32 protein-coding genes, 1 pseudogene and 2 riboswitches are annotated in these 46,850 nt (G+C 53.7%); of the genes and pseudogenes, 1 reads left to right on the plus strand and 32 read right to left on the minus strand.

Translation table 11 applies throughout. From position 1 onward, the window contains the following. Positions 1–396: 396 nt before the first annotated feature. From JWJ90_RS17790 to ccsA, 26 genes are all read right to left on the minus strand, one after another. The gene (locus JWJ90_RS17790; protein ID WP_205228566.1) at positions 397–1,395 is read right to left on the minus strand and encodes a hypothetical protein; all 999 of its coding nucleotides are present in this window, start codon (positions 1,393–1,395) and stop codon (positions 397–399) included. A 35-nt stretch (positions 1,396–1,430) separates the two neighbouring features. Beyond that, positions 1,431–2,051: an urease accessory protein UreH domain-containing protein gene (locus JWJ90_RS17795; RefSeq protein ID WP_205228567.1), complete on the minus strand. Its 621-nt coding sequence runs from the start codon at positions 2,049–2,051 to the stop codon at positions 1,431–1,433. Positions 2,052–2,054: 3 nt separating this feature from the next. After that, positions 2,055–2,840 (minus strand): acyl-CoA dehydratase activase, encoded by a 786-nt coding sequence (locus JWJ90_RS17800; protein WP_205228568.1) that lies wholly within the window; start codon positions 2,838–2,840, stop codon positions 2,055–2,057. Continuing rightward, the gene (locus JWJ90_RS17805) at positions 2,837–4,135 is read right to left on the minus strand and encodes a 2-hydroxyacyl-CoA dehydratase family protein (RefSeq protein WP_205228569.1); all 1,299 of its coding nucleotides are present in this window, start codon (positions 4,133–4,135) and stop codon (positions 2,837–2,839) included. Before JWJ90_RS17805 ends, JWJ90_RS17800 begins: the two co-directional genes overlap by 4 nt. Further along, positions 4,128–5,078, minus strand: a complete 951-nt coding sequence (locus tag JWJ90_RS17810) for a 4Fe-4S binding protein (protein WP_205228570.1) — start codon at positions 5,076–5,078, stop codon at positions 4,128–4,130. Before JWJ90_RS17810 ends, JWJ90_RS17805 begins: the two co-directional genes overlap by 8 nt. A 4-nt stretch (positions 5,079–5,082) precedes the next feature. Further along, positions 5,083–6,114 carry a hypothetical protein gene (locus JWJ90_RS17815; RefSeq protein ID WP_205228571.1) on the minus strand — a complete coding sequence of 344 codons (1,032 nt, stop codon included), beginning with the start codon at positions 6,112–6,114 and terminating at the stop codon, positions 5,083–5,085. 20 nt (positions 6,115–6,134) lie between these two features. After that, positions 6,135–6,917: a DUF4198 domain-containing protein gene (locus JWJ90_RS17820; protein WP_205228572.1), complete on the minus strand. Its 783-nt coding sequence runs from the start codon at positions 6,915–6,917 to the stop codon at positions 6,135–6,137. Between the two features lie 47 nt (positions 6,918–6,964). Beyond that, on the minus strand, positions 6,965–10,753 hold the full coding sequence (locus JWJ90_RS17825) for a cobaltochelatase subunit CobN (protein ID WP_205228573.1): 3,789 nt from the start codon (positions 10,751–10,753) through the stop codon (positions 6,965–6,967). After that, a complete protein-coding gene (locus JWJ90_RS17830) occupies positions 10,750–12,351 on the minus strand; it encodes a nitrilase-related carbon-nitrogen hydrolase (RefSeq protein ID WP_205228574.1) in 1,602 nt (533 codons plus the stop codon). Before JWJ90_RS17830 ends, JWJ90_RS17825 begins: the two co-directional genes overlap by 4 nt. Before the next feature lie 300 nt (positions 12,352–12,651). After that, positions 12,652–13,701, minus strand: coding sequence for a radical SAM protein (locus tag JWJ90_RS17835; protein WP_205228575.1), 1,050 nt, complete (start codon positions 13,699–13,701; stop codon positions 12,652–12,654). After that, entirely contained in the window at positions 13,701–14,222 is a 522-nt protein-coding gene (gene cobO / locus JWJ90_RS17840; protein WP_205228576.1) for a cob(I)yrinic acid a,c-diamide adenosyltransferase, read from the minus strand. Before cobO ends, JWJ90_RS17835 begins: the two co-directional genes overlap by 1 nt. Before the next feature lie 24 nt (positions 14,223–14,246). Beyond that, entirely contained in the window at positions 14,247–16,310 is a 2,064-nt protein-coding gene (locus tag JWJ90_RS17845; RefSeq protein WP_205228577.1) for a TonB-dependent receptor plug domain-containing protein, read from the minus strand. Between the two features lie 128 nt (positions 16,311–16,438). Then, positions 16,439–16,639, minus strand: a riboswitch (cobalamin riboswitch). A gap of 147 nt (positions 16,640–16,786) precedes the next feature. Then, positions 16,787–18,946 (minus strand): TonB-dependent receptor domain-containing protein, encoded by a 2,160-nt coding sequence (locus JWJ90_RS17850; RefSeq protein WP_205228578.1) that lies wholly within the window; start codon positions 18,944–18,946, stop codon positions 16,787–16,789. A 174-nt stretch (positions 18,947–19,120) separates the two neighbouring features. Beyond that, a complete protein-coding gene (locus JWJ90_RS17855; protein ID WP_205228579.1) occupies positions 19,121–20,335 on the minus strand; it encodes an adenosylcobinamide amidohydrolase in 1,215 nt (404 codons plus the stop codon). Positions 20,336–20,520: 185 nt separating this feature from the next. After that, entirely contained in the window at positions 20,521–21,255 is a 735-nt protein-coding gene (locus tag JWJ90_RS17860) for an ABC transporter permease (protein WP_205228580.1), read from the minus strand. Continuing rightward, positions 21,252–22,091 carry an ABC transporter ATP-binding protein gene (locus tag JWJ90_RS17865; RefSeq protein WP_205228581.1) on the minus strand — a complete coding sequence of 280 codons (840 nt, stop codon included), beginning with the start codon at positions 22,089–22,091 and terminating at the stop codon, positions 21,252–21,254. The genes JWJ90_RS17860 and JWJ90_RS17865 overlap by 4 nt, the downstream gene beginning before the upstream one ends. 2 nt (positions 22,092–22,093) lie before the next feature. Then, positions 22,094–22,372: a hypothetical protein gene (locus JWJ90_RS17870; RefSeq protein ID WP_205228582.1), complete on the minus strand. Its 279-nt coding sequence runs from the start codon at positions 22,370–22,372 to the stop codon at positions 22,094–22,096. Positions 22,373–22,395: 23 nt separating this feature from the next. Next, on the minus strand, positions 22,396–23,436 hold the full coding sequence (locus tag JWJ90_RS17875) for a magnesium chelatase ATPase subunit I (RefSeq protein ID WP_205228583.1): 1,041 nt from the start codon (positions 23,434–23,436) through the stop codon (positions 22,396–22,398). Next, complete coding sequence (locus tag JWJ90_RS17880; protein ID WP_205228584.1) at positions 23,433–25,478, minus strand: putative cobaltochelatase; 2,046 nt, start codon at positions 25,476–25,478, stop codon at positions 23,433–23,435. Before JWJ90_RS17880 ends, JWJ90_RS17875 begins: the two co-directional genes overlap by 4 nt. Before the next feature lie 144 nt (positions 25,479–25,622). Further along, complete coding sequence (locus JWJ90_RS17885) at positions 25,623–27,401, minus strand: TonB-dependent receptor (protein ID WP_205228585.1); 1,779 nt, start codon at positions 27,399–27,401, stop codon at positions 25,623–25,625. Positions 27,402–27,403: 2 nt separating this feature from the next. Beyond that, positions 27,404–31,183 carry a cobaltochelatase subunit CobN gene (gene cobN, locus JWJ90_RS17890; protein WP_205228586.1) on the minus strand — a complete coding sequence of 1,260 codons (3,780 nt, stop codon included), beginning with the start codon at positions 31,181–31,183 and terminating at the stop codon, positions 27,404–27,406. Between the two features lies 1 nt (position 31,184). Further along, the gene (locus tag JWJ90_RS17895; RefSeq protein WP_205228587.1) at positions 31,185–32,447 is read right to left on the minus strand and encodes an ABC transporter ATP-binding protein; all 1,263 of its coding nucleotides are present in this window, start codon (positions 32,445–32,447) and stop codon (positions 31,185–31,187) included. Then, entirely contained in the window at positions 32,444–33,490 is a 1,047-nt protein-coding gene (locus tag JWJ90_RS17900; RefSeq protein WP_205228588.1) for a FecCD family ABC transporter permease, read from the minus strand. The genes JWJ90_RS17895 and JWJ90_RS17900 overlap by 4 nt, the downstream gene beginning before the upstream one ends. After that, positions 33,487–34,635, minus strand: coding sequence for an ABC transporter substrate-binding protein (locus tag JWJ90_RS17905; RefSeq protein ID WP_205228589.1), 1,149 nt, complete (start codon positions 34,633–34,635; stop codon positions 33,487–33,489). The genes JWJ90_RS17900 and JWJ90_RS17905 overlap by 4 nt, the downstream gene beginning before the upstream one ends. Continuing rightward, complete coding sequence (locus JWJ90_RS17910) at positions 34,632–35,438, minus strand: cytochrome c biogenesis protein ResB (protein ID WP_205228590.1); 807 nt, start codon at positions 35,436–35,438, stop codon at positions 34,632–34,634. Before JWJ90_RS17910 ends, JWJ90_RS17905 begins: the two co-directional genes overlap by 4 nt. Next, positions 35,435–36,220 carry a cytochrome c biogenesis protein CcsA gene (gene ccsA / locus JWJ90_RS17915; RefSeq protein ID WP_205228591.1) on the minus strand — a complete coding sequence of 262 codons (786 nt, stop codon included), beginning with the start codon at positions 36,218–36,220 and terminating at the stop codon, positions 35,435–35,437. Before ccsA ends, JWJ90_RS17910 begins: the two co-directional genes overlap by 4 nt. Before the next feature lie 307 nt (positions 36,221–36,527). Beyond that, positions 36,528–36,711, minus strand: a riboswitch (cobalamin riboswitch). Between the two features lie 445 nt (positions 36,712–37,156). Between ccsA and cobN (JWJ90_RS17920) the strand changes: the two genes are divergently transcribed. After that, complete coding sequence (gene cobN / locus JWJ90_RS17920) at positions 37,157–40,924, plus strand: cobaltochelatase subunit CobN (RefSeq protein ID WP_205228592.1); 3,768 nt, start codon at positions 37,157–37,159, stop codon at positions 40,922–40,924. A gap of 259 nt (positions 40,925–41,183) precedes the next feature. Here the strand turns inward: cobN (JWJ90_RS17920) and JWJ90_RS17925 are convergent, their stop codons facing one another. The 6 genes and pseudogenes from JWJ90_RS17925 to JWJ90_RS17950 all read right to left on the minus strand — a co-directional run. After that, the gene (locus JWJ90_RS17925) at positions 41,184–41,633 is read right to left on the minus strand and encodes a tetratricopeptide repeat protein (protein ID WP_205228593.1); all 450 of its coding nucleotides are present in this window, start codon (positions 41,631–41,633) and stop codon (positions 41,184–41,186) included. After that, positions 41,621–42,496, minus strand: coding sequence for a Tll0287-like domain-containing protein (locus tag JWJ90_RS17930; RefSeq protein WP_205228594.1), 876 nt, complete (start codon positions 42,494–42,496; stop codon positions 41,621–41,623). Before JWJ90_RS17930 ends, JWJ90_RS17925 begins: the two co-directional genes overlap by 13 nt. A 111-nt stretch (positions 42,497–42,607) precedes the next feature. Next, entirely contained in the window at positions 42,608–43,264 is a 657-nt protein-coding gene (locus tag JWJ90_RS17935) for a DUF8082 domain-containing protein (RefSeq protein WP_205228595.1), read from the minus strand. Between the two features lie 24 nt (positions 43,265–43,288). After that, positions 43,289–43,999: a DUF4388 domain-containing protein gene (locus JWJ90_RS17940; protein WP_205228596.1), complete on the minus strand. Its 711-nt coding sequence runs from the start codon at positions 43,997–43,999 to the stop codon at positions 43,289–43,291. A gap of 264 nt (positions 44,000–44,263) precedes the next feature. Next, on the minus strand, positions 44,264–45,007 hold the full coding sequence (locus JWJ90_RS17945; RefSeq protein ID WP_205228597.1) for an N-acyl homoserine lactonase family protein: 744 nt from the start codon (positions 45,005–45,007) through the stop codon (positions 44,264–44,266). 356 nt (positions 45,008–45,363) lie between these two features. Continuing rightward, a pseudogene (locus JWJ90_RS17950) lies at positions 45,364–46,668 on the minus strand (TonB-dependent receptor); the annotation flags it as partial. Positions 46,669–46,850 lie beyond the last annotated feature (182 nt).

Below are 46,850 nucleotides of genomic sequence, written 5' to 3' on the forward strand. Positions count from 1 at the left end.
TGCAATCCACGACCACACCACGTGGTGATCATTTTTCTTACTTTGACTGGTAGAGACTTTCTCGTTACTGGTAATGCTTCATGAGAATTTAAGCGGATTTTCGGGGCGGCGGGAATGCGAATCTACAGCATTTATGGCAACAAATTTTACGCAGCGCAGTTGCGGCTCTTTTGTTCAGCGCGTTGCCGGAACCTTTTTTATTTTTTAGCCTACTGGCTCAAGAAGATGAGAATAAATCTCATTTTAACTTTCTTCTGGGTAGACCATTCCTCTGGAATTGGGCTACTAAAGGAGGTCCGGGCCCGAGCATTGATGGGAGGATTAGCCTGGATTTACCAGAATGGATAATTACACGTAAAAAATGCTTGGCTCGTATACGGACATGGAGGTTTCATCTCACAGACAGCAGGCCAATATAAGAACCAGCACGCGTGCGCTCAAGGCACAAAAGAGTGAAAGCACAACGATCAACATGCCCATACGCAGACCAAAAAGCCCAACATAGCTGGGAACCATGGAGCGCAGATAAATAATTGGGGCCATGACTAAACCGCCTATCATGAGGGCAACAACGGCCTGCTCGCCCGTGATCTGCTGATGACTCAGCAGTGCTGCCATGGATGAAATTCCGGCCAGAGGACTGACTGCATAAACTCCCAAAGGACCAAGAACAATACTTGGCAGCCCCATACGGTTTGCCAGAGGTCCAATCAATGATTCAGTCCACTGAAAAAGACCTAACTCAAGTCCCAGAAAAACAAGAAACATCATCCCTAGGCTGTAGGCCATTATTCGCAGAAAAACTCGACTTTGCTTTCCCACAGCCTCTTTTACAATCTGCAAAAAGGTTGCTGGATTTTTTTCACCTCCCCTCTTCTCCGCTTTTGCTTCAGCCGACTTAGATCTGTTGTCACCTCTATGGTTCTCAATTCTTCCCTGTAACAGCATCCTTCCGGCAGCCACCACTAAAAAGAGTTTTATGCCACCAGCAAGGCAAAACGTGGCAAGATAAACGCTCCCCACTAAGGGGCCAAGCAAGGGGAAAATAACGGGAAAATGATAGGTAAGCAGTTCTTTCAGGTAGGCGGGTGTGGAGTTGAGTAGAGAGGAAAGAACCAATTCTTTATCGTTGATCCGCTTGTCTTGGCGATAGCTGACCAGCATGGTGTTGGCGGCAAGCACTGACCCCATTGCTGCGATAAGCGTTGTGGTACTGAACTGTGGCAGCCTGGACAAACGAGTGATTGGAGCACCAAGGGGTTCAAGTTTCGCCAAAAATCCATAACGCATCAGTAGCTCTGTCAGGATCAGGGCAAGAAAGGAAAAGGGGAGGAACTGTGTGGCCTGATGACCAACCTGGTAGGCGACCTTGCCTATCAAAGAAAAAATATCCATGAAGAAAGTCCCCCGCCATTGGACGCAGTGCGGCCTTACAAAATAAACGTTACAAACTGAAGAAGAAAAAATACTGCAGCCATCAAGGCCACTCCTTTGGCCAGGTGAATGAAAGACTGACGGTGTAGCAGGTAACCGCCAAATCCAAGGGGGAGCAGATATATTGAAGTTCCACCGAAAAATGCCAGAAAAAAAATTGCCGATGCGAGAGGCCCCACGCCCTGTCCCCAAACCCAGGTGAGGGCCAGAAGAAAGGGTGGGCAGAGAGAAAATCCGGTTAATAACCCCATCAGAAAGGGGGAACCTTGCCATCGTGCACCTCTTTTATATGGGCAGCAATGAAAACGCTCCCAAACCCCAAGCCCATGGGCGAACAAAAAAAGAGCCAGCAGCAAATCCATCCAGGGTGAAAGCACTCCACTGATCGCAGCAAGCGGGCGACCGCTTATCCCTGCAAGCAGGCCAACCAGCAAGTACGCCAAAAGACGCCCTCCCAAGAGCCTGCCCAGCAGAGGCCAGGCAAATTGCTTTTTGGCATGCAGGGGAACACTGGAAATCAGGGCAGGTAAAACAGCAGGTGCACAACTCAGGAAGCAGGCAGGTCCGTTGACCAGACCGAGTACAAGACCGGTGCCGCCTATTTCGCCCCCGGTCATTGCTCAGTCTTTCCCCAGAGCAATACGGGCAGCCCCGATAGCCCCATTGAGTTGCGGATGGAGCGGTAGATGAATATCCGTCATCAGTTCGTCCTCCAGTGCCTGGACAATGCCGGGATTAAGACCACCGCCACCAGTGAGCAGGATTTCCGATTCAAACCGGGCCTTGCGAGCCATGCCACCAATACGTTTGGCCAGGGATTCGTGGATTCCAGCCACAATATCCCGGCGTGGTGTTTTTCGTGCAACCAGTGAGATCACCTCGGATTCCGCAAAAACCACGCAGGTCGAGTTGATTGCTGCCGGTGCGGTGGATTCAAGTGAAAGCGGCCCGAGTTCGCTGACCTCAAGTTCCAGGACTCGCGCCAGTGATTCCAAAAACCGCCCGGTTCCAGCGGCGCATTTATCATTCATCACAAAATTTTCGGTTTCGCCGTCGTCACCGAGCACAATCACCTTGCTGTCCTGGCCGCCTATGTCGATCACTGTACGAATCTGCGTTCCGTCCGGAGCGGTCATGCGTGCCCCTGCGGCGTGCGCCCTGATTTCGGTGATGGTATCCTCGGCCACATCAATGATCCTGCGACTGTAACCGGTCGCCATGATCGCTCCAATCCTGGAGGTGGGATGCCCAATCCTTTCCATGATCGAATCCAGCATCGTCCGTGCATGACCGGCAGCATCTATACCTGTGGGACGGTGCTGGTGTCCGGCTAAATCCCCCTCCTCATTCAAAACCGCCACCTTGACGTAGGTGGAACCGGCATCAATGCCCGCGAAGTAGTTCATTGGTTTTTCTCCTTTCGTAAATGTAGAACCTCGATAAATGCCTCAATTCTGGTGCGAAGTTGCTCCACGTCTTCCGGGCTGTAATCGGTCTCAATACGGACCAGGGGGACATCGCATTCCTTAAGCGCACGCTCCACCCGAGTTACCTCAAAGTCATAGACCACACAGCCTTTGAGAACGTGGTAGATCACGCCATCCACCTTGTGGGTTTTAATCATGCGTTTCAAGGTAACCAACCGGTCTTCGTTGGGAGCAAAACTTGGGCAGATACAGGGCATGAGGTAGCGGGCCGCCAGGGCGATCATCTGTGAACGCAAGTCCCGCTCGGGATGCCCGACCGGATCATACAACATCCGCTCACCTACACAGGATTCATCAATCACCACCACCCCGCCCATTTCCTCTATAAGGTTGGGCAGTTTGAAATTGGGGAAGATGACCGGGCTTCCGGCAATAAGCAGGCGAGGTGTTTTTTCAGCACAGACTGAGCCTGCCGTTCTGGTTTCCAGCTCATCATTAAGCACTCGCAACGCCTCGGTCCATGCGCCCACCTCCATAAAGGAATAGGCTCCGGCAACGATCATTGCCTGCCGCCCCCAAAGAAGAGCGCTTTCCCGGGCTCGCAGTAGCTGTAATCTCCGCACCTGTTCCTGGGCCGCGGTCTGCTGGCAGATGGCCTGCTCCAGGCCTTTTGGCGTTATCTTCGTACGTTTACCGGTCACTGACTTCATGTACACTTCCAGGCGATCTTTGAGCGCCATCACTTGCTGGAGCCAGGCCTGTTGAGAAATTTCCGACTCTTTAAGATGCGGTACCTCCAGCATCCACACCTCCTGAAAGCGTGACACTTCCTCGGCAAACTTACGTTTTGCATCGCAGGTGGTCGGGATGATGACCACATCACAGAGGTCATAGACAGCAAGGCCCTGCTGGGCCGTTAGACCAAGGGACGACTTGGCCAAGGGGCAGCCATCCCGCGGCACAAATTCTTCACCGGCCGCACAGGGGCTGGTACATCCACCACAAAGACGTATGGGGATGGCTCCGGCCGCGTAAATCAGCTCTTCAGGAACCAGGATGCAGTAGATACCAATAACCGGTTTGCTCTGACCATCTTTAAAGAGAAGCGGTTCGGGGTCATTGGCAACAAAGACATGCTCCAACGCATCGATGAAGGGCGCGAGCGCCTGAGGGGCATTGGACAACTCCTGCATTGCTGCCAGCTGGCGTCCCGCTTCCCTGCTGATTTGCCTGAGCTGACGACTGGACGCCTTGGACTGTAGGGGTTTATTCATGCTTGGTCTCCGCATTCATTATGGCAGGGTGGCGAAAAAAACCTTTCGAGGTTGATCGATAGACAGTCCTTCCCAGAAAATCTGCGCGCAGGGCATCATCTTCCGGGCAATGCTCAATACATTTGAGGCAGAGGATGCAGTCGGAAAAGGTCACGTCCACCCGCCCCCGGGAAAGAAAGACCTCGTCGATTTCCAAGGGACAGACATTGGCACAGACCTGGCAGTGGGTGCAGGTGGCATCATCTTTCTTGAGTTTGAACAGGCTCCATTTGCGATACCAGGACATCAACAAACCAAGCGGACAGTAGGGGCACCAAAAACGGCGTTTGACAAAGGCGCCGATAATCACCGTCACGGAAAAAAGTAACCCCAAAGACGACATCACCATGCGGGTGGTCGACTCAAAATCCACCAGAATCCGATCACGGGAAAAGGTGATCAGGGGCAGGATATATTTTCCCGGACAGAGCTGACAAAAGGGAATGTTCAGATCAAGGGCCACGGGAGCAAACAATACCGGAAATGCGACCCACAGTGGAATAAGCAGGGCAATCCCAAGAAATATCCACTTCACCCACGAGAGTCGTCCGCGCCATTTGGCACTGAAACGAGCATAGCCAAGGCCAACAGCCTGCCGCAGCCGGTCAAGCAGGTCCTGAAAAAATCCTAGGGGACAGAGCCAACCGCACCAGGCTCGGCCAAGCAGGAGGACAAGCAGACTGAACCAGAAAAATCGATTCAAAAAGAGCAACATATCCGGCCAGGTGAAGGTGCCCAGGCTCAGCTGCAGGGGGAGAAAAAAACAGGTTCCGGCCCTGGTCGGCACAAAGCAGCAGGAGAAGGTCGGCAAAATAGAGCCCAGATGCAGGCCCGCACAGGCCCCAAAGAGCAGGAGAACAAATGACAGGCTCAGGATCAGCCAACGAAGTTTTCCGATACGCACAACCTTAATCCTCCTTCACCCGGCACTGATCAAAACGGATCAGTACATCCTGACGCTGGCGATGATGACGATAGATATTCCCTCCCACCAGCAGACAGATACCCAACAAACCGGCGATTACCCAGAACCCGTAGCCCCACAGATGGCTGGTCCATTCCGGCCGGTTCCGAAAAATAATCACAGGCAGGGTTGCAACATGGAGGATATGGTTGGGCGCATCCTGGACCTGGACCACATAGAGCAGTTTATCATAGTGCCGCTGCCGGGAACGGTCATCAAAGGGGGTCACGGCAAAACGACCCGCAGCATCGCTACGATAGATTCGATGCCACTTGCTGCTCTCGGCAAAGACTTCAACCGTGGCATCGGGCAGGGGCTTGCCCATGTACCGGACTTCCATGTCATAACTCTCATGGGGCCGCTGATGCCCTCCCCCCATGCGCCGCCGTGCAGGCGAAAGGGCGGATCCGATCTCCAGGGGGATTGCGTCATCATTGAAAAAAAAGGCAGGAAACGAGCCGGGTCGTCCCCCACTCTTGCGATGACCAACTAAGGTTTTAGGATACAGGTGGACCTCCTGATCGGCGCCATCATCTGTTCTTGTATGGGTCACAAAATGGCCACCGACGAGATACCGCCCATTGAGCATTTGATTTTCCGGCAAAACCACTTCTTCCATCTTTGGAGCCACCTGAGTCGTTCTGGTGTGGCCGTCCGGGTCTTTGACCAGGAGAGTGCCGGCTGGCAATGGTGAGCCGTCTCTGGTGAATTTTGCAAACAACCTGCCTTTGCTGCCACGCACCAGGCCAAGATGCTTTGGTTGTTCATGGATATCTTTTCTTTGATCGCGCTCCGTTCTGATCTGACGCCAGTTCAGATCATCCTGGTCAAAGCGGAAGACGTACAGCTCTTCATTTTCCAAAACCCAGGACCAGATCGGAACCGATTGCTCCGTCGATTGTTCCGCCAGGAGCTGGGTGGAGCAAACAAGCAACAGGACCTGGACGAGCAGGACGAAACGAGTCAACAACCCCATACCTCTCTCCTCTGCCCTGCTCAGCGAATTTCAAAATTTAAGGTGGCGGTGTAGGAATACTCGTCCGCCTCCTCGGAATTTTTGTAGGGTGCCCGGTGGTTGACCTTGATCACCCAGATCCCCGGCGCCAGAATACGGATGGCCCCCTCGCCTTCCCTGTTGGTGCGGCAGGTATAGGGCCAGGCATTGTGGGGGCTAAACCCTGCATAGGTGGCCTTGATTTCCTCGGCCAGCGGTTGGCCCTGATAGAGGAGCCTGAAACGAAAAGAGTCGCCAACCCGCAGATCGGCAGGATTACTCAACGGCACCAGCTCCAGAGACGTTCCCACCGGTTGAGACAGACTGGTACTGTCCCCTCCTGTCCCCACATTAATAATGGCCTTGCCATACATGCCCAGATACCGGGAAGAGAGCACATTGGTCAGTCCTGTTTTGGGCTGGGAAAGATATCCCTTGTCAGTCTTGGTTGAAAACCGCTCTTTTATGGCAACCGTAGCCAGATAGGTGCCAGCGCTGTAGCGCTGGTGAGCTTGATATTTGAACCCATCAACCAGCGTGAGCTCGCTTGATTTTCCGGCAGGATCGATTAGCTGGAGAGTCTCCAACAGCTCAGGCCGTGTGAGGATGTCGCCAACCGGGCTGTAGAAATGATGCCCCCACCCCACGGAAAACATCGGTATACTCTTTACCCTGGGGCGGTGGTCATCGACATTGAGCCAGAGATAATGGGCCTGGGCAAAGGAAACTGCACAAACCAGGAGGAATACTGTTATGGTGCAACTCAATTTCACAAATTTGTTCATGGGAACATTCCTTTCATTCTTTTGATAAAAAAACTGGGTACGCGACATCAGCTGCCGGTGCGCGCAAGCTTCCATTTAGGCTGCCATTTTTCCACGTCATCGGCTGTGATGACCTCGACCTTGGAGCCCTGGAACTCCTCGCTGACCTCACCGATGTTTTCCTCCATATCCCCCTCGATCAGCAGGGCTGCCTCCTGCACCGCTATAAAGATATCTTCAGCAGGAGTCCATAGTCCACGACTCTGGGCCTCCATAAGGCGTCTGGTCATCTCCTCCAGGCCGTAGGGGTTTTCCCGGCGTAACCATTCCAGTCGCTCTTGATCCTGGATATAGGTCGACACCACGCGATCAAAGACCCAACCAGCCACGGATTCTGTGGTGGCACTCCATTTAAAGAGGGTGTTGACCCGGCTTGCGACCTCGCCTGCGCCCTGATAACCTTCCTGCTGCCGATCCTCTATCCAGTTTTCATTGAGCAGTTTGCTGGTCACCGAGGCCTCAAGGTCTTCGGCAAAGTCCCGCACCGAATGATCGTCATCCGTATTTTTGTCGGCAAAGTAGATACGTGCCCTCTGGCCGCTCACAGCCTTGGCAGCCACCGACATGCCGCCCAGGCAACCGGTATAGCAGCTGCAGTCAACGAGGTCGTATTCCGGCGAATACTGCCGCATGTAGGTGACATCGAGTTTTTTAAGCTGCGAGGCAAAGACCTGCTGGGCCTCCATCCCGCTGATGCGCCCGGTCTGTCCGACCTTGTCCGAGCCGTAGGCAAAACCGGACCAGTTGATATAGGTCTCGGCCAGATCGGCCTCATCGTTCCAGGCCGAGGCATCTAAGGCCAGCCCCACACCGGTTCCACAGGCGCCGGGGGCAGAGGAAAATACGCGAAAACTGGCCATACGATGAAGCGACTCTACAGGCAGACGCTCACCCAGTTCCTGACGCAGCTCTTCGATCTGTTCCAGGGTGTGCTTGCGGATGGCGTTGAGTTCCAGGGGTTCGTCTAGTTCTCCGGCCATGACCGCGGCCTCATCAAGCAGATCGGCAAAATGGGGCACCATATCGCGGAGGATGGAGCTGGTCTGAATAAGCACATCAACCCGCGGTCGCTGGACCACGCTGCCATCTTCCAGGGTCAGAGTGAGATCGTCCAGTCCAATCGGCTCGATACCGCAAACCCGTCCCGATTCAGACCAGACCGGTTGTATCCCCATCAATGCCAGGGCCTGGGAAAAAACCTCTCCATCTGATTTAAAGGCGTCAATACTCCATAAACTGATGCCCACACTCTCGGGGAAGCGGTCCTCGTCCTTCAGGTATTTTCTCAGCAGGTTATCAGCGAGCACCTGGCCCACTTCCCAGGCGGACCTGGTTGGCATCGCACTGATATCGCTGGTAAAAAAATTTCTCCCCGTGGGAAGAGCCTCGGTTTTCCCCAAGGCGAGGGACCCACTGAGCCCGGGTTCAATGTATGCTCCATCAAGGGCCTGCAACAACTGGGGGATCTCCTGGGTACAATCACTGATACGACTGCTAATATCCCTGCACCAGCTGGCAAGCCCTGACAATCGCTCATCCTGCCCTGAGACGGCCTCTGCTTCCCCTACCTGTTTCAGGAGCCGTTTAACGATTGCCTGGGCGCTGTCAAAACTCGTTAACGATGATTCCGCTTCAAGAGCGGCAAGAGCAGCCACCCCAGGGATCCCTTCAGGCGGTTTCCCAAGAATCGTGGTCAGCATGGTGGCCAAACCGTCAGTATCGGGCGGGGTTGATAAGAGGTGGGGGCCGGAGGGAGCGAGGATACGCTTTGAACGCGCTATCCGACGCGAAAGGAGTTCCACAGCCTGATCAAATGTTTCTCCATCCTGGAGTTCCTCTGCGCTCTCCTCCAGTCCGCCCATGGCCTCCATGAGGGGGATCATCCCTTTCTGCAGCACCTTGCGTCGGTTGTTCTCCGCATTCTGCCGAGCCTTCTGGTACTGATCAAGCAGAGCCTCTAACTCCACAGTTTGCTGATCTGCCCTTGCCGGTCGCTGTACAGGACTCAAATGATCGACCATCACCGCCCGTGCCCGTCGTTTGGCCACAAGTCCCTCGCCGGGGACATCTAAAATATAGAGGTAGATATTGGGCAGATCGCCCAGGGTGATCTCCGGGAAACAGCCGCTGGAGAGACCGACCTGCTTACCCGGCAAAAACTCAAGGGCACCATGGGCGCCGAAGTGGAGCACCGCATCGGAGGTCTCGCGGATATAGGCGTAGGTGGCCAGCCAATGCGGTGGGGGGGAGAGATGGGGATCATGGAGTATGCGACAGACCTCACCATTGCACTTGGCTCCGTAACAGCCGCGTTTGGGCTGGACGATAATCTTCAGATTGCCGAACTCAAGTCCCGTCACCAGCAGGGTATCCTGTCCCTGGTCCTTATAGACCATGCCCTCTCCGGGGAAGGGCCCCCAATCGGTCTCCACCCGTTCCCTTGTATTGGCAGGAAGTTGGCCCATAATCTTCTGGTACTCGCCCTCGAAGGTATAATGCAGGACTCCGCCTTTACTCACTATCTCGTCGGTGGTGGTCCAGCGAAACTCGGAGATAGCCTTACGCGTCAGCAGCAACTCCAGCAACTCCTTGCCATCCTCCGGCGCATCCCCGGTCTCATAGCCCGCCTCGCGCAGTCCACGAATAAAGAGCGCCAGGCTGGCAAAGGTATCCAGCCCTGCAGCGAGTCCCAAAGTCGCCTCCACCCCCTTACAGGGATTATTATGCAGGACAATGGTCAACCGTTTATCTTTGTTGGCAAGGGTTCGCAAACGAAGCCAGCGGCGTAGCCGCAGACAGAGCCGTTCAATTTGCTCGGGCAGGGGCAGGTAGCGCCTGAGGGCAAGGCCTGTGTAGGGATCAGTCTTTGTCACCGTGGCGGCGATAGCCGTGGGCTCGATGACTCCCGCCATCTCCGGCTGGGTCAGACTAAAAATCATGGCCCCGGCCCCGCTCCCGGCTCCATTGATATCCTCCCGCCACTGCTCAGGGGTCTGGTGGTACAGCCTGAGGAGTTGAACAATAGGGATATTCAACTCTTTCAGCAGGTGCAGATCCTCGCTCTGCGCCAGAATGCGCCCAGCCAATAAATTGAGTATAAGTTGCGGCGAGACGCTCTGCAGATGTTGCAGCCAGGGGTAGCGCTGTTTCAGGGGCAGACTGCTCTCTGCCATGCCTTCGGTCACAACGCAGAACGGGAGCATGTCATGCTGCTCCAGTTCCTGAATAAGGGCATCGAGTTCGGCCGTATTCTGCTCGACAATCTGGCCGTAGTAACAGAGAAGCGCAACCAGGGGCCGGGCGCTCAGGTTCCGCTTGTCTTGCCAGTTCAAATAGTCTTCCGTTTCAGCGAAAAGCCCCTGATGTTGTGGGTGGTAGAGACCGCATGTAACGACCTTTTGGGGAGGTTCCGGGCTGCTGCACATCCCCAGAGTGGAGGCAAGAAAACGGATCGCGTTGATGAAGTTTTCCAACGACACCTGCTGCAGATACCCCGCGAACTGGGTTGTCTGCTCTTGACTCAAAGACGAACGCTCCTGCTCGGCCTGCACTCCCAGGACAACGCGGCAGGGCAGCTCCAGGGCAGCGGCCAGCAGTTCCTCGTACCCTGGCATATCCCGAAACATCTGGGCTATACAGCAATCCACCTCTCCTTCTCGCATCCGGGCGATGGCCGCTTGCGGGTTGGACTGCTGAGAAAAAAATTCAATGCAGATGCCTTCTTCCTTGAGTACGGCGGCGGCCCTTGACCAGGTCTGCGCCTGAAACATCAGGCCATGAAGAAAAATAATGTTCATACCTGCTCTCCGGGAATACGCATACCGTCGGAAAAGGATGACCTGTAGGGTGAACAGCTCCTTGCCGATATCCGCTCAATATTCTTTTCCGGTTCCAGAAGCAGAGTCCGATAATCAATTCGATCCTGAAATCGTTTTTTCCGGCTCCTGGTGGTATCCAGGATCACGGTACAATGCTCACCAGGGGCGGCCAAAACCTCTTGCCATCGCTGATGACCTTCCGGGGTCAACCAGATACCGGCCCCGTTAGGAGTTGAAAGGATCACGGCAGACTGTTCGATGGTGCGGGCACCTCCCAACAGACACAGTTTCTCGTTGTAGACCCTGTTGAAAACAAGGGCAAGATCCGCCCCTTTTTTGGCACTGGCCAGAAACATTTCCGGATGATGCATTCCCCTTCCCGGCAGAATATGCACCCGGGCCGTTCCACAATTAAAGACAGGCGGTTCTTCATTTGCACAGCCATTGACACTGTCCCATGGACGGGATCGGGGCGACTCTTTACCATCAAACCAGTAGAGGGTCTCGCTACTTTTTCGTTCACGGATCAGGACCACTTTCTGCCCAGTTGCAGCGCACCAAACGCGCAGCCCATGGATATCCGTATCCTCATAGACGCCGGGAGGAAGCACATGGAGAACGTCTGCAACCTGGCCGCTGGCCTCAATCTCCTTGAGCACAGGCAGCAACCCGGTCTCCTGATCCGGGCAATGGCAATACAGTTTGAGTTGTCCCGCCTGCGGCAACTGGAGCAAGGCACTGAAATCACCGATCCCCGTACGGTTGAGGCAACAGGCCTGCATCTGTCTCCTGTCGCGATGGGCAAGCTGCTTGAGCCGTTGCCCGCCTTTCATTTTCCCCTCCCGGTTCAAAGGGATGCTGGCTTTGACCATCCGGGAAGTGCGAGCGACTTTTTTCAACTGGACCGCCCCCCGGGCACTGACCAACGCGGAGGTGGCCTTGCGGCAGTCCAGGGTAGCGTCCAGCCCGGTCCGGTTGCAGACAGCGACAGAAATCCCGTTTTCCATGGCCCGTACCCGCCAGACTTCAAGAGGATCCAAGCCACCGACCGGAGGCCAGTTGGTCGGCACCAGCAAGAGATTAGCTCCCCGTAGTGCGGTGACACGTGGCATGAGACTGTGGTAGCAGTCGGAGCAGATCAACACACCAACCCGTCCCCAGGGAGTGAGGAAGGTGTTATCTTCATAGGGATCGCCTGGACAGGCCCAGCTGAATTCCGCATTCATCTTACGATAGCGGCAGACAATATCGCCCTGGGGATCAATTACAAAAGCCGTATTATAGAGAATGGAGCTGTAGAGATCCTGCTCCGCCATGCCGATACAGGCAAACATGGAATACTCACGGCAGATGGCCGACACCGCGCGCAAGGTCGGCCCTTCTTCTGTTTCCGCGTATGGAGCCACATCGGTCTGACCGCTGAATGAATACCCTGAGATGGATAACTCAGGGGTGACAACGAGTTGCATCCCCCGTTCACCGGCTTCACGGCAGTAGGCTAAAAGCTGTTGCCGATTGGTTTCCGGTTCTTTATGGGCGATGGCCAGGTGTAACAACCCAATCTTTAATGACGGCATAGCGCCTCCCTTCCATATTCCCTTAAGGACTTGGGAACAAAAGTCTGTTCAATGTCTTACTCTGATATTATGGTTGTATGTTCTTCACCTGAATCCGTGACGGCGGGTGGGCACTGAACAACGCATCTTTTTAATGAGACAACGTTTTTTTACAAATTCATGTATTGTTCAGTTTCCCCCGCCGCCCTTTGGGGCATCCATCAGCACGCCATCTTCATTGTCTGCAACCTACCGACAAAGTTTACTTTAATCGGCAGTTTGCAGACAACGAAACTGACGCGCTGAAGAATCCTCACGAATTCAGGTTTCACATAATTCAGCCAGGCTCTGGTAAAGAACACAGGCCAGCCGCCGTGTTGCAGGTGGATTATACAAAAGCCGACTGGGACATTCCCCAGGACAACAGTGCTCAAGCCTGCAACCGATACAGTCATCTTTAGATCGCATCAGCGAAGCAACGGGGAGTCGAGGTGGCAGGTGGCTGTTTGCCAGGTCACGACCGAATCGGCTATCCCCCATGGTTTGGCTGCAGGGAAAACAACGGCCATCAGGATGCACGGCCATACTCGCCCCCTGTGCCGCCTGGCAGAAAAGTCGTGTGCTATTCAATCGTCCTCGGCCGAGCATGCGCTTTACCAAATCCCATTCACGCAAGCGAATGGGGTGCTTTCGCCTGCTGTTGATCTGAATAAGGGCCTGCGCCAGTCGTTGCAGGCCTTGGTGCAAATCTCCAGGCGTTGCCGCCCCAGGTCCGGATTCAGGATTGGCCCCGCTCCCTTTGTTCACCAGGAGGTCAAGTCCGATCCCTCGCGCCTGACGAAACCCGGCCAGCAGCATGGCCAACTGTTCCAGATAAAGGACATTGACCTCACTCACCACCGTGGTGATACGAAAAGGAACCTGCGCCTGCTCCAGCAACATGAGTCCATGCAGGGTTTCCTTGGCCCTGCCCCGCAGGGACTCCTGAATTTTTGGTGCACCGTCAAGACTGACCCCAACCTGCAGCCTGAACTTTTTGAACAGATCAATTATTTCTCTGGTGAGACAGGTTCCATTGACCTGAATCCCCATGGTCAGTGGCCGTTGTATCTGACGCGCCCCCTTTACCGCCTGTTCGATAAGGCCGGGAACCAGGCAGGGCTCGCCTCCGGTCAACTGAATGTGTAACGCGCCCTGCCCCTGTCCCGCCATCCACAGGGCCTGCTGCAGCACCTCCGGGTCCATATCAAATCGTCCTCTGGGCAGACCGTGGTAGCAGTACCTGCAGGCAAGGTTACACCGAGTGGTCAGGGCCAATATCAGATAATTGATCTGTGAAAATTCCCCTGTGCTCCGCGCAGCATGCTCCATCAGAATTCAATACCCTTCTGGGCCTTGACCCCACTTTTGAGAGGGTGTTTGATAACCCGCATTTCCGTGACAAGATCAGCGGCCGCCATAAGGGCATCAGGCGCATAGCGACCGGTGATCAAAACATGCTGCTGTGGGCAGTGTTCTTTCAAAAACTCCAGGCAGGCAGGAAGCTCCAACATGTTGTAATGGAGAAGATAGGTGAACTCGTCCAGGACAACCAGATGATAGCGGCCGGACTCGATGGCGCCGCAGGCCTTGGACCACCCCTCACGTGCCAACCGTGCATCTTCCTCCAGGTTCTCAGACTTCCAGGTAAAGCCTCGGCCCATGACGTGAAAGTCGATGAGATCGTCAAACCGTTTGATCGCCTCCAACTCACCGTAGCGCCAGCTCCCTTTGATAAACTGGATAAAACAAACCCGTAGCCCATGCCCAGCGGTACGCAAAGCCATGCCCAGAGCCGAGGTGGTCTTTCCCTTACCTTCACCGGTCATCACCATCAACAAACCCTTTGCCATTGTAACTCCCTCAAGTATTGGTTGTTAGAAGGTATACTTATAACTAAGGAAAAATGACTGACCAGGCTTGGGGTACCCCTTTTTCTCGTAGTAATCCTTATCAAAAAGGTTATCGATAGTCAGAGCCACCCGATGGTGTTCAAGAAAATTATAGCCAAGTACCAAGTCAACCACGGTGAATGAAGGATACTCGATCTCCGGATACCCGGCGCTGACCCAGTCGGTATCACGCATGGGGCCAACGGTTCGAAAATGGAGGCGGGAGTCGAACTGGCCATCACTGTATTCCACACCGTAGTTGTAGGTGTAGTCGGCTACGTTGTGAATATCCTGCATAGCTCCACCGGCGAGTTCTTCCTCTGCCTCGAAAATATGAGTGGCATTGACATAGAACCTCAGGCTGTTCTTCCACTGCATGGGCACACCCAAATCAAAGCTCAGGGTTGACTCCATGCCCCGTAGATCTGCCCCCAAGGCGTTGATGTAGGTCTTGAGGTTGCCGACCTGCAAGGTGGTGATACGATCATCAACCGTGGTGTCGAAATAGGTGACATCTATGGAAAGCCCCCAGTTGGGGAGTTCGTAGCCTACACCCACATCCCAGGTGGTGGAGGACTCAGGATCCAGATCTCCGTTCCCCTGGGTAACCATGGTCACACCGCCAACGATAGATTCCGAATAACCGGCTAACTGAAAGGCGCTGGGCGGGACAAAAGCCTGGCCCACGGTGGCGTGCAAACGAATCCCCATATCAAAGAGATAGTTGGCACCGACACGGGGACTGAAGGTGGAAAAGTCTTCGGTCGTGGGGGTAAAGCCCGTTTTATAGGGCGTTGCCAAAGTTTCGACCTCAAAGGTGTCGTAACGACCGCCACCGGTGAAGGTCAACCGGTTGTCACAAAACTTCCACACCGTCTCCAGGTATCCGGCCAGGTTGGTCCGCCCTTCATCCGGTGACGAGGGCGCCTTGCGCGTGCCGCTGGTGGTATAGCTTCGCGACTGTTTTTCGATGTACTGGTAGTCAAACCCCAGAATAAACTTATGGTTGCCCCAGGTATAAATATCCTGCAACTGAACACCGTCCCACGTGATTTCGGAGTCGTAACTGCGATAGGTGGGGACGGTGGACCCGCTGGAATAGTTGGAGTAGTTTTCAGCCTCTTCCTCAGTATGGTAGAGAGTGGCCGCCACTTCGTTGTTCGCGCCTAATCCGCCGCCAACCCGTAGGTCCACGCCCTGATTATCGATATCCTTGCGGCCACTGCGTACGCTGCCATAGGCCACATCACCGGGGGTCTCGATATTGCGGCCCTGATACATGTTGGCCGACAGATCAGCCCGCCAGTCACCGGCAAAGTTACCACCGATACGGAAGGCTCCATTACGGGTTTTGTAGGATGTATTGGGCCGCTCATTGCCGTTGTCGCCGGTGGTCAGGTTATCCGCCTGCTCATGGCGACCGAGCGAAACATCAAAATCCAGTGTATCGGCAATGATGGCACCACCACTCCAGAGCTTTTGGAAGTTAGTCTCAAAGCTGCCGTAGCCCAGTTCAGCCGAGCCCCCCAAAGGACCGGTGGATTTTTTGGTGATCACGTTCACCACACCGCCCATGGCCTCGGCCCCGTAGAGTGAGGAGGCCGGACCTTTCAATACTTCTATACGTTCGACATTATCAGTGAGCACGGTTGCCAGGTTGGTGGCGCCAATGGGACGACCGTTCAACAGAATGAGGCTGTGCTTGGTAATGCCGGAAAACTCCGGCCGAAAACCACGGATACCAATACCCGCCAGGGCACCGGGGTATTCGATGACACTGATCGAACTGGATTTTTTCAACTGCTCGGTGAGCATGGTTCCAGCGGTCATTTCGATATCATGGCTGTCGATCACCTCGATTTTGGTGGGGATGGTGAGGATATCCTCTTCACTCCTGGTTGCCGTGACCACCATCTCGTCTGCCCTTTCTTTGACAGCCTCATCCTGTTGGTCAGCACCACTTGCCTCAGCGGCTAAAGTCGTTGAGGCAAGGCACACCAATAAGGCCAGGCTCAATCGATCAAACTTTTTCACTCCTTGTGGCTCCATTCTTCCTATTCTCCTGTATTTATTTCACATTAACGACAAGGAGACAGGAAAGATCATGAGCGCACAACCAGTGTAAGGAGTTGCCGCAACTCCCCTGTTCTACCCATTCCTGTATCCTCGACAGTCTGGCAAAAAACGCATATACGGCAGGTCTTCTGGCTCTCCTTCCCCATTGATCCTTCCCATACCAAGGGCGGCACAGTGGTTCTGTTCAATGGGGCTCCCTGACAATGTCCAGGACCTGGATTACAGCGGCGGGACCGCTCCCGATTTACACGGGATTCCCTTGCACACCTCAGATCAGAGGTGACCGACTTGCGATGTTTTTGATTGAACGTTTCTTTTAAACTTGGATGTGAATCACCTGGTTACGGGGTAAATATGCTTTCCTTTTAAAAAGTGATACCACCCAATTTCAGGTCGTTGTCACTGTTTTTTCTCAAACAAAAAAGTTAAATATCCTTAAAGAATGATGATTAAAACTTCAATTTCAGCTCAACAAAATAGGTTCTTCCCGGAGCAGACATGGATCCAGTGAAATATTCTTCATCAAACATATTGTTGATTGAAAAAGAGATATCGGCGTACTCCAATGGAGTGTAGGTCATCTTTGCATCCCAGAGCCAATGGTTTGCATATCCGTAATAGGTTCCCTCTAAATCATCATTCATATCACTGTAATACATCCGCCCAGTGTAGTTACCGACAACACTTGCCTTCACCTGTTTGTAGGTAACCCCGGCACCAATATTGATCATCTGCTCCGGGTAGTCGGTCAGCTCTTTGCCGATAAGACTTGCTTCCCTGCTGTTTTCTTTTACTTCCGAATCAGTAATCGTGTAATTCGCCCAGAGATCTAGCCAGCTCAATGGCTGAGCGGAAAGAGCAAACTCAAGCCCCCTGATTTCGGCTTCACCGACGTTTTCTTTATAGGAATCACTTCCTATCCTATAGCTGGAGATAAAGTCCTCCGCCTGAATGAAAAATCCAGTTACTGAACATTTCACTTTACGATCAAAAAAATACTGATCTGCGCCAACCTCATAATTCCAGGAAGTTTCCGGGCCGAGTTCGGGGTTATTGTGATAGGTGGTACTGCCCATGGTCGAAACCCGATAGAGGTCGTAGACAGTTGGGGGACGAAAGGCATGGCCAACAGAAGCCCGAACATAGGTATCCATCAGAGGATTCCAGACCAAAGCCAGATGAGGACTCACAGAACTATCGTCATGATCATCAAAGCTCACTTGAGATCCGACTGGTCCGGAGATACCGTCATAGGCTGTCCAGGTGTCAAGCCTGAGCCCGGCAAAGAGGTGCATCTGGGGATTCAGTGTCCATTCGTCCTGCACAAAGAACCCAAAAGTCCTGGTTTTTCCTTCGGTGTTATCGACCTTTCCGAGGATAGATTTCTCGTTGCGGTAAAAGGCAAGGTTGTAGCTGTCCAAATGGGCTGAGTCCGCCTTAAAGGAGGCTCCAAGGGTGAGCAGATGATCCTGGCCAAGGGAAATATCGCCCTGCAGATCTGCGGTCCAGGCCTCTGTGCCGTAATCCGTTTTCTTTCCGGCCGAGGAAGAGTAGTTACCTGTATAGGTGGTTGGGGAGGTGTACCAGGTATCAGTACTTCTGAAGCCCCCCTTTGCGGTGAACGCGACTGGGCCGAAGATCTCTTTATAGGTGAGTGTGGTCAGGTAATTTTCCATGGAGTAGGGCGAGGCACCTGAAATGTAATAGTAGGGGGTCACCGTCGCTCTATCGCCCGTACCGATCTGAACAGCCCCCGAATATGCGGGATTTCCTGAACTATCGGTGAGGTAGGTATGGGGGCTACCATAGCTTTTCTCACTGGTTCCCCGCTGAAAATCCAGGGTGACACTGCCGGTGTCGGTCAGGTCATAGGAGGCCATCAGGTTCAGGTTGGAGCTATCCTTGGCCACATCTCCCTTATCGCCGGTCACCCAGTATGCGGCACCGCTTCTATGGGTAACTCCATAGCCCCCCGAAAGCGTGCCCGTTCCCGCCCCCACGGATCGAGCAACAAGATTTTCCGGATAGCCGTCCGTTGTGGTCGACTCATAACCAATTCGTACCCCAAAGCGTCCATAGCGGTCACCGGCGGAGGCACTGTACTTGTAGGTGTTGTCACTGCCGAAACCAGCTGATATACTCCCCTCACGTTTGGTCGGTTTGGAGGTGATGATATTGATGACTCCACCCATGGCGTAACCACCGTAGAGAGCCGAGCCACCACTCCCGCGAATAACCTCGATTCTTTCCACATTATCGATACCCATGGTGTTCCATCCACCACCTCCGCTATACCCGTCGTTCACCGGAGTACCGTTTACCATGATCAGTGTTCGGCTATCCCCTTTTAGCCCGCGCATGGAGACGGAGCCCGTGGAACTTGTGTTCACATACAAGCCGGTAACATGCTTCAGCGTATCCACCAGGGAATCGACTTCAAATTTCTCTATATCCTCTCTGCTGATAACGGTAACACTCGCCGGAGCATCATCGACATTTGTCTCGGTGCGTGTTGCGGTGACCACTATATCCTCGGCCTGGTTCACCTCAGATTTTTCTTCGGCAGAGGCTGATGAGGCCAACAATGACAGCACGACCAAGGCACACACCAGTTTCTTCCTGTTCTTTTCTCTCCCTTGCACGTCGTTCCCCTTCCTTTTGGTTCGTTTTCTGATCGTTATTCTCATTTACCCGGCAAGGAGCCACACTCTCCTAAGCCAAAGATCGTAAGATTTTCAGCAATGCGCCTCCCAGCTCTTTTTTGCCGTCTGTGTACGCTTAACTTAGCCTTCCCCCTGTTCCTCCGCGTCACTGGTAACGCGCGCATCCTCATCAACCAGCATCTCCATATGGTGCCACTTTTCTGAAAATCCCAAGGCCAGCGCTCGACAGACAAGTCGACAAAAGGCTCTGTTGTCGGTTGCACAAACCATCGGCACAAGAAGAAGACGATAATGCGCCAAACGGCTGTAATCGCCGCTCACCGCAGAGGCTACCTGGGCACAATATCCGGCCATAATCTCACCCCAGCAACTCTCGGGCAGAACGCCCCAGGTGATCTTATCGCGCAGGTGGACCAAGGCTGCCACGGCGGCCACTGTGAGCGGATCATGTTCAAAGGCTTTAAAGTTGACACGAAGCAGTTCCGCCTCCTCCTGATCAAGAAAGGAGCAGATGGTGTCGATAAGCGCGGTCCGCTTCAGGCCGAAGCGTTCCAAATGAATTTTGATTGAGCATTGCCCAGCCGGGTGCATACTGTTTTGGCGGGAAAGGGTCCCCTTGATGGCTGAATACACGGTTCGTCCGATCAGCTCACCGAGTTTGGAGTGTTTGCCTGCACTGGTCAGAGGGGTGACATCGCTCTCCAGGGCTGCTACCGCAATCTGGTCGGTTCCGGTTCCGGTGGCCAGTTTATCCGAGTAGCGGGAGTTGACCGCAAGCTCCTGCAGGAGCGCTGTCTTGGCTTCGGTGGCCGTCATGACACAACGGGTGAGAGCACCGGGAATCAGCGGTGTATTGATAAAGAGCATGGTGTTGATCGTTCCCGGTCCGGGAATCTCTTCTGCCGGTGGCAACCGTTCAAAGCCCTGCTCAGTCTCCACCACGGAAGCCGGATCGCCTGCCCGCCCGGCGTTGCCCTCCACACCGCCGGTGCACACTGCGATCACCTCCAAATCGCGAAACGACTCCCTGGCAATACTGGCATTGTGCATGTTGGCTGCCGTCCCCAGGGTGGCACAGTGCTCGGCATCCAGATTATGCCGATCACAGAGAGCCTTCCGGTACTGCTCGGGATTGCGATAAGTACTCTTTGGCAGATTATGGCAATGGCCAGCCGGTTCACAGCTTTGATGGTTGTACATCGCGCTCAAATCAGTGCGAAGCCCGCCAGCCACCCGGCAGGTCGAGAGCACCGCATGGGGCTTGAGGAAACGGGCGTAGATGATTTTTTCTTCGCGGTGCAGCTCAACAGCACTGTATAATGTGTCGATAAGCATAGGTTTTTCTTGTAAAAGTTCCAGGCCATTCAGGCCTCATCGTTGATTGCCATCCAGGTCATGAATCCTGTAGGGTGGGCAGAGCGTTTTTTTTCTGCCCACCGGGGACCAGCAATATGTTCGTAACTCAATGTATAGACGGAGCAACTATCGGTGGGCAGAAACTTCCTGCCCACCCTACGGATCTAGTCCCGGGCTTTATTGACCGAATGCAGTGCCAGCCAAAAGAAAACCAGCCCCACGACGGTTAGCACCAGATAGTCGATCCCATCAGCCGCCTTGCCGCTGGCGGTTGCGCGAATGGCGTGTGAGGCGTGGGTCAACGGCAAACAGGAGAGCAGTCCCTGGGCCCAGATGGGGAGTTTTTCAACCGGAAAGAAGGTACCGCCCAAAAAGGCCATGGGCGTGATGATGAAGCTGGTCAAGAGGCTCTGATCCGCGTGCGATTTTACCAGCATGGCCATGCCTACCGCCAGCGAGGCAAAGACAAAGGAGTTGCCCACAATAGCCAGCCAAAACAGCGGCCCGTAATGGAGGACCACGCCAAAGGGCAGACTTAACAAAAGGATGACCACCACTCCGATTAAGGCCCGGGTCATTCCGGCAAGGACCTCACCAGCCACATAACTAAGGTTACTGATTGGTGCTGCCTGGAATTCCTCAAAGATATTCCAGTAAAAACGGGCCACATTGATATCCGTGGCAATGCCAAAGGACTGGGTCATGCTGGCCATGGCCACCAGACCGGGGATAAGAAAATGCAGGTAGGACTGGTCACCAAATTGAATCAGATCGCCCATGGCATAGCCAAAGGTAATGAGATACAAGAGCGGCGAGACCGCCATCCCTGCAAGCTGACGTTTAAAACGGTACTTGAGGATGAGCATCTCCCGCAGATAGACAGCGATAAAACCATTCATGAGAGCACCTTCTTTCCGGTAAGATGTAAAAATGCATCCTCGAGATTGACCCGTCGCAGGGTTACCCCGCAGTCCTGAGAAGCGGCGTACTCCGAGGCCTGATCCCTGGTGGCAAAATAGGTGGTCTCCATGCCTTCGCCATTCATACGATCCACCGCCCACTCACCCAGACTGGCCATCAGGGCCTGGGGCGTATTCAGGGCCACGATCTTGCCTGTATCGAGAAAAGCCACCCGAGCCGCGAGAAATTCAGCCTCTTCGATATAATGGGTGGTCAGAAAGATGGTGGTCCCGTCCTGCTGCACCCGTTTGATCAGCGACCAGATGCGCCGGCGAATAGCCGGATCGAGCCCCACGGTGGGCTCATCGAGAAAGAGGACTTTGGGTTCATGCATCAGGGCACGCGCGATCATCAACCGTCGTTTCAACCCACCGGAGAGCTGTTTCACCAGGGAATCCACTCGATCAAGCAGCTCCACATAGCTCAGCAGTTCCTCGATTTTTTGGCCCCTGGCCTGTGTGTTCATGCCAAAAAGGCGACCGTGGATCTCCAGGTTTTCCCGCACACTCAACTCATTGTCCAGGTTGATATGCTGGGGCACAAGCCCACACTGGCGCTTGGCTTCACGGGGAGATTCGACAATATCGTGCCCACCGATACGTGCCTGGCCTGAACCGATTCGAGTCAGGCCGGTCAGTATACGGATAGTGGTTGTCTTCCCGGCTCCGTTAGGGCCGAGAAAGGCAAAGAGTTCACCTGGATGCACCGCAAGATCAATGGAATCAACAGCCTTGACCTTGCCATAGAGCTTTTGCAGCTTTTCAATTCGGATCATAGTTATTGATGGTCAGTAGAGTTCTTTTGGGCTCCCCAGCGCCATGCTGGTGGCTCCCCTTTTTTCCAGACAATCCAGACAAAAATCCCGGTCAGGACCAGTTCAAACGGAACAAACAGGACCAGGGAGTCCGCCCCGCGAAGAAGCAGTGCTCCTCCAGTACTCAAACCAAGATACAGGAGGAAGACGAGCCAGCCTTGCCAGGTTGTGGGTAATCCCCAGCCATAGCCGTATCGCTTTGCCGGAAACCAGTAGGAGGAGGTATGGTGGTTCTTGTGCACAGTTATACGCTCACAGATTCAGGTTATTTCCCAGAGAGAGCCCGTTCACGCAGCGCCTGCACATTATCGGCGATCTCCATCAACGGTTGCCGCCTGACCCTATGGGGCAGGACCAGCTCCGCACTGGTGGAGATATCTGTCGAGGTTACGGTGTCGCGACCATCCAGGGCGGCCAGGGTCTTGGCAGTCTTGAGCATGATGATATCGCCGCGATGGCCATCCACCCCGACCTCAAGACAGGTGGTGGCAATCTCAAATAACAGCTCCCGTTGTATCTCGACCTTGGGATACAGGCTGCGAGCGGTGAGTAACTGGTCGGCGAGGGCTCTGGACTCTTCCCTCCATCTTTGGGCAAATCCTTCAGGATCCAGGTCAAAGGCAGCCCTTCGCTCCATGATGGCAACCCGTTCCTCGGCGGTTTGAATACCCTCGATATTGACGCAGAGCCCGAAACGATCGAGCAACTGCGGCCGCAGTTCGCCCTCCTCCGGATTCATGGTCCCAACCAGAGTAAAACGGGCCGGATGGGAAAAGGAGACCCCTTCCCGCTCGATGGTGTTCACTCCCATGGCGGCGGAATCAAGGAGCACATCCACCACATGGTCATCGAGCAGATTGACCTCGTCTACATAGAGGATGTTCCGGTGGGCCTGGGCCAGAATACCGGGCTCAATGCGCTTTTCGCCTGCCTTGAGAGCATGCTCCAGATCAAGGGTTCCCACAACCCGGTCCTCGGTGGCCCCCACCGGCAGCTCCACCACCCGCACCTTGCGCGTCACCACCTCAGGCAGGATTTCGCGGCGTGTCCCGGCGATCAGTTTGCAGATGGCGTGGTAAGATTCCAACTCTTCAACGGGGTCAAGCTGATAGGGATCATCGGCGAAAACCGAAATTTCAGGAAGGATATCGGCCAGGGCCCGCACAGCGGTGGATTTGGCCGTGCCCTTCTCCCCTCGGATAAGGACACCGGAAAGTCCTGGGTTGACGACGTTGAGCATCAGAGCCAGTTTCATTTTTTCCTGGCCAACGATGGCGGTAAACGGATAGATGGGCCTGTTTTTCATTGTTGTTGTCCTCGCACGATGTTGACCAGGGCCTCAGCCTTGAGGTCATCTATTTTAAAATATTGGGCCTCCATGGCCCCGGCCAACCGTTGGGCCAGACCAAAGGTGACCAGACCGGCCTCCTCGGTATCAACGACAATGGAGCGTATACGTTGATCCCGTGAAAGCGCCTGAGCCAGGTGCAGCGATTCCTCTACCGGTTTTCGCTCGCCTAAGGCCACATTGCATTTACCGTCTGTAATGAAGAGGACAATGGGCTGGGCGGTGGGATTCTTGATGAGGTAATTACGCACCTGCTCGTGACTTTTCGCCAGGCCCGCGGAGAGCGGCGTACGGCCGCCGACTGGCATCTCAGAAAGCAGGCGTCCGGCCATATCCACAGAAGTCGTCGGCGGCAGGTTGACTGTAGCCTCATTGCGACGAAAGGTGATCATCGAGACCTTGTCTCGCTTCTGGTAGGCATCGAGCAAAAGCGACATCACCGCCCCTTTGGAAGCGGCCATGCGGCCACGAGCCCCCATGGAACCGGAGGCATCGACCACAAAGAGCAAAAAGTTGCCAATCCGTTTTTCCCGGACCTTGGAGCGGATATCCTGGGGCCTTAACTGAACGGCAAGTTGTTGATCACCAGCCCTTTTCCGCTGCTGCTGGTAGGGAGCCGCAGCCCGCAGGGTGGCATCCAGGGCGAAATCCCCGGTATCCTGCAAGGTTGACTTGACATAACGCCCCTGTTTCTGAGAAATACGGCTGCGAGAACGACGTCCTGAGCCGCGTCGCACCACACGGTCCTTGGCGGCAGTGAGCGACTTGACCCGAAAGGTGGTGCCGATTTCAAAGACCTGCTCATCACGCCCGGTGGGTGACGTCCCTTCATCTCCTTTTTCTTCCTGAGACTGCTCCTCGGGCTGAGGTGACTCTTGGGCCTGCTCTTCTTCCCCGGATTGCTGAGGCGGGGGGGCCTCCATGCTCTCCGGGTTTTCCTCTGGTTGTTGCTGCTCTTCCTGGTGTTCCTCCTGCTCTTCCTGCTCAGAGTCGTTCTCATCCTCGGCCTGGGGAGGCTCCGGTGGCGGCGGAGGGGGCGGTGGCTCGGCATCCCGCATCCGATGCAATAAAACGAGCGGGGCTACCTGGGTGATATGTTCGACACTGACCTCATTTTTGCCCGCAAGAGCCGCCAGGGCTCGCGCCGCCTGCTCCATCACCAGGTCAGCCCGGTGTCCGGCAACATTCTTCTCCCGGCATAACTCACCGATAAAGCCGCGCAGAGCTTTGCTGATACGGACCCGTGGAAGCCGCTTGCGTCCCTGGATGATCTGCTCAGCCAAGCGCTCGCCCTCTGCCTGAAACTGTGCGGCAAATCGACAGGGATCCTGATCAAAATCTTCACGCCGCACCATCAACTCAACCCGACTTTCGGGATCATCTGAACCCGCCACCTCCAGACAGAGACCAAACCGATCGAGAAGCTGGGGGCGCAGCTCGCCCTCTTCCGGATTCATGGTTCCAACCAGAATACAGCGTGAGGGATGGCGGTATGAGATGCCCTCTCGTTCGATCCGGTTTTCGCCGCTGGCCGCGGCATCAAGGATGAGATCGACGATGTGGTCATCCAAGAGGTTTACCTCATCAATGTAAAGCAGGCCGCGATGGGCCCTGGCCAGCAGTCCCGGTGATACCATGACCCGCCCCTCGCGCAGGGTCCGCGGAAAATCAATACCGCCGCTCACCCGATCTTCGGTGGCGTTGAGCGGCAGATCAACTAGAGGGACAGCTCTGGTTGTGGTCTGTAGCTGCGGATATCTGCGGCTGCATTCCGGACAGCGCGCTTCATCGGCTTCCGGTGAGCAGTTGTTGACACAACCCTCAACCACCTCCATTGGCGGAAGCAGACCTGCCAGGGCGCGCACCATGGTGGATTTTGCGGTTCCCTTCTCCCCCCGAACGAGCAAACCACCAACACCGGGGTTCACAGCTGCCAGGAGCAATGCCTGCTTAAAGGTATCCTGGCCAACAATGGCAGCCAGAGGATAGACTGGTTTCATCGATTGTTCTCCAGTACGTGCTTTCCGTCTAACGGTGGGCAGGCAAAAAGACGCCTGCGCCACCCTACAGTCCAGATTCTTTGCCAAGTATTGAGCTGTAGGGTGGGCAGATTTTTTTTGCCCACCATAAATCCATTGAACTCATCACATTTTCCAGCTCACCCCGGCGATCCAGCTCAGGCCGGGAGCCAACAGACCATCGGCATAGTAGTAGCTGGTATCTGCCAGGTTTTTGATCTCCGTAAACAGCGCATACTGACCAACCTGGTATTCCGCCCGCATGTTTGCCAGCCAATATTCCGGGACTGTCCTGGTATTGGCCCTATTACGAAAAATTTCGGAGACGTATTTACCGGAAAAAACCGTGGTCAAGCGATCGGTCACCCGCCAGGAGCAGTCCACAGTCCCGGTATGTTCAGCCTTGGCTGGAAGATGGAGTCCGCTCTCCTCGTCAATGGCCCGAAGATAGGTATAGCCAAACTTCAGATTGAAGCCATCGACAGGTTGCCAATTAAGCGCAAGATCGCCACCGCGATAGGTCACCTCGCCGAAATTTTCATACTGCCCCACCCCGCCATTGCCGGTTACATAGGTGATTCGGTCACTCAGTTGATTGTAAAAGAGGGAGGAACGCAGACTCAGCCCTTGGATTACTTCCACAGCCAACGCCAGTGAATAATTTTGCGCGGTTTCCATACCAAGATTTGGGTTGGGCAGGGTCGAGCTGGTGTGGTTATAGCGCTGGTAAAACGAGGGGATATTGTTACTGCCGCTGTACGATGCACTCAGAGACCAACGAGGCTGTTGGTAACTCAACTTCAGCTCAGGATTAAGAACATCGTCAAAGGCAGTGTTGGCATTGGCACGCAGCCCCAAGCTCAGGGTCCAGGGGCTTGATTCCTGGTGCAGCGTCTCGCTGAAAAAAAGCGAGAAAACCTCTTCGCTCTGGTCATCAAAGGTGGTGCCGCTTGCCTGGGAAAAACGGTAACCGACCCCATAACTCAAGCTGCCCCAGTCCCCGGTATCCAGGCTGGAGCTGAGATCCTGCCCCAGTTCGTTGACCCGCAACCGCTTATCCAGCAGGCGGCTGACATCTTCGGAATGCTGATCACCCGTGTTGAAAAAGGTGGAGCTGAGCAGGCTATAGGCTCTGGCCTGAGCGGAGAGCACGGTATTGGAGTTCTCCTTACGTGAATAGGGCGTGGGATATGCCGGTAAGCCGGAAAGTCCCTTCTCAACATGAACAAAGTCAACCCCCAGGTTGAGACTCCGTTCCTCATCCAGGGTGTAATTCAGCTTCAGGCTGCCCCGTTGCCGTTTTTTATCGTTGTTGACCTTATATCCCTGGGTGGTCTCAGCCTCCCCACCCAATTCAGCACCCCAGTGACCGCTGCGTGCCTGTACACTCGTACTGGCAAAGGCTGTCCCATTGTTTCCGCCGTAGGTCTTGATGGCACCTCGCACCTTCTGAATTTTCCTGGTGGTCACAAGAATCACCCCACCGCCTGCATCCTGGCCATAGCGGACGCCCCCCTTGCCTCGATAAATCTCGATCCGTTCTACCTGGTCCGGATCCACCACATTCCAGTTCACTGACCCGTGGGAGGAAGTGGGATCGTTAATCGGACGCCCATCGACCAGGACCCGAACTTTTGAAGAGCCGTGAATATTCACCGAGGTTTCACTGGCACTCACACCAGGCACATGATTCAGCAGATCTGCCATCTTGTTCGCTTTCAGCGGTTGAATATCCTCAGCCGTCAGCACGATAGCCCCGTTCTTCTCAAAGCAGAGCCCCTGATTGAGAGGAACCAGGAGACAGGTTACACAGACCAGTACTGTCCAGAAATTGTTTCCCTTTGTTGTTCCTGCAGACAGCCCGGAAAACGACATTCCGAGTTGCTCATCGTTTTCCGAAATCATTCTTATTCGCTCCACTCCTCGACCTCGCCTTCCATCTCCAGGTAGGCGTTTTTCAGGTCCTCCTCCATTTCGCTCTCCGCCTGCCACATGCCACGGCTGATCGCCTCCAGCAGTTTGTCGAGGATATTCTGGAGGGCAAAGGGGTTGACCTCCTTCATCCATTCCTGCATCTCGGGATCAAGGGCGTAGGTTTGGGCGATCTTTTCATACATCCAATCATCTATCACCTCGCCAGTGGCATCCCAGCCCAGAACGATATCCATTACATGGGAGATATCCCCTGCCCCCTTATAGCCGTGTCGCTTCATCCCCTTGATCCACTTGGGGTTGACTAGACGGGAGCGCAACACATGCTTGGCTTCCTCGTTGGTGGTGCGGATCTTGACCCGTTTGGGATCGGAACTATCCCCCATGACCGCAAAGGGCAGCGTGCCCCGCACCGTCTTCACCGCCACGATCATACCGCCGTAGTAGTTGTAGTAATCGGTGCAGGACATCATGTCGTATTCGCGGGAATCCTCGTTCTTCACCGTGACATCCATGCGGGCAAGCTGACGACGATAGGCCATGGGCTTGGACTTGCCGTAGCTGCCCTTTCCGTAGGCATGACTGGAGTAACGGATATAGTTATTGCCCAGATCATCCTGGGTTTCCCAGTGTTTTGACTCGATCAATTCGGTGACACCGGCCCCGTAGGTACCGGGGGGACAGCCAAAAACGCGGAAGGTTGCCTCTCGCCAGGCCTCTTCTTCACTCATTCCTTCCTGGCGATACTCTTCCAGATCGCGGTAGACGTTTCTACGAACAAAATTCGACTCCATGGGCTCGTCCAGGGCGGCCACCATCTGAGCTGCCTTATCGATCAGTTCCATGAGGTTGGGAAAGGAATCACGGAACATCCCGGAAACACGGGGCACGACATCCAGGCGTGGTCGACCGAGTTTGGATGCTGGAATCACCTCCAGCCCGCTAACATTGCCGCTGCCCTTCTGCCAGACCGGTTTCAACCCCATGAGGTAGAGCACCTCGGCCAGATCATCGCCCCGGGAGCGCATGGTGGCTGTCCCATAGATAAGGATGCCGATGGAGTTGGGGTACTTTCCGGTTTCATCGAGATAGCGCTTGATCAGGGCGTCCCCCAGACACACGCCGACTTCCCAGGCCGCAGGACTGGGGATCTTGTTAGGATCAACCGAGTAAAAATTGCGACCGGTGGGCAGAATATCGGCCTGACCTCTGCTAGGTGCCCCTGAGGGACCGGGGCGAACAAATCGGCCTGCGCAGGCTGCCAGGGCTGCATCAAGCTCTTCGCTGCAGAGCCGAATATTGGGCACCAGGGTACCAGCGATATAGTTCAGGGTGGATTGAATCAAAAGGCGGGCATCTGCGGGAATGTCTGCGAGCATTTCCCCGCAGAGATCGGTGACCGCAGCTGGCTTGAAATCAAAGGCGGCCAATCGGTGGACCAGCTCCAGGGCTTTATTGTGGGCGGCCCGCAGTACCTCGCCTCCTGTCCGGTTGCCAAAGCGCGATTCACGTTTTCCGCGATTCTCCAGAACATCGTCGTAATCACAGCCCATGGCCGCAACCAGCGACTCACGCAGCGAAGGCACCGAACCGTTGGCAATTCGGGTCAACTGGACCACAAATTCGACCAAGCGCTCATCCTCAGGCGCCAGCCCCATGGTATGGAGGCCGTCGTTGATCATGGTGTCGCCCAGTTCCTCGACATAGGCATGCAGCTTTTCCAGAAACCCATCAAAATCAGCAAAGGCACTCTCTTTTGTGATTTCCAGGTCCTGATCAAGACTGGCGGCGACTACCGCCTCCCAGATCATGGGACGGAGGATATCCAGCTTGCCCGGATCCTCGCTGGTGGCGATGGCATACTCGGCCACCTTGTTTTGCACCTTGGCCAGGTCATCGTAGAGATCTGCATTGGTAAAGGCCGGAGTGAGATGATCGATGATGCAGCAGTAGGAACGGCGCTTGGCCTGGGTGCCCTCGCCCGGATCGTTGATGATATAGGGATAGATATTGGGCAGCTCCATGATGGAGAGATCCGGATAGCACTCTTCCGAGAGCCCCAGCGCCTTACCCGGCAGCCACTCCAGCGAGCCATGCTTGCCTACATGCATCACCGCGTCTGCCTTGAACACATCGCGAATCCAACGGTACTGGGCCAGATAATGATGGGGCGGCGAGAGGTAGAGATCGTGGAGCACCTTATCGATCTGCTCCAGATAGCCGCGTGGAGGCTGAATGGTAAGAAAGACATTGCCATTGAGTAGGCCTGCGAAATGGAGTTTCTCTCCATGAACAAAGAGGTCACCAGGCATGGCGCCCCAGTCTTCGCTCATCTTTTCGCGAATGGCTTCAGGCAGCTCCGCATGCCAGCCTTGGTACTGCTCGGCACCGGCGGAGGCCTCAGCACGTGCAGCCATTTGGTCCATGGGAAGCCAGCGCTGGTCGCAGGTCATCTTTTCAAGCAGGCTGTGGGCCAGTTCGTCTTTTTCAGGAAAATCGTGGTCAATCCGGTAGCCCTGCTCTTGCATACACGCAAGCAGCGAACTGACACTGGCAAAGCTGTCCAGACCGGCCGCACAGCCGATACGATCGTTACGCGGCGGGTAGTGATGAAAGACAATGGCAATTTTTCGCTCTTCAACCGGGATACGGCTTAGGCGCCCCCAGTTCAGAGCGAGACGCACAACCTTGTCCACCCGCTCCTTGATGGGCATGTATTTAGCGAGCAGAGCCCCGGTAATGGGGTCAAGGGCTTCCTGCTCGCGGGTGGCCACCGGCACGGTGATCAGGGCGCCATCAAATTCGGGCTGAGCCGCTGAAAAAGAGACATCCATGGTGGGCATTCCCTGCACCGATTCCGACCACTGGGCATAGGGAGCGGTGCAGGTCATGGCCTGGATCACCGGTACCCCCAGCGTTGTCAGCAACTCCTTAAAGGCCGGTGAAGCCAGAGTCAGGGAAAACATCAGCGGATTGATGAGCACATCGATGCGGGGCTTGTCGCCATCCATGAAGTAATCGGCCACCACATCATCGGCTCCGCGGTTTCCGCGTTCAACATCTTTGTAGCGCAGATGAAAGACCGGAATCACGTTGGCACCGGCAGCCTCGATGGAGCGAATCAGTGCATCGATAAAGGCCAGGTTGTTGTTGATCCAGTAGGTCTGGTAAAACCAGAGGCCAACGGTGATTTTTGACGGATCAATCCTGGAGGATAAATATTCCTCCTGGCTTGGAAATCCTGACAAATCAGGATGGTAGATTCCATCGTCGGGCAATGGCTGCGGTGGATGGGCAACTGGTTGCCCACCGCAGAGACGGTGCCGAAGGTGGGTGAGCAGTTGGTAAAAGTTCTGGGCGCCACCATATTGCAGATATTTTTTAATCTCGTCCCACTGAGGTGTGCCGAACTCTGTGGAAAACTGACGCGCCGCCTCAATGGAATCTTCATCGCCACTGGTGGGTTGCACATGGATGAGCGGACGCTTCTGGTCTGAAATCCCGACAAGTTGCTCTTCCAAAAGATCAAAGGCCGGAAAGGATCCCCGTCCACCGTGGAGAGAGATGATCACCACGTCCGCCTGCAATGCCTCCTTGACAAAGGCCTGATGACGGCTTTGATCAAAGAGTTGCACCTGGGTGCGGGCATGGATTGTCAGCGGTTGTCCCTGATCAAGCGCCTGCCGAACACCCTCGGAGAGCGAGGGAATCTCGGAGGCAGTGGCGGAAAAGTAACAAAGCGACAAGGACTGCATCTCAGGCCTCCTCGGGATGGTGCTGCGCAGCAGGGACACGCTGGTAAGACTCGAGCGCCTCGACCAGTTGTGAGGGAGTTGAACAGCGGTGATAGGAACTGCTCATCGGGCTGACCACCGATTTTGGATCAGCGTCTCGCAGGGTAAAGACTATCTTTTTGCTGTTGAACGCTTCCTGCAGCAGTTCCAGGTTGGCCTTGTTGCCCTCCATCAGGGGGAACCCGCTGTCGATCACCAGATCACAATCCCGTAAAAGGTTCAGGGCCTGAGTGGTTGCTTCTCCGTTGATGGGCACCAAAGGATCGACCACAACACAGTCCGCCCCCAGAGCGCTGGCCACATGAAAATCCAGATCATTGGCATGGACCACGCCGGTGGCAATGGCAAACCCCTTTCGGGCAAGCAAGCGATAAATAAGCGAACTTGTACCCATGCCACCGATAACAAAGGCTCGCCCCCGGTTGCCCTCCCCCTTGAGCTCTATTCCGCCCAAGGCGCTATTGAACTCTGCCTTGTCAAAGTCGTAGAGTCCGGTAACCGCCTTGGCGTTCAACACCTCCTCCGGCGTCCCCCAGTCACAGAGTTTTCCTTCCCGCACAAGCGCCACCCTGTCGCTGACTTTGGCCGCCACGTCAACATCATGCAGCGAAGCGATCACGGTAATACCCTTGCTCCGGCAAAGATCGCGCAGAATAGCCATCACCTCCACCCGGTGTTTAAGGTCAAGGTGAATGGTCGGCTCATCGAGCAGCAGAATCTTTGGTTCCTGGGCCAGGGCGCGAGCCATCAGCACCTTCTGCCGTTCGCCATCGCTGAGATCGGCAAAGGGCCGTTCTGCCAGATCCAGGGCATGAACCGCCGCCAATGAAGAGCTGATGCTCACTTGATCCTCGCTGCGCAGTCTTCCCAGATAATCCGTATGCGGATAGCGCCCCAGAGCGACAAACTCGTACACGGAAAACAGGGGGGGGCTTAACTTATCGGTGAGGACAACCGCCATGAAGCGGGCGAGTTCCATGGCGGGAAGATCCTCCAGAGGCCTGCCTTGCACCCTGACTTGACCGGCCATGGGGGAAAGATGGCGCGATAGGGTGCGGAGCAAGGTTGTTTTTCCGGCGCCATTGGGGCCAAGCAGGCTGATGAACTGGCCGGGGAGACAGCTGAAATTGAGCTGCCTGAGAATAGGCTTATGGCCATAGCCGACATCCAGGTCATGAATCTCAAGCAGGGGAGCTTGATCGTACTGATAGAGGTTTGCGTTCATAGTTTGACCCTCCGTTTAAGCAGAAGCATGATGACGATCGGGGCGCCGAAAAAGGCGGTGATTGCAGAAAGCGGCAGCTCCACCGGTGCCATGACCGAGCGGGCGATCAGGTCGCAGAGGCTGGCGACCAGCCCCCCCATGAGGCAGGCACCGGGAATGAGAATACGGTTATCCGAGGTGCCAAAGCCCAGTCGTGCCATATGCGGCACTGCCATGCCGACAAAGGCCACGGGGCCGGCCATGGAGGTGACCATACCGGCAAGCCCGCAGGAGCAAAGCAGGATCAGCAACCGAAAACGTCTGATATTCACCCCCATGGAGGCGGCATACTCCTCGCCCAGCAAAAAGGCGTTAAGTGGCTTGCTCTGCAGGTAAAGCAAGACCATTATCGCGCCCCCCACGACTAACAGCAGCCAGATCTCATTCCACTTGAAGCCCGAAAAGCTTCCCAACTGCCAAAGAACAAACCCCTTGATCTTTTCCTTCTCAGCAAAGGCGGTCAGAATGGCGCTGACCGCACCGCAGAGGTAGCCCATCATCAGGCCGACAATCAACAGGGTCACCCCGCCCTTAACCCGGGAGGCAATGGCGAGCACGATCAACATCACGCCATAGGCCCCGGCAAAGGCGGCCAGGGTCGAGATAAAGGGGGTGAACAGGGTCCAACTCACCGTCACCGAGGTCAGCATGACAAAGGAGACCATGAGCGTGGCACCGGAGCTGATGCCAAGGATATAGGGGCCGACAATGGGGTTGCGAAAGTAGATCTGCAGCAGGAGCCCGGCAGCAGCCAGATAGGCCCCACCAAAAACGGCGGCAATGGCCCGGGGAATACGGATATTCCAGAGAATGAAGCTGATGGTCGATTCATCCTGAGGATGGGTCAAGGCCTGCCAGAGTTGGGGCAGGGTGAAATGAATCGAGCCAAAGCCAACATTCAGCACCAGCATGACCAGGGTCAGCACTGCAAGCAGTCCAAAGACCAGGGGAGCCCGGCGCACTGAGATGGGGCGCAGATCACAACAGCTTTGGGCGGTGCTCATAGGGATTTCTCCTCCTGGGGTTGGGGATCTGCATCAGGCAGCTCGGTGAAATAGCGCAACCTATAGTTGGGATAGGCTTCCGGGTGAAGGATGGCACTGATCTCGAGGAGGATATCATCGAGTTTATCCGCTGACTGCGAGTAATGGGGCAAGGGCGCGTACACCTTTCCATGGCGCAACGGTTTGATATCCTTGATCAGCGGATTCATTCGTGCCAGAGCGGCTTTAGAGGTGGCGCCCATATCCGGAGAGCGGTAGGTAAAAAAAATATCCGCATCTTTGCCCGAATAGAGGAAACGCTCCACCGTGATCTCGATACAGGAGGTGCCAAATACATCCTTAAACTGATAGGCGGATTGAGCCAGCCCCACCAGTTCTCCCACCCAGGCATTGCCCGGTTCGACCATGACCCGCTTTTCATAGATATCGCCCCACATTACCTTGGGCTCATAGGTTGCAGCGGCAGTCCTCGCACGGATCTCACTCAGCGCGCTGTCGATACGGGCAAAAAACGCATCCGCCTCCTTTTCCTTATGGAAAAACGGGGCGAGAAACTGGACAAAACGCATGCGGGCATTGAGACACATGGCTGTGGGCGTGGTGGTCACCGCTGCCGGTATCTTCAGGTCATCAAGCAGGGGAATGATGGAGGGATCCCAGGTGAGCACCAACTCCGGCTCAACCTGTTTGAGCCGTTCGTAATCAATGGCTGCGGCATCGCCGACATAGCTGATCTTTCCGGTCTGCATCCCCCGTACGATCTCAGGGATATACCAACGATTTTTGGGAGTGGTTACCCCGACCAGGGAATCCTCGAGCACGCCCAGAGCGCGAAGGACCGCAATATCAAAAAATCCATAGGCCACTATCCGCTGCACCGGTACCCGCACCACCTGATTTGGGGGGCAGTCCGTGGGCATGGGGGCATCGCGGGGAACAAGCACCAGAGTACGACCGGCCCCGTCGCGGACCTCGGTACGCGTCGGTGAAATCCGATGCACTGCAAACTCTCCGATCTGAAGAAAGGCGGGACGCTCCGCCTCATCCCCGCTTGCTGTTTTGGGGGTGTTCTCCTGTCGGCATCCTGCGGTAAGCAGGGCCAGCAGGCAGCAGGCCACCAGACCGATAACCAGTGTTTTTTTCATGATGAATGTTTCTCCCGAATCATGACCCAATCAAAGAAATAGAGCAGGAGGCCCAGTGAAAAGAGGCCCATGCCCACCAGGTAGATGCCAACCCCGGGGTCCTTGCGGATAGAGAGATCGACTCTGGTTTTTCTATTCATGCCGCCCTTTTTTTTGGGGGCGAAATTTTTCAGATGGAGACTGTATCCCTGAAATCTTACCGGCCGGGTGCAGCTGAGCACAGCCTCGCGCTGGGAGTTCCCATCATCAAGCTGCAGGCGAAAACGGGCGGTGATGACCGCATCGTCAAAAAATGCCAGGCGCTTGCCGTGGTAGTAATCAGGCTCATAGGCAAGCAGGGAAACCGTACCGCCGGTATCTGGTAAGGAAAGGCTGGAACCCGGCACCAACGTACGGCCGGTTAGTACATCGGTGAAAAGATAACTGCAGAGGTAGCCCAAAAGAATGACGATAAGGGCGTAATGCATGACATGCGGTGCCAGCTTACCCAGCCACTGCCCCCCTCCACGCCTGGAGGCAAACAGTTGTTGCACCCGATTGGTGGTGCAGACAAAGGTGTTCAGGGAGAATGCGGTAAGCAGTACCAGGAGCAGAAAAAACCAACCGGTATGCTGGAGGTTGTACAGCCCATAGGTCTTGCTCCAGGCCCAAAGCCCCATATCGTTGAGAGGGGTAAAGATCGGTGTCTTCCGTTCAAGGCAGAAATAACCCCAGATCAGATCCATGGTGAGAACAATACAGAGAACTATCGTCAGATTGATGGAGCCCAGCCGGTGCCAGAGCGATGTTCGTCTTGATTTCATGGCAGCACCACCGGGCGGAAGGGACCAAAATCAGGTAGGCAACTCATGGCCAGCACTACAAGGCCGCCAAAACCGATAAATGCCGCTCTGAGCTGCAGGTTCCATGATTTTGTCAGGTGGAGATGGAGTACACAGGCATAGAAGAACCATCCTGCCAGGGTTAGTGTCAGGGCTGGATCTTGCCAGACGACAGGCGTCCCCCAGCCCAGGTAACACCAAAGTTCGCCACAAAACATGGAGATGGTCCAGAGGCCAAAGCCAAGGGCGGCCCACCCCAGAGAGTGTTTCAAAGCAGTCAATGGTCGAATATTCTCAGGCAATGCCGTGGCAAAAGGCCAGGCCGAAAGCGCCCAAAGTGCACTAATAGCGCAAGCCCCTTTGGCAAAAAGAGCAAACCAGAGAAAGGCGTGACTTAAGTACGTCTTTGACTTGAGAAAAGGAAGGTAGAAATCCTTAGGGAAGAGGAGAGCAACAACGATGAGGGCAACACAGAGCAAGAGCCCCAGACGCAGGACGAACCAATGCGTAAAAGCCCTCAGCCCACCAAGAAAGGCAAGCATCAGGGCAAGGCACAACGGCAGGGCCAGCGCCCCCAGATGCATCGGCAACATGGGCCAGCTCTGCATATAGCGGCTATAAATGGTGAAGCTATTGCAGCCGAGAGCGGCAAAAAACAGGAAGGGAAAAACAAACCGTTTTGTGGAAACAGGCCATGATACGACAAAGGCGGCCAGGTAAAAAAGCGCTGCAAGCTGCAGAGTGATACGGGCAGGATCAGTCATGCTCCCACCTCGTCAAGTGGCAATTCAGCGGCGTTACAGTCTTGCTGTATTGCATTGAAAAAACAAAAAAATCTGTCCGCATTTTGAACGTATCAAAAAGACGGATTGATCTTCGCTTTGCTGTTTTGCTGGCCTGTAATGGTTGCATAACTCCTCGCATGGTGAGCTGATGGAGTTGACAACGTAGGCGGCCTCGGTCTGCGCACCTGGGCTTGACAAAAAAAAATCCCGGATCGAAAAAATCGATCCGGGATAGCCCTATTTATCCGCAGAAATATATACCGGGTACGCCGCCGTCCACGCAGTCGTCTCCTTTACCATTCAGGTAGGTCTTCTGACTTCCGAATCATTCTACTGACTGCGTCTTCCCAACCTCTTGGGGTCAGTGACATCTTGCAGCGTTCGTCCTCGGTCACAGCGGCGGGCCCGTCCCCGAATTACACGGGGTTCCCTTTTACGTTCTCTCGAACACCTGAACTAGGCATGCATAGAACCTATACAATCAAGATTGTCAAGATTTTTTTCTTTTAATTTCTTGCAGCGCAAAACGATTGAAATGAAAGAGTTCCAGACCTTTTCAGTGATTCAATTTTTCACCAACCAACTCTGTATACGTTATTCTTCTCCCATGTCACCAGTAAGCAGAGCAACCACAATGTGAGGTAAAATTCGTTAAAAAAAAGAAAGAGTGCCCAAAAAATGAAGTAAATTTTTTATCCCTTCTCGTAGAAACAAATCGGGAACAGAGCAAAACAGTACAACTCAAAAAGCCATTGTAGATTGCAAAGGAAGCGTGTAGGAGATTAGGGTCTGCTAGACGACCAACTCTTTTTCTGCTTTATCAACACGGCAATCATTACCTTTTCCGTTTTGCATTCATCATAGAATTGAGATAACCAATAAGAGTTTATTGCACCCGCAACCGACAGTGTTCCCATGAAAAACCCCAGCAAAAGATGGACCCTGGTCTATTACAGCGTATCGTCCAATGAAATCCCCAATCTCAGCCTGGCGATCTCTCGGTATAAACGGAAAGTTGGGCCGATCGAAGTATTTGCACGTTCGCGCTCCCAGCTTGAAAAAAACCCTCAACGCCAGCAGGAGTTCATTGAAAAAGCCTTAAGCGCCGATGTATTGGTGCTCACCCTCATGTCCGGAAGTCTTTCTTTTCCGGCATGGGAAAAACTGTGCGAGCAGATTGAACAGGCCCGAAACCAAGGCGCCCCGCTCCCCTACATCCATATCCAGCCCACCGGAAGCAGCCCGGCAGTGCTTGAATTGGTTCGAACCTATGCCGACAGCCATGCACAGGGACACTGGCACACGCTCAACCAGTATCATAGGCATGGCGGCATTGATAATTTACACAACCTTCTCACCTGCCTCTCCAATATCTGTTGTGCCACCGACCTGCCCTGCCCTCCGCCTGTGCCACTGCCCTTTGATGGCATCTACCATCCGGACCTTGATTATATTCCAGACCATTCCCGCTACTTGCAGGATCTTGACCCCACAAAACCAACTGTTGGAATCTGGTTCTATCAAAATTTTTGGGCGACAAAAAATTGCGCCCACATCGATGCCCTTATCCATGAGATTGAAAGACAGGGAGCAAACGTCCTTTGCGTATTTCACATGCGGTTCAAGGATCGCCTGCTGGGCAACAATGGACCAGAAGAAATTATAGAAAAATACTTCCTTGACCAGGGGACTCCCGTCATCGATGTATTGCTCAGCCCGGTCATGTTCAGCCTGGGCATGGGTGCTGACGCTTCACACCCGCTCAACCGTCTTGGCGTGCCGGTAATCCAGGCCTTGTCCACAGGCCAAGACCTTGCAGCCTGGGAACAAAGCTCCCAGGGATTGACCAATGTAGATATTACCATTGGTGTCGCTCAACCCGAGCTTGATGGGGTTCTCATTGGTGTACCTGTTGCGGCCAAACAGACCACAGCTATGGATCCTCTCACAGGTGCGGCAATCAATACCTATCTGCCCTTAGGCGAGCGGATTGAAACAATCGTCCGCCTGTCAATAAACTGGGCCAGACTGCGTCACCTCAAAAACAGTGAGAAAAAGATCGCTATCGTCTTTCACCATTACCCGCCAAGAAATGACCGCATTGGCTGCGCTTCCGGTCTGGACAGTTTTACCAGTGTCAAGATCCTCATCGATCGACTTTTAGACCAAGGGTACACGATTGAGAGCCCTTATGAAAACGGTGATCATCTGGCCGCTGAACTGTGCAGCCGTCTCACTGCAGATCAACGCTGGTTGCTGCCCGAACAGATGGCGCACAAATGCGAGGCCTCCATTGACTGTGAAACGGCCTTGCAATGGCACAGACAGATTGATCCCAAACGACAGCTGCAACAGAAAGGAGATTGGGGGGAGTTTCCCGGGGAACTCTTTGTCGATGATGGACAGATGTATTTTCCGGGACTGATAAACGGCAATGTATTCCTGACGATCCAACCGCCACGGAGTGCTTTTGAGGCGGTTGACCAACTCTACCACAGCCAGAGCCTGTCCCCGCCCTACCCCTACACAGCGCAGTACCGCTGGATCAAGGAAATTTTCGGGGCGGATGCGGTACTCCATATCGGCAAACACGGTTCACTGGAATGGCTTCCGGGAAAGGCGGTGGGACTCAGCGATTCCTGCTGGCCGGACCTTACGCTGCTGGAGCTCCCCAATATCTATCCTTATATCATCAACGATCCAGGAGAGGGAACCCAGGCCAAACGGAGAGGGAATGCCTGTATCATTGACCACCTGCCTCCCGCACTAACTAATGCCGACCTTGATCCAGACCTGGTCGAACTGGAGAGCCTGCTCAGTGAATACAGAGAGGCCCTGGTACAGGATCAGGGCAAAATATCCGTCCTGGGTACAATGATCTGGAAAGCAGCGACAGCCAATGCCCTGACCTTGGATCTCGAACTTAAAAAACCGCAAACAGACGAACAGTTGCAGGCAATGGTTGATGCTCTGCATCAATATCTTGGAGAGATAGCCGACACCACAATCACCGATGGCCTCCATGTGCTCGGGATGCCGCCTCAAGGGGAGCAGTTGGTTGAAACCCTGGCACAGTTCACCCGCTTGGAAAACGCGGGAACGCCTTCCCTTCGTGATGCGGTTCTCGAGGCATTGGGTTATTCTCCCGAGCAGTGCAAAAACATTTCTGCAAGCAGCAAGGATTTACCTCCCCACGCTGTTGAAATCGCTGCCCAAGCCCATCAGTGCTGCCTTGACCTGCTCAGGGATCTGCTTGCAGAACCTGAAGACATTGCCGCTCTTTGCCTGCGATATTTCAACAGGCCAGCAGAAAATATTGCCCTGATCCTGGAGGCTGTTCGCGATGACTTTCTGCCACGACTGGAACAAACAGATCATGAACTTACTGCCGTGCTCAGCGCCCTTGATGGTCATTTTGTTCTCCCCGGTCCCTCCGGGGCACCAAGTCGGGGCCAGGTCAACATTCTTCCCACGGGACGCAACTTTTACTCCGTTGATCCCGGAAAAATCCCTTCTCCTGCAGCCTGGAAGGTTGGGCAACGGCTTGCGGAAGCAGTCCTCAACCGCTACCTGGCAGAGAACGAGCAGTATCCTGCCAGCATAGGCATGGTACTCTGGGCAAGCCCGACCATGCGCACCAAGGGGGATGATGTCGCCCAGATCTTGGCCCTTATGGGGCTTCGGCCGATCTGGCAGGCTGGTTCGGGAGTGGTACGCGGACTCGAGGTTATTCCCCTGGAAGAGCTGGGACGACCGCGCATTGACGTGATACCACGTATTTCCGGAATCTTTCGTGACGCCTTCCCACTCCTTGTCGATCTCATCGACCAGGGAGTCTCCATGATTGCCGCATTGAACGAGCCCACTGAAGATAATTATTTGCGGAAACATGTTCTCCGGGATGAACAGCATTGGCTGGATCAGGGCCTGGACCCGCAACAGGCGCACAGAAATGCGACATTTCGCCTATTCAGCGCTCCCCCCGGGTGTTACGGAACCGGTGTGACCGAATTGGTGGAAACGAAACGATGGAACAACGCGGATGAACTCGGTGAAATGTACATTGGTTTTTCTTCGTATGCTTACGGAAAAAATGTGTATGGCGAGGCCTCGCCCCAGATGTTTCGCCGTGTCCTTGGGCGCATGGAGGCAACGGTAAAGAACGAAGATTCACGGGAAAAAGACATGATGACCTGCACCGATTTTTACAGTCATCATGGCGGACTCATCTCTGCGGTTCGCTCCGTTCGTGGCCAACTGCCTTTCTCAGTTGCCGGGGATAGCGCGGACCCCGAACATGTTCTTGTGCGAACAACACGCGAAGAGGCACGGCATATTGTGCGCGCCCGGATATTAAACGCCAAATGGCTCAACGGCCTGAAACGGCACGGATTCAAAGGAGCAGGTGATATCTCCAAGGCCATGGACATCATTTTCGGTTGGGATGCCACCGCTGATGTGATTGACGACTGGATGTACCAGAAGATGAGTGAAAAAGTGGTTTTTGCCACTGAAATGCAGGAGTGGATGCGCCGGGTCAACCCCTATGCCCTGCAAAATATCATCGACAAGTTATTGGAAGCAGAGGCACGCAACCTCTGGCAAACCGATCAGCGCACTCTGGAACACTTACGTCAGGTATATCTCGAGGTAGAAGGAGAGATTGAAGAAATCAACGAGTGAGATAATCGGGAGCCGAAAAAGGTCTTATCCCATTGACTGTACGTAGGCTTTATGAATCCAGGCATCTCCCTCCTCTTCGGTGAGTTCTTCGAGCTTTTCTCTCTGGGAGCACAAGAATTCCTGAGAATACTGGTGCACATACGCGTCTATCTCTAGTTTTTTCTCCTGACTGAGCTTCTTAAATATCTGAATTTGAATTCGATTTAACATATTGTTTTTTTTATTTTTGATTACCACTGAATATTTTTTTCAAGATTCCCTAAGGCTGAGTTCCTTCCCGGGAGGTTGAGCCAATAGCCTCCAAATTCTTTCTCGCCCGACTATTGTCTGGATCAAACTCAAGCCCCTTTCGATAGGCCTGCCGCGCTTCTATCAGGTTATTCTGGGATGCATAAATATCCCCCATGTTGAAATACGCCTTTGCAAGAGTGGGATCGAGTGCAACTGCCTGCTGATACTGCTCCAGAGCCAGCTCATATTTTCGTGATCGTTCCAGTTCATAGGCGTATTTATAGTGGAGGCTGGCATCGCCCGTACACACTTCCACAGCCTGACGGTACAGGGCCCGCCGCTTGATAAAACTCTTTTCCTTGTTGATCTTGTCATGTAAAAATGCGCAATCTGCTGCAAGGCTACGTTGCGGGAGCCAGCCCCACCCCAATAATCCCATCATGGTAGCGAGCAGGCTCACAACAATTATTTTTTGCATCGTTCAAGCAGCTTCTTGGTGCTGATACGCATACGGTCAATGGCCCGGGCAAGAGCCCCGATTTCATCGCTTGCCCCATGCTCAACTTTTTCTTCAAGGTTTTTCCCCAGACTGATTTCCGTGGTCCTATTTTCCAGCATGGTAATCGGCCTAACCAGATATCCATTAAAGAACACCCAGATCACCACAACCAACAGGGCTATTCCTCCCAGCCCGAAAAGAAAAAGAGTCAGAGCCGAGTGTTTCGCCTGCTCCAACGCCGTATGGATGGGCACATAGGTGATAAACGAGGCGACAGTTGCACCCTGTTTCCAGTTGTAGCCGTTTTCCGTGCCGTAAATTTCTACCTGGTCCCTTGGGGCATCATCAGGATTGCCGTGACAGCGGAGGCATTTTTTACCAACTTTAACCGGACGGGCAAAATAAAAAAACCGCTCGCCGTCTTTTTCCAGGATTCCTTCCTTGGTCTTCAGCTCCTTATTGGCCTCAAATTCGGCAATGATGGCCAACTCATCGGCATCGGCCTTATTGGGTGCATAGAGAGGATCAATGGTGGCCTGTTTAAAGCGATACTCCGGCAACTCTTTGGCAAATTCATCCCAGACCCCTCGAGTAAAGGCAAAGCCCGACATCAAGGTAGGATAGAAACGCTCTTTTTCCACAATATCCATGACAAGGGGCCGCTGTTCGTCACGGAAAAATTTCCGGGATGACTCAATAAAGGTAAAAACGATATTTCCCTTTGCCCGGGCCTCCTCCATGGCGTTATTGACGGTAAATTGATAGCTGAGATAGGCAAACAGGCAGGCTGCTATCAGGCTGATGACTCCAATAATGAGAATAAAACGTAGACGAATACTCATGAGACCTCCAAGGTTTCGACGCAGGTGGTCGAAGAGTGCCTTTGGTTCAAGACACGCTTTCAAAAAAGCAATGCATTGGTTTGTATCTGGGAGAAAAGGAATTGGTGCCTGTTATCTAACCGCTGCAATTGCAGCAAGGGCCCCCTGTTTGAACTCCTGAGCCAGTCCTTCTTCATCCACCTCGTCAAGAAGCAGATCAACCAACTCAGCAAGCCGTGAATGTCGGGCAGGCCCCTTTTTTTGCCAGGAAACAATGGTATCCTGTAGAATCATACCGGCAACGGGGCCAATCGCCTCAGCCAAGGCACCTTCGATCACACTGAAAAACTCCTGTAAGTCTTCTGCTGGGGCCGCATCCTGCACCACCTGTCCTGCGGCCTGTACGGTTTCCCCATCTTGTTTTTCCTGGGCGCCCCAACCACGCTCAAGCTGTTCTTCCATATCTGCGGCCAACATGGCAGCCGTGGTTGCCACCAGAGAACAGTTGGCCTGGGTGTTACAGATGGTAAGCAGAATGGACTCATTGCCCAGAGGCGTACTCACCACAGTACAGTTATCAAAGCGGAAATGACTCCCAGCTAAATCCAACCCGTTCATCTTTCCCATTTTGCACATTCGTACGAGAAAAGATCCAACCTTAATCAGCACGTCCGTGGCTATGTTTGCCTCTGAGTTGGTACACAGGGGCCCCTCGTTTCGATCAAAGATGCAAGAGCCGGTCACGCCGGGAATAACTGAAATTTCATCAAGGAGTTTATTGAGAGCCATGGCAGACTGAACGTATTCTTTAGATTATTTGCGCGTGAGAGCCTTGCGCAGCTTGGGGTACACATCAGCTATATCCGCATCACTGGTAAGATGAAGCCCAATAATGGCTCCGGTGGCAGGCACAATGAACACCACGGATTCATCTGCCAGGCGGATGCGGATATTATGCAAGCCCTTCGCCCCAAGAGCCTCGCGCATTTGAATACCGCTGACAACACAGTAGGCAATAAAATCTGCCATTTTTTGGTTGTTGCAGGACTGAGCGACCAGCTTTCCCTGACGATTGAGCAGGTAGCACTCCTCCACCCCTTCAATGGCCAACAGATTACTGGTGAGCGTTGCAAGCGCAGCCTTCATCGACGCCTTTTTCCCCTGCTTGCCGGAAGTCGGCTCCTTTGCATGCTGCGCGGCCCTGCGTTCATCGTTTTTGGTAGAGGCGGTCAGAAGGATATGTGCCAGCGGTTGGCTGATAGTCTGAGTCGGCGCCTGGCCCGTGGCCAGATAAAAGGATGCATTTTCCCAGGAAAGAATGGAGTAGATAGCATCAAGGCCCTGCAGTTCTTTGTGCTGCGCTTGAATGAGGTTTCCTTCCTGGAAAAATATCTTGCCCAAAAGCTCCCCCTGGGTCACCACCAGGGTACAGCTTTTCCGCTCGTGTTCCAGGAGCTGAAGAAATGAGGCAAGTGATATACCATCAATAAATTTGGCATTCGTGGGGGCTTGAGGCTCTCTCATCGAAGATTGGCTTTACTCAAAAGATTTAAGAGTTACGGCAGGTAAGAAATTTGTTCCACATAAGGAACCCTATCACATTCTCTCAATTTTCATGAATAAATTTTATTTAAAATTTCGGCTCCCACAGAGGTAAAACTCCATCCTCTTGAGGATAAGACCTTTCTCTGAATCCTTGACAAGAGGTGGGTCGAAACAGAGCCAAGAAAAACTCAGAAATGTAAAAGAGCGAGCGGAAACACAGTCCGCTCCAGGGGACGGCATGAGTCAAATACTCTCCATGCTGGCAAAGGCAGGTTCATGCAGCGGTAAGAGAATATCACCCATTGATTTCACCTTCTCCACAATATCGTAGGCCTGGTAGACATTCACGTGAGTACCAGGAGGGATGACCTCCATTTCCATGGCCTTGATCTGTTTGGGTGGGTCCAGGTTTTCCATAATCACACAAAATCCCGTAATAACGGCTGTTCCCTTTGTTGTATTGATCATAATGGACAAGCCGCCCTCGGTGTGCGCCGGTGTATGCACCACACGAATTCCGGGCAGGAGTTCACTGTCTTCCTTGACGACTTCAATCTGACCGTTTTCTTCCACCTCATAAATGAACTCTTCATTGTAGCGAAAATCGAGGGGGTGCGGATTGTGAATGGACTCCAGTTCTTTTTCATGCACATAAATCCTGGCGTTGACACATTTATAATCATTTTCACAGTGGTCGTTGTGCAAGTGGGTGTGAATGACCACATCGATATCCTCGGGCTTGAGTCCCCATTTGGCGAGCCCCTCTTCAAAGGTATAGATTCGTCCGCCAATGGCCTTTTCTCTGTCTTCCGAACGGATCGGCCCCATTTCCCCGGTATCAACAAGTATTTTTTGATCCCCTCCTTCAAGATACCAACAATAAATGGGAATAGTGAATTGCGTACCTGAACCGTACTGGTAGGTCATCATGGATTTATCAAAGACCTTTGTCCCCATGACAATGGGATGAATGGTATAGGTGGTCATATGGAGTACTCCTTGTGGTCTTATGTGTGAATTTCAGGCAATACAGAACCTATAAGAAACGGCTTTGAAACAATTGCCCCAAAGCCGTCAGTATAAAACGTTCTATGATGTTATCGTATATCAAACAGCCATTTCAACTATCAAATGCACCCGAACAATAACCTGAATTTCTCAAGGGTGTCTTGAATAATTAGATTTTTCAATCAAGGTCAAGGCATGCGAAAAATTTTACCGCAGGCATATACTTGATATCGGAGTCTTCGCTTACCTCCGAGGATAAAATTTTCCGCATAACGAGGTAAGCGCCAGATTCCGGGAGATTGGCAGAAAAAGCAATTATTCAAGATGCCCTCAAGTTAGAATCGCACACTCAGACCTGCTTCGATATAAAACCCATCCAACACATAGTATGAGGTCGCCAGGGTACCGCCGGGGCCGGTTAATTCGGCATCACTGTTAATAGCCCGCTCAACCTCTTCATCAAGAATATTCTTTGCCAAAACCCAGAATTTATACTCATCCCAGGAGTAGGACACCGAGGCGTCAAAGGTAGTCTTTGTCGGATAGGTCACCCGGTTGGTATAGTCAAGGTAGTACTCACCGGTGGTGATCGCATCAATACTCGCCTTCAATCCCTCGTAGGGATAAAAATCAAGACCAACACGGCTAGTGAACTTTGGAATACCATTGACCTTATAGCCATCGAGATCAACCTCTACCCGTGTATTGGAGGGATGCTCATAGACTCTGGCTGTACCTCCTTTCCATTCCGCATTGATCCAGGCTCCTGAAATACGGTACCCAAGCCATGACAGAGGCCGACCATCAAGTTCCAGCTCAAGACCAAAAGTTTCGGCATCACCGGTATTTTTCTGGCCCATATAGCTCCCGCCCTCGTAATAGCCGCTGAACTTATCTTGAGTCTCCGTATAGTATCCGGTTATTGCGATGTTGAGGGCCTTATTCACATGATGCTTGTAACCAATTTCATAGGTCAGAGATTCTTCGGGTTTCAAGTTCTCGGGCAAATTGTTGGGGCTACCATAGTTGCCGGCCCAATAGTAATACTGAGGGCTTGGAAACCAGTAGTTGCGGCTTAAAGAAAGGTAGACATTGGCATTGGGGGCAAAATGATAGGAAGGCGCTACCGTCCAGCTCCACATGGTATCATCGATATCAAGGTGCGAGGGTTCTTTGGTCTCAAAGGTCATATCAACATGATCGACCCGGTTCCCCACTTTCACCCCCCAGTGTTCTCCAAAAAGAAAGTCGTTGTCCCAATAGAGCCCTGTAGTGGTTTCATCAAGATCTACATCATACTTTGCAGTACTTCGGGTGCCTGCGGTATCGTAGGGGTAGGTTCTGCGCTGGGTAAAGTCGATGCGTTCCAAACTCAGACCCACAGTGGGGGTATAAGAGACCGGACCAAAATCAAAGCGGTAGCCGCCGGAGAACGTTGCCGTGTAGGTGTCCTGCTCACGGTCATCCACATCGCCCCGGGAAGTAGAGCTTGAGGTGAAAATATCCTTAGTATCGTAGTATTCCTCGTTGTAATAGGTGTAGGCTAAGGTGCCATCGGCAAAAAAACGCTCATCTTTATGGGTAAAATCAATAGCATACACGCCTGATTCCTGCTCTTTGCTGTTGTTCCACACCAAATCGCCATCGGTCTCAGATTCGGGGAAGTGACTGGAACGCCGGTAATGATCTAGTTGCTGTAGATTCGCATTCCCGCCGCCCCGAAAATCCGCTTAAATTCTCATGAAGCATTACCAGTAACGAGAAAGTCTCTACCAGTCAAAGTAAGAAAAATGATCACCACGTGGTGTGGTCGTGGATTGCA

This window comes from Desulfobulbus rhabdoformis (assembly GCF_016919065.1).
Classification (GTDB): Bacteria; Desulfobacterota; Desulfobulbia; order Desulfobulbales; family Desulfobulbaceae; genus Desulfobulbus; species Desulfobulbus rhabdoformis.

Bases quoted from the DNA above. Each gene is read 5' to 3' on its own strand.
- JWJ90_RS17790 (WP_205228566.1), bottom strand. From the start codon at position 1,395: ATGGATATTTTTTCTTTGATAGGCAAGGTCGCCTACCAGGTTGGTCAT.
- JWJ90_RS17795 (WP_205228567.1), bottom strand. From the start codon at position 2,051: ATGACCGGGGGCGAAATAGGCGGCACCGGTCTTGTACTCGGTCTGGTC.
- JWJ90_RS17800 (WP_205228568.1), bottom strand. From the start codon at position 2,840: ATGAACTACTTCGCGGGCATTGATGCCGGTTCCACCTACGTCAAGGTG.
- JWJ90_RS17805 (WP_205228569.1), bottom strand. From the start codon at position 4,135: ATGAATAAACCCCTACAGTCCAAGGCGTCCAGTCGTCAGCTCAGGCAA.
- JWJ90_RS17815 (WP_205228571.1), bottom strand. From the start codon at position 6,114: ATGGGGTTGTTGACTCGTTTCGTCCTGCTCGTCCAGGTCCTGTTGCTT.
- JWJ90_RS17820 (WP_205228572.1), bottom strand. From the start codon at position 6,917: ATGAACAAATTTGTGAAATTGAGTTGCACCATAACAGTATTCCTCCTG.
- JWJ90_RS17825 (WP_205228573.1), bottom strand. From the start codon at position 10,753: ATGAACATTATTTTTCTTCATGGCCTGATGTTTCAGGCGCAGACCTGG.
- JWJ90_RS17830 (WP_205228574.1), bottom strand. From the start codon at position 12,351: ATGCCGTCATTAAAGATTGGGTTGTTACACCTGGCCATCGCCCATAAA.
- JWJ90_RS17835 (WP_205228575.1), bottom strand. From the start codon at position 13,701: ATGGAGCATGCTGCGCGGAGCACAGGGGAATTTTCACAGATCAATTAT.
- cobO (WP_205228576.1), bottom strand. From the start codon at position 14,222: ATGGCAAAGGGTTTGTTGATGGTGATGACCGGTGAAGGTAAGGGAAAG.
- JWJ90_RS17845 (WP_205228577.1), bottom strand. From the start codon at position 16,310: ATGGAGCCACAAGGAGTGAAAAAGTTTGATCGATTGAGCCTGGCCTTA.
- JWJ90_RS17855 (WP_205228579.1), bottom strand. From the start codon at position 20,335: ATGCTTATCGACACATTATACAGTGCTGTTGAGCTGCACCGCGAAGAA.
- JWJ90_RS17860 (WP_205228580.1), bottom strand. From the start codon at position 21,255: ATGAATGGTTTTATCGCTGTCTATCTGCGGGAGATGCTCATCCTCAAG.
- JWJ90_RS17865 (WP_205228581.1), bottom strand. From the start codon at position 22,091: ATGATCCGAATTGAAAAGCTGCAAAAGCTCTATGGCAAGGTCAAGGCT.
- JWJ90_RS17875 (WP_205228583.1), bottom strand. From the start codon at position 23,436: ATGAAAAACAGGCCCATCTATCCGTTTACCGCCATCGTTGGCCAGGAA.
- JWJ90_RS17880 (WP_205228584.1), bottom strand. From the start codon at position 25,478: ATGAAACCAGTCTATCCTCTGGCTGCCATTGTTGGCCAGGATACCTTT.
- JWJ90_RS17885 (WP_205228585.1), bottom strand. From the start codon at position 27,401: ATGATTTCGGAAAACGATGAGCAACTCGGAATGTCGTTTTCCGGGCTG.
- cobN (WP_205228586.1), bottom strand. From the start codon at position 31,183: ATGCAGTCCTTGTCGCTTTGTTACTTTTCCGCCACTGCCTCCGAGATT.
- JWJ90_RS17895 (WP_205228587.1), bottom strand. From the start codon at position 32,447: ATGAACGCAAACCTCTATCAGTACGATCAAGCTCCCCTGCTTGAGATT.
- JWJ90_RS17900 (WP_205228588.1), bottom strand. From the start codon at position 33,490: ATGAGCACCGCCCAAAGCTGTTGTGATCTGCGCCCCATCTCAGTGCGC.
- JWJ90_RS17905 (WP_205228589.1), bottom strand. From the start codon at position 34,635: ATGAAAAAAACACTGGTTATCGGTCTGGTGGCCTGCTGCCTGCTGGCC.
- JWJ90_RS17910 (WP_205228590.1), bottom strand. From the start codon at position 35,438: ATGAAATCAAGACGAACATCGCTCTGGCACCGGCTGGGCTCCATCAAT.
- ccsA (WP_205228591.1), bottom strand. From the start codon at position 36,220: ATGACTGATCCTGCCCGTATCACTCTGCAGCTTGCAGCGCTTTTTTAC.
- cobN (WP_205228592.1), top strand. From the start codon at position 37,157: ATGAAAAACCCCAGCAAAAGATGGACCCTGGTCTATTACAGCGTATCG.
- JWJ90_RS17925 (WP_205228593.1), bottom strand. From the start codon at position 41,633: ATGCAAAAAATAATTGTTGTGAGCCTGCTCGCTACCATGATGGGATTA.
- JWJ90_RS17930 (WP_205228594.1), bottom strand. From the start codon at position 42,496: ATGAGTATTCGTCTACGTTTTATTCTCATTATTGGAGTCATCAGCCTG.
- JWJ90_RS17935 (WP_205228595.1), bottom strand. From the start codon at position 43,264: ATGGCTCTCAATAAACTCCTTGATGAAATTTCAGTTATTCCCGGCGTG.
- JWJ90_RS17940 (WP_205228596.1), bottom strand. From the start codon at position 43,999: ATGAGAGAGCCTCAAGCCCCCACGAATGCCAAATTTATTGATGGTATA.
- JWJ90_RS17945 (WP_205228597.1), bottom strand. From the start codon at position 45,007: ATGACCACCTATACCATTCATCCCATTGTCATGGGGACAAAGGTCTTT.